We start from the raw sequence: 45,324 nt of genomic DNA on the forward strand, positions 1-45,324 counted from the left end.
AAGTTGATAACATGCGTTACGCCGGATACGTCCAGACCGCGCGCTGCAACGTCAGTCGCAACGAGCACGTCGATGCTGCCGTCGCGGAACTTGCGCATTACGGCGTCGCGCTGGTTCTGCGACAGGTCGCCGTGAAGACCGTCGGCGGAATAGCCGCGCTTCTGCAGAGCTTCGGACAGCTCGTCAACCCGGCGCTTCGTGCGTCCGAATACGATTGCCAGCTCAGGCGATTCCATGTCGATCAGGCGGCTGAGCGCTTCAAATTTCTGGCGCTCCGGTACTTCGATGTACGCCTGGTCGATCAGTGGTGCGCTAACCTGCTTCGGAATAACGGAGACATGCTCCGGATTCTTCAGGAACTGTTGGGCGAGACGCTGGATGTTCGGCGGCATCGTTGCCGAGAACAGCATCGTCTGGCGCTCTTCCGGCACAAGCTTCAGGATGGACTGGATGTCCTCCATGAAGCCCATATCCAGCATTTCGTCCGCTTCGTCAAGCACAACGGTCTGCACATCGTCAAGACGGATCGTTTTGCGGTTAATGTGGTCAAGAAGACGTCCCGGTGTACCGATGATGATCTGCGGTTTCTTCTTCAGTCCGCGAATCTGGCGGCCGATATCCTGCCCGCCGTAGATCGGCAGGGAACGGATACCTTTGAAGCGGCTCAGCTTGCCGATTTCTTCCGCTACCTGGATAGCCAGCTCGCGGGTTGGGGTCATGATGAGAGCCACAATCTTCTCTTCCTCACGGGCGATTTTGGAGATAAGCGGGATGCCAAAAGCTGCCGTCTTGCCTGTACCGGTCTGAGCTTGTCCAATCAGGTCGCTTCCGGTGAGAGCGATCGGGATAGACTGGGACTGAATCGGTGTTGCCTCCTCAAATCCAAGCTCTGTAATAGCTTGCAACACCTTCGGTTCCAAGTCGAATTCTGCGAATGTTTTCAAATTATCCATGCTCCTTCTATATAGTGGACATTCCACATACTTGTCTGTATTCTTAAGTAGCGGCAATCGTTTATAGACTGTCCAATCTTGTCGGAAACTCTGCATAGTTTCGCGTTAAGGGGCGGCTCACCGCCCAATCGTCGTGTGCTCCAATAAGTCCGAATCCGCTCGCGGCTTATATATCGAAACAATGCAAAATGTTCATTGTAACGCTCTACTCAAGAATATCCTATACATTATATCACAACAATAAAGAGGAAAGCCAGTGTGTTCCTTTCAATGATTTTTGCATGTTTTACATTTCTGTTTACAACTACTTTTGGAAGGTGATTTCTGCTTGCCACGATACCTCTTAAGCCTTCTTGCCGTTGTATTCGGCTCCGCATTGATTGCGGCCGGCTTCAATCTGTTTCTCATACCGGTTCGCTTGCTAAGCGGCGGTGTATCCGGTCTGGCCATGCTCGTCAGCTACTTTACGCCCCTAAGCGTCAGCCTGCTCTATCTCCTTCTCAATATTCCGCTGCTTCTTGCGGGCTGGTTCCAGCTCGGACGGCGGTTCATCATCCTGAGCATAGCTTCCGTCGCCGCGGCTACCTGGCTGATTGAACTGATTCCCGTCAAGCCTCTGGTTTCAGACACCTTACTCGCCGCCGTCTTCGGCGGCGTTCTTGTCGGCATCGGAAGCGGCATTTCATTTCGGGCCGGCGGTTCGTCGGGTGGCTTCGATATTCTGGGCTCGATCATCAGCCGGCGCCGGGACTTCCCGATCGGAAGCGTGCTCGTGTCGCTTAATGCGCTTGTCATCCTGGCGGCAGGCTATCTGGAGAACAACTGGAATATCGCGCTTGCTTCCATGCTGTCCATGTATGTAACCGGACGTGTGGTCGATTTCATCCACATCAGCCACATCAAGGTGACGGTCTTTATCGTGACGAACCGTACCGATGAAATGCTCCATGAGCTGCTCGCCCTTCAGCGAGGCGTCACGAAGATCCGGACCGAAGGCGCATACTCTCATACAGAGAAGGATATGCTTATGACCGTAACGACCCGCTACGAGCTGGTCGAGCTGAAGCGGATTGTCAAGAACAGCGATCCTCAAGCCTTTGTCAATATTGTTGAAACCGTCGGCGTGATGGGTTCTTTCCGAAAAGGATAACGGTTAATGGATGCACTTGATTAAAAATTGTGATATATTGAAAATGTTCAGACGCAATACAATAATCATGAAGATTCTGCTTTGCCCTCTATTCCAGGCACTTGTCGTTTTTTTGGGTGAAACCTGAATGCAAGTTCAGCAACATTCGAAAAAGGAAAGGGTGATTACTGTGGAAATGGAAACGGTAAAACTGTCAGCAATCGTCATGAAGTGGTATCCGGATATGATGCCGTTTCTCAAGCAGGACGAACTCGATTCCATGATCGTTCTGCGGGATGGGCTGAGCATACTGGACTCTGCTGATGCGATGGACATCATTCAGTACAGCATTTGCGAGCATCAGGATTCTGCGTATCTTCATTAAGTACAGCAGTACGTAGCTTTAGGTTGCCGCTTGACCGGCCGATAGACCGGTTAGGCGGCTTTTACTTTGTCAGGGACCTTCCTGCTTCCGCAATTTTGAAAAATAACGTTTATATCCGCTGCCCCCGGTTTAAAAAAACAAAGTACCGTAAAATCGGGATAGTCATACAGGAGCCTTGCAGAATCGAAACCATGTTCAACCATTTTGATTACAAAGTTGTTCTTTAAAAAGGAAACTGTTCTTATATAATTTAAGCAACGTACATAAAAGGAGAGAGAACAAATGAATATCACATGGGCTATATTGATGGTGGCCCTGGGAGGTGTCGGCGTGCAGCAACCGGCTCATAACACGGATGTTGCAGCCGTACTAAAGTCCGCCACCAATACAGCCGTTGCCGTCAGCCAAACCACAACTCCGGGGACTGCGGCCTCCAGCGCGAACTCTGGGAACACCGCCGGAAGCGCCACTGCTGCTCCATCCGCTTCGGCTTCGCCTGCGGCATCACCGGATGCCGGAACCGCTGCTCCGCTGCCCGATCCGCAGCCGGATGCACCCAAGGTCAAGGGGATATACGTAACGGCCTACAGCGCGGGCGGATCACGGATGGATACACTGATGGACCTGATCGACAAGACAGAGCTGAACGCCATGGTCATCGATATCAAGGATGACGCCGGCTATATCACGTACAAGACGGATAATGCCGAATTGCAGAAGCTCGGCAAGCCGCAGCCTTTTATCGGAGATATCAACAAACTGATGGAACGGCTCAAGAAACATGATGTATACCCGATCGCCCGGATTGTGGTGTTTAAAGATACCGTTCTGGCGAAGAAGAATCCCGAATTGTCGTTCGTCAAGAGCGACGGCTCCGTCTGGAGCAACAGCAAAGGTGACAGCTTCGTCAACCCATATAATGAAGCGGTATGGAAATACAATGTCGATATCGCGAAGGAAGCCGTCAAGCTGGGCTTCAAGGAAATCCAGTTCGACTATGTCCGGTTCCCGGAAGGCTTCGAGAAGCGGGCCGACTCGTTGAAATATACGAAGGTCCCGGGCAAGAGCAGGGTGGATATCGTAGGCGACTTCGTCAAATACGCCAAGCAGGAGCTAAATCCACTCGGTGTGAGAGTCTCGGTGGACATCTTCGGCTACGCCGCTTCGGTACCGGCTGCGGAAGGCATCGGCCAGGACTTTGTGAAGATCTCCAAGAATGTCGATGTCATCAGTCCAATGATCTATCCAAGCCATTACTCGACGGGCTGGTTCAACGTGAAGGATCCGGATAAGAATCCATACGCGACGATTAAAGGCTCCATGGTGGATACCCACAAGAAGCTGGACCCGCTCGGCAGCTATAAACCGACGATCCGGCCGTGGATTCAGGACTTTACCGCAAGCTGGCTTGGCAGCGGCCATTACATCAAATACGGCAAGCAGCAGGTTGAGGATCAGATCCGCGCCCTGAAGGAAGAGAATGTTGACGAATTCCTGCTCTGGAATGCAAATAACCGGTATTCAGCTGGTGTCGATTACGAAAAATAAAGATTACCGCTCTTTATCCAAGCTTATCCTTTCATTAATAGGATTTGACCCGGAACCCGGCGACGCAGCCGGGTTCTTTATTGGGTAATCCGTCAATCTCACAGATAACGAGGCATAATTTATGAAATCCACATCTTCTTTGTCGCAAAAAACGACCCAGTTTCTGCATATTTTCTTCCCGATATTCGTCACCCAGATTGCGCTCTCAGCCATCACCTTCTTCGATACGAATATGTCGGGGCGCTTCGGTACCGCCGACCTGGCAGGCGTTGCCATCGGCACAAGCCTTTGGATTCCTGTTCAGACAGGTCTGAACGGAATTCTGATCGGTCTGACGCCGATCGTCTCCCAGCTGCTCGGCAAAAAACGCGAAAGCGACGTGGCTCCGCAAGTCATGCAGGGCATCTGGCTGTCGCTTGCCGTATCGGCGCTTGTGCTGGCTGGAGGAGCGCTTGTACTCAGACCCATTCTGGACTTTATGAATCTGGAGCCTGATGTGCGCAGAATCGCTTTCCGCTTTCTGATATCCATCTCATTCGGAGTCATTCCGCTGTTCGCTTATACGGTTCTGCGCAGCTTCATCGACGCTACCGGCCAGACCCGGGTGTCCATGTTCATTACGCTTATTGCCCTGCCGGTCAATGTTGGCCTGAACGCCCTGCTGATCTTTGGCTATTGGGGCTTCCCCAAGCTTGGCGGGGTCGGAGCCGGCGTCGCGTCTGCAATCACCTATTGGGTAATCTTCGCCGTTGCACTGCTGTTCGTGTACCGGTCTGAGCCTTTCAAGGGCTTAAAGGCGCTGCGGCGTTTCTACGCTCCATCGCTCTCGGCGTTCAAGGACCAGCTGAAAATCGGCGTGCCTATCGGCTTCTCCATCTTCTTCGAGACAGCCGTCTTCTCAGCGGTTACTCTGCTCATGAGCCGGTTCGATACTGTAACGATCGCTGCCCATCAGGCCGCAATCAACTTCGCCTCCACTCTGTATATGATCCCGCTCAGTATTTGCATGAGCTTGACGATACTGGTCGGCTACGAAGCGGGCTCCGGGCGGTTGAAGGACGCCCGCCAATACAGTGTACTCGGAATTGGCACCGCCGCCGCTATGTCCCTCGTGACGGCGCTCGTGCTGCTGTTCGCCGGACGGCATGTGGCCGGTTTGTATTCCACCGACCCCAAAGTGATCTCGCTGATCAAGCAATTTCTGATCTATGCGATCTTCTTCCAGATTTCGGACGCCATCGCCACACCGACTCAGGGTGTTCTGCGCGGTTATAAAGATGTGAATCCCGCATTCATTATTTGCTTCATTGCCTACTGGATTCTCGGGCTTCCCATCGGCTATGTGCTGGCCGAGCATACATCCATGGGCGCCTTCGGCTACTGGATCGGCCTGATCGCAGGACTCGCCATCGGCGCCGCACTGCTGCTGGGACGTCTGGTGACCGTTCAGCGGCACTTCGCATCGGAGCATGTCCTTGGATCAACAGCCGTGCAGAAATAGACCTCTTCAATTCAGATTACATGAGGAAATGAGCTCCGAACTTGATACGCGCAAAAAAAGGACCTGTCCGACACCCAAGGTGATGGACAGGTCCTTCCTGTTCAGATCCGAAGAAATGGTTATTGAGAAAGACGGGAGGCCAGGTTGTACAGCTCTACATTGAAATCTTTCTTCGTATTCACGACTTGATCGATATCTGTAAGCACAAGCTCGCCCTTGATCATGCCGCAGGCTTTGCCCGATTCGCCTTCGATCATCTTGCGGACGGCGAAATCAGCAAGACGGCTCGCCAGGTTTCGGTCAGCTGGAGTCGGGCTACCGCCGCGCTGGATATGACCCAGCACCGTAACACGGGCGTCGATGGAAGCATGGCGTTCCTTGAGCGCTTGTGCGATATCTTCCCCTTTGCCTACGCCTTCGGCCACAATAACGATACTGTGGCGCTTGCCTTTGGCAAAGTTCTCTTTCATCCGGTCGGCGACTTCATCCAAATCGTATGGCATTTCCGGCACCAGAATTGTCTCGGCTCCCGAAGCCAGTCCTGCGTGAAGAGCGATGTCGCCGCAATGGCGTCCCATAACCTCAACAACGGAAGAGCGTTCATGAGAGGACATGGTGTCGCGTAGCTTGTTAATAGCGTCTACCACAATGCTAACAGCTGTGTCGAAACCGATCGTGTAGTCGGTGAACGAGATATCATTGTCGATCGTGCCCGGCAGACCCATGGTCTTGATGCCAAGCTTGCTCAGCTTGTTGGCACCGTTGTATGAGCCGTCGCCGCCGATAACAACAAGACCGTCGATTCCGTACTCACGCAAGATATCGGCGCCCTTCTGCTGGCCCTCAGGCTTCAGGAATTCCAGACATCGTGCGGACTGCAGAATGGTGCCCCCGCGCTGAATGATGTCGCCTACACTGCGGATATCCATCGGGAAGATATCACGGTTCAGAAGTCCCTGATATCCCCGCTGAATGCCGTACACTTCAACCCCGAAGAAAAGGGCGCTGCGCACAACGGCGCGAACGGCGGCGTTCATGCCCTGCGAGTCTCCGCCGCTGGTCAATACTGCGATTTTCTTTACTTCTGCCATACGAATGGTTTCCTCCTTAAAATGCTAATACAAATGCTTGCGTATCCAGCGGCTGTTCGCGAAGAAGAAGAGCCGGGTCAGCGGGCTTCTCTTCATCAGCTTCTTGGATACAGTGCGAACCTCCCGTTGTTCGCTTACTTTCGGATCGGATAAATACAATGCCAGCAGCCCTTCAATGACCATACGGTGCAGGGGCGTGTCAGGTATGTTCAGGACATCTTTCCGTGCCCACTCCACTATGGAAGCAATCCGATTCAGCATCGTTTCCGTACTGTCATAGTAGTTGCAAAAATTCAGATCGCCGCCGGCGCGGTCTTCATCCTGGTCGATCAAATAATCCAGCATAATATGCAGGCAGCATAAATGCGGAAAATAACCAGCCCTGATCAAGGAAGCGTCCGCCTTCTCCAGCCTGGAATCGCAGGAGGCCAGAAACAGCATGAAAACACCCAGCGTCGATCCCGTCGCCGCCGCAAATTCATTCCAATATAAATGCGGCGCCCGGCTTCGCTTCTCCTCCCACCATTTCTGAAGTGCGGCTTCCCTTAAATCCGGACGAATATGCTTATATACCTGCAGATCAGTATACAGTTCGGCCAAATCGTAAATCTCCTGGGCCGCAGAGGCATATCCGGGAAGCTTCCCAATCATATCCTGGCAGGTGCGAACCAGACGATGCAGGTAACCGCCGTCATCTTGCTCGGCGCGAAGTGCGTAGTAATTAACGGGCTCGGCGCCGGGCGTAACGGCGTCCAGCATCGACCGGTGCAGCAGCCGGAAATCCTCCGGGTCCATGGATGTGCTTCGGTCGCACAGGTTATCCAGGTAATCGCTGATCGTCTGGTAAGCCACAATCAGCGGGATGAGGATATGCCTCATGGGCAGATTGCCCGCAGCATACACGCCTCCACCCTGACAATGAAACTTCTTCGTCTCTATGCTTGCGAGCGCTTGTCTTCGAAGCTCGGGATCGGGAATCCCTTCCGCATCTTTACGCCATAGATTCAGGCAGCTTTCCACCTCAGGCAGGACATATCTGTAGACTCTGCTCATTAACCCAATCGGGCCGCGCGGGCTTGAGGGACGGCCTTGCTCAAATTCACTCAATGACGGTGCCTCCACATTGTTGTCTCCTTATCCAAATCATAATCATTATAATATGAGTCAAACGTTAGTACAAACAACAAAATCACTTTCAGAGCGCCCTGCAAAATCTAAGAGAATAGAAAGCGCATCCCTAATCCAAAGTACTTTATGTTATACTAACCGTATTTCATTCCGGGGAGTGTATTTTTACATGAATTTTACTTCAGGTTTACACACTGAGCGGATTTCGGGAAGGTGTTTCTGATGCAGCAGCAAGATGGAGGCTTCGCCGACCAGAACTGGCTGCGATTCTTCATGTTCGCCATTTACGGGACTTGCGTGCTCGCGCTGTCCTATTTCCCGCTCTTTTACAGCCACCTCGGCTTCAGCAGCGCCCAGGTCGGAGTACTCTACTCCATCGGTCCGCTGATCTCCATGCTGTCCAATCTCTTCTGGAGCATGTTAAGCGACCGGCTGGGAACCGTTCGCAAAATCATGTTCATTCTGCTGGCGGGCCAACTTGTTACCGCGCTGCTCCTCTCTCAGGCAACAGAATTTTCAACCGTTATGGTTATCCTATCCTGCTTTTATTTCTTCTATTACCCGGTCTATCCGCTTGCAGACACAATGGCCATCCAGACTGCGGAACGGCGGGGACGCAATTTCATTACCATTCGTCTGTTCGGCTCCCTTGGATACGCCTTCTTCGCGCTGTCGATGGGCTATTTGCTGCGTTCTCTCGGTATATCCTGGAGCATAACGCTGTGCACGATCATTATAGCCGTATCCCTGGGCATTGCTCTTCTGCTGCGAGATGCCGGTCGGAAACGCTCCCGAAAGACAGCTGATGAAGCTGACCGTACACCGGATGCTGCGAAGGGGCTGCGGGCTATTTTGCTAAGAAGAGAAGTTATCTGGTTCTTCGCATGCGTCTTTGTACTTGCGCTCAGCTACCGGATGAACGACGCCTTTCTGACGGTTAGCATGAAACACCTGGGAGCTGGGGAAGAACTGATCGGCTGGGCGCTGCTCGCCTCCGCCCTGTCCGAAATACCGGTGCTGTTTCTGCTTGGCAAGTACGGCGACAAATTCAAGGAAGTCCCTCTGCTCGTTGTGGCGTGCCTGATGTTCGGACTCAGATTTCTGTTGATGTCGTCCGCCCAGCAGCCTGTACTCGTTATTTTGATCCAGCTTATGCACAGCGTTACTTTCGGCATCTTCTATGTCACCTCCGTCCGCTACATTACACGCCTGATCCCGGATCATCTGCGTGCAACCGGGATGGCGGTCTATACCGTCATGTGGTCCAGCTTGTCCGGACTCTTAAGCGGAGCGTTCGGCGGGCTGATTTATCAGCATTGGGGAATGACCGTGTTCTACCGGACAGCCGCCCTGCTGGCGGTGGTCGCCGCCGCAGGATTTATGGCCCGGCGCTGGCTGGCAGGTTCATCAATCTTGACGGCCCGGGAACCAGTGCCCTTTGCCAAGCCGCTCCCTGATAGCCCCGAAGGAGGAGAAACTTCTCACCTGGGGAAAGTTACGCTATAATAGTATTAAGCATCAGGTATTAGTACCTGGTTACAATATCGGAAGGAGCATCCGGTCATGACCTTTGAAGAGTTCAAACAACTGGCCGTCTCGCGGCGCAGCATCCGTGATTTCAGCGACGACGATATTCGGCTGGAAGATGTCCGGGATATTATCGATTGCGCCCGCTACGCGCCCAGCGATACCAATTCACAGACCTGGGAGTTCATTGCGGTTCTGAACCGCGACAAGATTAAAGCCATTGAAGCCTTTACCTGGGAGCGGCTTCATGAAATCGCGGCCTCTTCGGAAGAACGCGGCCTTGCCCGGGAAGCGAAGCTGATGGTCAAGTCCTTCGGCCCCTATGCCACGGCGTTCGGCAGCGCACCGGCCCTGATCATCTGCCTGGCTACCCCTTATACATCCAAATTCCGCGAACGGATCTTCGATCCACTGGAATTCGGAAGTCCGGAAATTTGGGCAGAGGAAGGCATCAAGAGCAGCAGCCTTGCGATCCAGAATCTGATGCTCGCCGCCCATGCCAAGGGATTGGCTACTTGTCCAATGACAGGTCCCGTGCTTTTGGCCGAGTCCAACCTGCGGCACTATCTCAGCATACCGGAGGATCGGCAGATCAATATGGCCGTAGCGCTCGGGCATCCTGCCGTTCATCCCAAATCCGTTGCCCGCAAAGAAATCGACGACATCCTGACTGTGATTCAATAGACAGGCGGTCTATGGGAGCAAGACGTTTAAAGGCCCGGTTCTCTTCAATGAAGAGAACCGGGCCTTTAAACGGTTCAATAAATAGAAGACACAGTTCCTGAGGAACTGTGTCTTGAGCGTACGTTGCGAGATAACGCCTTGTTCAGAAGCCTATTCAATCAAGTATATTCAGAGCGAAGGTATTACCCCTTCGGCTTTGGCTTACAGTTTGATTACGTTAGCTGCCTGCGGTCCGCGATTGCCTTCCGTGATTTCGAACTCAACGGATTGGCCTTCTTCCAAAGTCTTGAAGCCGTCTCCCTGGATTGCGGAAAAATGTACGAATACGTCTTCGCCGCCTTCTACTTGGATGAAGCCGTAGCCTTTTTCTGCGTTAAACCATTTAACTGTACCTTTCAAGTGAACAACCTCCTAAAAATGCCGCCATATATGGCGAATATCTACATTATACTTCAAGCTAACAGGTAAAGCAATCCATCGGCGGTATACGCGGTGAATTTATTTGCTTTTCCCTTCTCGGGTGCGTTATCATTTACCCAAAACCAAATATCGCCAGGGTGGGACTACTATGATCAAAAAACACGAAATCTACAAAACGGACAAATGGAATATGATGACGGTGGAAGTCCAGGGACGTTATATCATCCTCCGGGAAATTTCGGACCAATGGGGCGAAGAAACGCATACCTTCATGAGCCGGCCGGCGATGATGCAATGGGTGCACAATAGGTTCAACAAAGAATCCTATAAAGATAATGAAGAAGAATACATTCGCATTATAGCGGCATTCAAGCAGGTGTAGGAATGAACAACGAAAGTCTTGTCATTTATATCGTCGCCGTTCTCTGTCTAGGAGCCGTGCTCATTTTGACCAAAGACCGTCTTGATCCCAAATGGAGACGGGTTTTGGCACTTATATCTGTCATCCTGATTGCGCTGGCTTTCGTCTTTGTCATCGTCGCCTTTCTGGCGGGTTGATCCCGCAAGCGGCCGGGCAATGGCAAGGATCTCTTATACCGATTCATAACCAGCGGACTGCAAGGGGATACTAGGAGGACCTATAGAAACAGGAGGCCGCCAGCATGCCCTTCGCCGCCAAATCTTGCGCCATTCTGCTTGCGATCTCGCTGCTGCCGGGAAGTATCTCCCCTGCCGCCGCCAGACCGCAGTCATCGCAGAACTCATCCCACCATTTAAGGAGGATTCCCATGGAACAATTATTGAAGAGAAGTGAAGTGCCCGCAGAGAACCGCTGGAAGCTGGAAGATATGTTCGCGAACCAGCAGGAATGGGACCGGACCTATGATGAAACCAAGAAGCTGATCGAGGAAGCCTCCAAATTCCAGGGCAAGCTGACAGATGCCGCCGCCCTGAAGGAATGCTTCGAACTGGACGACGATTTGTCTCTCAAGACCGAACGCCTCTATGTATATGCGCATATGCGTCAGGACGAGGATACTGCCGATCCCGTCTATCAGGCACTGTCCCAGAAAGCGAAGAAACTCAGCGTCGATGCGGGCGAAGCTCTCTCCTATGTAACGCCGGAAATTTTGGCGCTGCCGAACGAGAAGCTTGATGAGTTCATTGCGGACCAGGCTCTATCGGATTACATCTTCACCCTGACCGAAATGAAGCGGCAGAAGGCACATATCCTGTCCAAAGCCGAAGAAGCGCTGCTCGCGCAAGTCGGCACGCTGTCTCAGGCGCCGCAGAATATTTTTGGCATGCTGAACAACGCCGATCTCAAGTTCCCCAAAATTAAGGACGAGAACGGCAAGGAAGTGGAGCTGACCCATGGCAGCTACATCAAATTCCTGGAGAGTCCGGACCGCGAAGTACGCCGCAGCGCATTCAAAGCGGTATACGACACTTATGCCAAGCAGAAGAACACCATCGCCGCGACGCTCAGCGCGAACGTCAACAAGAACGTCTTCTACTCGCGGGTGCGCAAGTACCCGTCCGTTCTGGAAATGTCCCTGTTCGGCGACAATATCTCCAAAGAGGTGTACACGAACCTCATCGACACGATTCATGAGAGCCTGCCGCTGATGCACCGCTACATGAAGCTGCGCCAGAAGCTCCTCGGCGTCGACGAGCTGCATATGTACGATCTGTTCGCTCCGCTGGTGGATGAATACAAGCTGGACATTTCTTTTGAAGAAGCCAAGAAAATCACGAAGGAAGGCCTGAAGCCGCTTGGCGAGGACTATCTCAAGACGCTCCAGGAAGGCTATGACAACGGCTGGATCGATGTCTATGAGAACGAGAATAAGCGAACCGGCGCGTACAGCTGGGGAGCCTACGGCACGCACCCGTACGTGCTGCTCAACCATAACGACAACCTGAACAGCATGTTCACGCTGGCGCATGAAATGGGTCACGCGCTTCATTCCTACTATTCGGACACTACGCTGAAATACCGCGATGCGCAGTATACGATCTTCCTGGCAGAGGTGGCCTCGACTACGAACGAAGCGCTGCTGATGCACTATCTGCTGGAGAAATCGACCGACAAGAAGGAGAAAATGTACCTGCTCACCTACTATGCCGATCAATTCCGCACAACGGTGTTCCGTCAGACGATGTTCGCCGAGTTCGAGAAAATCGTGCATGAACGCGCCGAGAAGGGCGAATCGCTTACACCGCAGGATCTGTCGGACATCTATTACAAGCTGAACGAGAAATACTACGGCAAGGACATGGTCGTGGATAAAGATATCGAAATGGAATGGGCCCGCATCCCTCATTTCTACAACAGCTTCTATGTCTACAAATATGCGACAGGCTTCTCGGCGGCCACCAGCTTCTCCAAGCAAATCCTGGAGGAAGGCAAGCCGGCGGTTGACCGCTACCTGGGCTTCCTGAAGAGCGGCGGCAGCGACTATTCGATCAATATTCTGAAAAAAGCGGGTGTCGACATGTCGTCACCGGAGCCGATCCGCGAAGCGATGAGCGTCTTCGAGAATGTGATCGAGCAGATGGAAGAACTGACCAAGTAATACTGACATCCGGCCGGGTTCGCCCGGACCGGCCGTCATGGCCGCGTCCCTTACCCCAATTTGGGGTAAGGGTTTTAAGAATGGGCTTTTTCCGTGATTACATCTGCGTGAATACAGCCCTGAAGGAGGCAGTTTATGAGAAATCAATGGTCCATTATATTAGGTCTGCTCTTTGCCCTGCTGGTCGCCCTCTTCGCCGTGATCAATGTCGATCCCGTGCAGGTCAATTTCGGGTTCAGCCTGATCTCGATCCCGCTGATTCTGGTTATCCTCGGCTGCGCGCTGATCGGTGCCATTATCGCCGGTTTCTATGGAATCTTCCGGGGGTACAAGCAGCAGCGAAGAATTAAGGCTCTCACTGCCGAGTTGACGGAAGCTCAGGGAAGACTCGCCGTATTGGAGACGGCACAACCCGTCCCGTCCGAGATGCCGTCCGCCGACGGATTCGCTACGGACCCCAAGACCACTTACAATTGAAGCAGATATGATTACATCCCAGAATCAGATTGGAGGCTGTTTGTGTGCCTGTGCTAACCATTCAACCCAATGAAACCTATATACTTTCGATTCTCAAGAAGCTGCTGGAAACGCCAAGCCCGACCGGCTACACCCACACCATCCTGAAGCTCCTGGCTGAAGAAGCGGCTGCGCTTGGTGTCGCCCTGTCCTGGAATGAAAAAGGCGGCCTGATCCTCAGTGTGGGCGGGCTCGACCCGTCCCGGACCATCGGACTGAGCGCCCATGTCGATACGCTGGGAGCAATGGTTCGTTCAATTCGCACGGACGGCACGCTCCGCCTGACCTCGGTTGGCGGATTCACGATGTACAGCATCGAGAATGAGTACTGTCAGATTCACACCCGAAGCGGGCTGACCTACACGGGAACCATCCTTTCCACTCGTCCTTCCGCTCATGCATACCCTGCCGAAGCCCGGGACATCAAGCGTGCGGAAGAGAACATGATGGTCCGCATCGACGAAATCGTTAACAGCAAGGACGATGTGCTGAAGCTCGGCATCGGGCACGGCGATTTCGTATCGTTCGAGGCGCGGCCGGTGTTTACACCGAGCGGGTTCATCAAATCACGCCATCTCGACGACAAGGCCAGCGTAGCAGCCCTGTTCGGTCTGCTGGAGAGCATCAAGCGTGAAGGCTGGAAACCGCTGCATAATCTGAAGCTGCTCATCTCGAATTACGAGGAAGTCGGGCACGGCGCTTCCTGGATACCCGGCGAGATCAGCGAGCTGATCGCTGTCGATATGGGTGTTCTGGGCGATGACCTGAACTGCAAGGAAACAGATGTCTCGATCTGCGCCAAGGATTCCTCGGGGCCGTACGATTACATCATGACCGGCAAGCTCATCGACCTGGCTCACGGTCTCGGCATCGCCCATGCGGTAGACATTTATCCGCATTATGGATCGGACGCTTCCGCCGCCCTCCGTGGCGGAGCGAATATCCGGGCCGCACTGATCGGCCCGGGGGTCCACGCGTCCCACTCCATGGAGCGTACACATAAGCAGGCCGTGCTTAATACGGCCAAGCTGCTCGCCGCCTACGTGGGAGCGAACTAAGACATGCCATACAGCCCGGCCTGCCGAAAGCGGCCGGGTTCTCTTTTTCGGATGCAAAATATTAGGAAAATGCTTCGGTTAGGGGGGTACAATTGGACACACAGTATTATTTAAATCGTGCCGTAGAGTTGTTTAAAGAGGAAATGGGCAGTAATTTGGTTGGTGTTTATCTACACGGTTCTCTGGCAATGGGATGCTTCAACCCCAATCAAAGTGATATCGACCTATTGATTGTTGCTCAGGAGAAGCTATCAACTGAAAATTGTAAGCGTATTGCAAAAAAACTTCTAGCACTCCACGAAAGCTTGCCCAATGAACGTGGAATTGAGTTAAGCATTATTCTGGAATCCTACTTAAAAGACTTTCTTTACCCGACACCATTTGAGTTTCACTACTCTGACTACCATCGAGAGAAATATCAAACCGATGAGAATTACATCTGCGGAGGATTTGAAGACCCGGACTTAGCAGCTCATATTGTTGTTGCCTATCATCGAGGGATTGAGTTATACGGCAAAGCAATTCGAGAGGTTTTTTATCCAATTGATCAGCAGTATTATGTTAAGTCAATCTTTTCAGATATAGAGAGTGCGTCAACAGATATCATCGAATCGCCTGTGTATTTCACACTGAATCTTTGCCGAGTGCTGTACTTTCTTAAAGAAGGGGTTGTGTCTTCTAAAAAAGAAGGTGGAGAGTGGGGGATATGTGTATTGCCCTCAGAGTATCGTCAAGATATCCAACGCTGTCTTAATGAATACTGTGGAACCGCAGATAATTCCGAATTTGATATTGAAAAGTTAAAAGTCTTTGCCAGCTACATGATAAGTGAAATTAAACAATCCATCGAATAAAAATCAAACGGCACTTCAGATATAAAATTCTGAAATGCCGTTTTTCATAAATCTCTCTAATCCCACCGATCACCGGGAAAAATCTGCTCCAAATGATGCTTCAGATGGTCCACATAGTCCCCGATCAGCCATTCAAGACTAACCTCGGTCCCGTCAGGAAGACGGCATAGCTGCGGCAGCACCGATTCGGGCAGGCCGGACACCACGCGCAGAACCGATTGATTGAGGCTGACCCACAACGCCAGAACCTCTTCGGCAGACGCTTCGTTATACCGCCCGGCTTCCACCCAAACATTCTGGTTGTATGGAGCAATAATCAGCGGCCCGGACTGGCCCTGAATCGATACGAAGCGATTGAGATTGTTCATGGCAGAATCGCACAGATGCCCCAATACTTGAAGACGCGACCATTTGCCCTCGGCGCGGGGCTTCTTCACTTCCTCATCGCCAAACTGCCGAAATCTTCGCGGGACTTCATGCAGCAGATTTTTCAGATCGGATTCCGCTTGCAATGTCATAACATTGGCTCATTCCCTTCTCTTCCCGTAACTTCAACTCTAAGTATTCCGGTTATATACAAAGGGCATCCGGCTCTTGGCGAGCCGAATGCCTTTCGATAACCGCAGCCGAAACCCGGCTGGGGATTTCCCTTATCCTTATTTCACGTAACTCGTGGCCGCTTTGCAGAAGCGCTCCAGCGCCTCTGTCAGAATGGATCTCGGGCAGGCAACATTGATCCGGAGATAGCCTTCTCCCTCGCTGCCATATACCGAGCCTTCATTAAATGCGACCCCTGCCTCACGGTACATCAGTCTCTTCAAGCCTGCACCATCGAGACCGAGATTCCGGCAGTCCACCCACAGCAAATAAGTAGCTTCAGGCTTCATCGGTTTGACCTGGGGCAGATTCTGGGCCAGATAATTGACCGCATATTCGATATTGGCGTTCAGATAAGCAATCAGCTCATCCAGCCACTCTCCGCCCTTGCGGTAGGCGGCTTCAACGGCGTCCTGAGCGAAATAGCTGGCCATATGAAGGCTCAGTGTCTTGATCCGTGCTTCAAATTTCCGTTTGATCTCAGGACTGGACGCCACGATGAACGAGGAATGAATACCGGGCAGATTGAACGTCTTCGTAGGCGCCAGCGCCATCAGCGTGATATCCGAGATTTCCTTGGACAGGGAGGCGAATGGAATATGCTTGTGGCCGGGGAGCGCCAGATCGCAGTGAATCTCGTCGGAGACGACAGTTACGCCGTACTGCAGGCAGAGCTCGCCCAGACGAAGCAGCTCCTCGCGCTCCCATACCCGGCCACCCGGATTGTGGGGGCTGCACAGCAGCAGCAGCTTGGCGCCGTTCTTCATCAGACCTTCCAGCTGCTCGTAGTCCATCTCGTAACGACCGTTCCGGATGACAAGCGGATTGTCGGCAACCTTGCGGCCGTTCAGTTTGATCACATCATAGAACGGGTAGTAGACCGGAGACTGAAGAATCACCTCGGCCCCCGGCTCGCTGAATAGATCGACCGCAAGGCTCAGCGTTGTGACAATACCCGGAGACTGCGCGATCCACTGCGACGGGATATCCCAGCCATGCCGGGTTCCGAACCAGCCTTGAATCGACTCTATGTACGATTCGCTGCTGATGCTGTAGCCGTAAATGCCATGTTCAGCACGGTGGACAAGCGCTTCCTTGACCGCAGGCGGGCTTTCAAAATCCATATCCGCTACCCACAGCGGCAAAATATCCTTGCTTCCGAACAACTTCTCGGCTTGATCCCATTTGTAGGAATGCGTGTTGGTCCGGTCCAGGACACGGTCAAAATCATACGTCAAAGCAGCCACCTCATTTTTTGATTTTTTTGTCTTCAAAAAAGTGCGGAAGCAATGGCTCTACTCCCACTTCCGGTCAAGATTGTCGGCGTAGAAGGCGATTGCCTTCGCATATTCCGCAATTCCCGGATCAGCGGAGGTGCCGGCGAGCAAATGAAGAAGAATACTCGCCGCCCGCTCATGCTTCCCGAGATTATACAGCGTCATGGCGTAAAAAACGCGAAGCTCGCGGTGCTCGGGATATTCAGCCATAGCCTGCTCAAACAGGCTTCTGGCCTTGTCGTATTCGCCAAGCGTCCGGTATGTACTGCCCAGCCCCAACAGGGCGCCGGGCCGAAGATGTTCGGCCAATCCTGCGGACAGGCCACGTTCATAGTAAGGCACTGCCTGGCGCTCCAGCCCCAGGACATCATGACACCAGGCGATCTGGTACAGCAGCTCTGCGTACAGGTAATCCTCTTCCGTAACCCGATTCCAAGCGGGCTGGCCGCTAATGGGATTACCTTCCACAGGCGTTATGCCGTAGGGTGTACGGCAGGCTTCGTATTCCTCCAGCAGCAATATCAGCTTCGCTCTTGCCTCATCCGCGCGCCCCGCTTCACGCAGCCGAACCGCTTCCTCCAGCTTCAAGCGCATGGCCGATCCCCCTTCTGGCAGAATCTGTCAGGATTTGCTCGCGGCAATTCGTTCCGCCAGCTCATTCAGGTAGGTCCAGCGGTCCATCAGCCGCTCCAGCTCCGCCTCGGCAGCCTGCTGCTCCTGCATAAGCTCCTGAAGCTTGGCGGAATCTGCAAAAGCGGCCTCCATCTGCGCCGCGATGGAAACAAGCCGCGCCTCCGCCTTCTCGACGAGACTGTCGATCTCATCGTACTCCCGCTGCTCATTGAACGAGAATTTCAGCTTCTCCTTCGCAGGCGCGGCAGGAGCCTTTCGCTCATCGACCGCCGCCATCCCTGAAGCCTGGCTTCCTCCGCTCTGCGCGGTCGGAACAGTCTTGCCCGCAGGAGCAGCGCTCCGGGCCGGCACATTGGCGACCACCCATTCCTCATACTCGCTGTAGTCGCCGACATGCACCCGGATGCTACCGTCTTCGAAGGCGATGATCTTGTCCACCGTCCGGTCAAGGAAGAACCGGTCATGCGATACGGTCAGCACGACACCGGGAAATTCATCCAGGTAGTCTTCCAGAATGGCCAGCGTGCCAATATCAAGGTCATTGGTCGGCTCGTCCAGCAGCAGCACATTGGGCGCCCCCATCAGCACGCGAAGCAGGTAGAGCCGCCGTTTCTCGCCGCCCGACAGGCGGGAGATCGGCGTCCACTGCATGGCGGGCGGGAACAGGAAGCGTTCCAGCATCTGGGCCGCCGTAATCGAGGAACCGTCGGCGGTCTTCACCACCTCCGATTCTTCCTTGATGTACTCGATCACCCGGAGAGAATCATCCATCTCCTGATGCTCCTGCGTGAAATAGCCGAGCTTGACGGTAGGTCCCAGTACGACCTCCCCGCTGTCCGGCTGAAGTTTGCCGGCGATCAGATTCAAGAGCGTCGATTTGCCGCTGCCGTTCGGTCCGACGATGCCGACGCGGTCCCGCGGAACGGCGATGTAGCTTAAGTCCGGGATCAAGATCCGGTTTCCGAGCGACTTGGATAGATGCTCGATCTCCAGAATTTTACGGCCCAATCGGGTCGATGCAGCAGAGATTTCCAGCTGGCCTGAAGGCGTGATGCCCGTCTGCTCTTTCAGATTCTCGAAGCGCTCGATTCTCGCCTTCTGCTTCGTAGAACGCGCCTTTGCGCCCCGCCGAATCCAGGCAAGCTCGCTGCGCAGCAGATTGCGGCGCTTCTGTTCCGACGCCGCCTCCCTCTCCTCGCGCTCGGCCTTGAGCTCCAGGAACCGGGAATAGTTCGCCTCATAGCGGAATATACGACCCTGATCCAGCTCCAGCATGACTCCGGCGACCCGCTCCAGAAAATAGCGGTCATGGGTAACCATCAGCAAGGCGCCGCGCCGCTTCTGCAAATACTGTTCCAGCCAGGCGACAGAAGCCGTATCAATATGGTTCGTGGGCTCGTCGAGAATCAGCAGCTCGGACGGTGTGATCAGCGCCGCGGCAAGCGCGACACGCTTGCGCTGTCCGCCGGAGAGCGCGCTCATCTTCTCGTCAAAGCGCTGAATTCCCAGCTTGGACAGGACGCTCTTCGCTTCGCTCTCGAGGTGCCAGACGCCCGCCGCATCGATCTCCTGGCTGCGGCGCACCAATTCCTGCTCCAGCTTGGCATTGCCTGGATCGGCCTCCAGCAGAGCTGTGGTCTCCATATACCGTCTCATCACCGCAAGCTCCGGATTATCTCCTGCGAATACTTGCTGCAGCACGGTATAGTCGGGATTGAATGGAGGATTCTGCGACAGAAATTGGACCCGGACATCGTTGCCGATGGCGATCTGCCCCGCATCGGCTGTCTCGACTCCGGCAATGATCCGCAGCAGCGTCGATTTGCCTGTCCCGTTGACGCCGATCACTCCGATCTTGTCGCGTTCATCCATCCCGAACGACGCGTCGTCAAACAGCACTTTCTCTCCGTAGCTCTTGGCCAGATGTTCTACGGTCATTATATTCATGATGATTTCTCGCCTTCCGTGCCATAAATTGAGGACTCATGCCCCTGTCCGGCGCCATCCTTGGCCTCTCCGGACGACATGCCCGTACCGCAGCCGGCTCCCCGAAGGAACAGACCGGCTGCGAACTCCGCCCGCTTGACCACATCTTCTTCCGTAAAGGACGGCTCCAGCAGAATATCCATCTTCAGTCTATCCAGAGAGCCGATAAAGGCCTGTGCCATCAACTGAGGTTCGGCTGTTCCAGCCTGCATCAGCACCTCCATCACAACTTCCATATAATCTTTGATGAAGGAAGCCATATACGCTATCAGCTCCGGGCTGCTGCCCGAAGTCCGGAAGAAGAGCTTCGTATGGCGCTTTCGTTCATAATAATACATCAGATGATGGCCCGCAATCAGTGACAGACAGCCAGACAGATCCCGCAGCCCGTCCAGCCGGTCCCGCAGCCCGTTCAGAAATTCATCGCAGTCCCTGCGGGTCACGGCCATGAACAGTTCTTCCTTGCTCGAAAAATACAGATAAACCGTGCCCTTGGCGATTCCCGCAAGCTCGGCCACCTGTGAAATCTTCGCTTCATGGAACCCCTCGGCTCCAAACACTTCATATGCCGCATCCAGAATCGCCGCATGCTTATGCTCGGATATCTTTCTCAGAGCGGTTCACCCCCTCGCCTGCACAAACATTCAAACAATAAAAGAAAAAGCCCCCTGCTCAGCTCAGGCCGCCGATCAGCAGAGCGGCGGCACCGCCCGCAAGGGAGCTTAGCGCGTTCACGGCGTCGTTGCTCATCCAGCGCCAGCCTCTCGCATGAACCGTCGGCTTCCCGCAATGCACGGAGTTCTCCACCTCGCGGCCGCATACTGTGCAGCGATTCATCTTCTGGACCGTCGCGCCGAGCAGCGAATCGGCGAAAGCGCCGACCAGTCCGCCCACAAGTCCGGCAGCAGACCAAACGACCAAACCCCCGGTTTCCATTCCGGACCAGGTTCCCAGAACCCAGGAGGCAGCGCCGATCATAAGCCCGCCTGCTGCGGCCGCCAGTGTACCCGGCAGCGACACACCCCCGGAGGCCCCGGTCGGCAGCACCCGGCCGGTCAGAACCGACCGGGGCGGCTTCGCGCTCAGGGTGCCGCACTCCGTTGCCCACGTATCCGCCGTTACGGTCGCCATAACGCCGATGAAGAGCCACTGCCAGACCGGCTGCGGCGAGATCGCGTACAGCAGCACAAACAGCATGCCTAGACCGCCATTCGCGAATACCTGGCCGGCATCACGCCGGCCGGTCTTCGCGTAATCCCGTTCCAGCTCCTCCTTGCGGTCCGCCTTAAGCCTCGACAGCAGACTGGAGGATATGAAGAACAGCAGCAGAATGCCGAACCAGAAGGCGCTGCCTGCTCCGAAATAAACCGTGCCCATCAGGACGGCGGCCACCATTCCGGACAAGCTCAGCGAGCCTTTCATGTAAGCCGCTCCGGCTACCAGCAGGGCGCCGAGCAAGCCGATGATCCACAGCATGTCGTCAACTCGCTTTCAGATCGTAGAAGACCACAATCATCCGATCAGGCAGGTGCCCATCAGCCGATCGCCCCAATACAGCTCAAAAGAGTCGCCCGCAACCGTAGGCCCCACGCCGGCTGGCGTTCCGGTGAAGATAACATCGCCTTTGCCCAGCCCATAGCGGGTTCCGACGAAATCCACGATAGTCTGCAGCGGGAAAATCATGTTCTTGATGTTCCCGCGCTGCACTTCCTCGCCGTTCTTGATCACGGTGAAATCGGTCGCTTCCAAATCTTCCACCGGGGGGAAATCAATAAACGGAGTCAGAGGCGCCGCGTTTCGGAAGCCCTTGGCCGGAGTCCAGGGAAGCCCCTTCTTCTGCAGGTCGTTGTGGATATCCCGCAGCGTAAAGTCCAGACCCAGTGCCATGGCGTCCACCAGCTCAGCTACGGTCATGCCAGGCTTGTAGTCGCGAGCGATCCGAATGACCAGCTCGCCTTCGTAATGGACTTGTCCGGAAGTCTTGGGCAGCTGAATGGTTTCTTTGTCGAGAGGTACGGCCGCATGGGAAGGCTTCATGAAAATAAGCGGCTCGGTCGGCACTTTGTTGCCAAGCTCCTCCGCATGAAGCTTATAATTTCTTCCTACACAGTACAGGTTGTTTACAGCAGCACACATGAACATTCAGCTCTCTTTCCGTCGGTTATTGGTTATGCTTCAAGCTTCCAAGAACGTCTCGCCCCATATGTCCGGACGGTTCGTACATATCATTATATCAGAATGCATGTCCGCCAGGCGACGCATCTCTTTTGCCTTATTCACCGTCCAGGCCATAATCCCGATACCGCGTCCTGACAGGAACCGGGCGAGTCCTGGCGTCAGACGGGAGAAGCTGATGGATAAAAAGGAGCAGCCAAGCGCCCGTACACGCCCGGCGGGATCGCCCCAACGGGAATCGAAGATGAGTCCTCTCCGTACGGACGGGTCCGCTTCTCCGATCCGGTCAAGCGTGCCGGGATCGAACGAAGTCAGCACCGCCTCTTCCTTCATGCCGCAGGCAGACAGCATTTCCGAAACCTTGCGCTCGATGCCGGGATACAGATTCCCCGAATTTTTCAGCTCAATGTTGAGCTTCAGCCTGCCCCGGCACAACTCCAGCACTTCTTCAAGTGCCGGGATACGTTCTTCGCGGAAGTCCCGGCTCTTCCATGACCCGGCGTCCAGCCGCCGGATATGGCTGTAGATCATATCCTTCACCTTACCGTGTCCGTTCGTGGTGCGGTCCAGCGTATAGTCGTGGATGACGACGGGAACCCCGTCCTTGGTCAGTTGGACGTCGATCTCCATCCAGGTCACAAAGGGCAGCTCCATTGCCTTGTGGATGGCTGCCAGCGTGTTCTCCGGCGCTCTGCCGGAGAATCCCCGATGGGCAACACATAAATTATGGTTCATCTCGAAGCCCTCCTGATTGGATGGTGGCAGGCCCAAACTATCTTCCGGCATCCGTTACCATGCCGTTCTTATTGATATTTACCCTTCCCGCGGACAGAGATTCCATGCGTTTCAGCAGCGCCTGACCGCTCGTCTCGTTCATCGGGACAGGCCGTCCAAGCTCGGCATCCACAGGGATCAGCTTCATGGAGCATTGGCCTTTGGCGGTGCATTTCGCCTGAAACACGGCGCTTTCCCAGGTTGTCTTCACTGAAGAGCGTGAAAAAATGAAGTTGCCCGTGCTGTAGGCAATCCATTTGCCCTTATAAGGCTCGATGCCCTGAAGCACATGCGGATGCCCGCCGATGACCAGATCGGCCCCCGCATCGATGAAGCTGTGGCCCATCGACTGCTGCTGCTCACTGTAATTGTTCACCCGCTCCTGGCCCCAGTGAACGACTACGGCGACAATATCCGCCTTCTTCTTGGCGGCGGCAATCGCCTGAACTGCCGCATCCAGCGAGTAAGCCGACGCGACGCCCGGCTTGCTCTTGCCTGCCGCCCAGCTTGCTTCCGGCATTACCCTTGTGAAACCGAGCAGGGCAATCGTGACGCCGTTGCGCTTGAAATACTGGGCTGAATAAGCTTCTGAGGCGTTCTTCCCGGCGCCGACATAAGGAATGCCGGCCTTGCTCAGATTGTCCAAGGTATCCAGAAGTCCCTGCTCGCCCTTGTCGAGCGTGTGATTGTTCGCCAGATTGACAGCGTCAATGCCCGCCGCCTTCAGGGGAGCCAGCGCCTGGGGCGAGGACTGGTACACATAGGTTTTGTTCGCCGCTGTGCCCCGCGTCGTCACCGGCGTCTCCAGATTGACGACCGATAGATCGTCATGCTTGAAGAGACCGTTCAGCGCGCCGTACGGATAGCCGTAGCCCTGCTTGCCCAGCAGTTCGCCGACCTTGCCGGCGAACATGACATCGCCGGCGAAGCTGATCGTGACGGCGCCCTTCTCGCCGGCCGGCAGCCCGGCGATCTCTCCGCTTCCGCCGGAGCCTTCGGCCGGCGGTGCGGCGTCAGCCGAAGCGGGGGCTTCGCCCGCATCGGCTGACGGCTGAGGCGAGTCCGCAGGTGACGGACTCGCTTCAGCCGCGGATTCGTCCGCCGCCTGAACGGCGGACGCAGGCGTTGCAGCGGATGGCGAAGCCTCCGCTGAGGGGGCGGCCGCAGGCGAAGCGGCGGCCGGGGATGGTTTCGCCGTCGCCTTCGGAGACGGCGACGGCGCGGCGGCGATGGCGGACGCCGCCGGGGACGGCTGCGGCGGCGGGCTGACAGCCGCCGCTGGCGTCTCTTGCGCGCCGGATTCAGGCGGCGCGCCGTCGACCCGCGCATGCCCGCTGTAGAAATAATAGATCAGCAGAATCGTAATCAGCACCATAAGGCTGATATTGATCCAGGACCATACCCGGCTGCGGCGCTGCTTGCGTGTTGTTTTGCTTCTTTTTTTGCTGGATCTGGGGGAATACATATTAACTAGAGCTCCTTTTCCTGCTAAACTCGTTTCATTATATCACAATCTATGAAGTAGAATCCCCCGCCGGGCATAGCAAAAGCCGGCCCGTTCAGCCGGGCCGGCTCATGATTAAGACGCAAAGGATGATACACTCTATTGATAGTTTGATAGATTTACAAGACAAAATTCAACCTTACATACAGCAAATGTCCAGACCCGCTTCACAGATTTTCAGCCGCAGCTTTCGCCGTCAGCTTGGCGAATTTGATGCAGTCCGGCATGCCAATACCGTCATAGCCGGCTCCGAACACATGCACACCCGGCAGCAGGGAAGCCAGATCCTGTCGCAGACCGGCAATATTAGCCGGATGCCCGACCGGATACTGCGGCATCGACTTTGGCAGCCGCGTGATTTCCGTGAACAGCGGCTTCGCCGTAATGCCCATCACCTCGCGCAAATCCTTGCGGACAAGCTCCTCAAGCGCTTCATCCGGGAGCATCGCGTTCTGCTCGTCCCCCGACCGGCCGACATAGCAGCGGAGCAGCACATTGCCCTCGGGGCTTGTGTGCAGCCACTTGGCCGACGTCCAGGTGCAGGCCGTGATGTTCCGGTTCTCCTTGCGGGGAACAAGAAAGCCCGAGCCGTCGAAGTTGCCGTCCATCTCTTTGCCGGAGAACGCCATAACCACATTGGCTACCGACACATAGTTGACGGCCTCGAGCGCCGCCACATTGATATGCGGGCGAAGCAGCTCGGCCGCTGCGAAGTTCGGCACCGTTATGTAGATTTCGTCAGCGGGAAGAAGCTCTCCGCCTTCCAGTTCCACCTCATAACGCGAGCGGTCTTCACTGCCCGGAGCATAGACGGCGGTCTCGGCCACCCGGTCATGAATCGCCAAGACGGGTGCCTGCGTCCGTAAATCCACATCATGCAGCTCGTGGATCAAGGCGTGGACCAGGCTCTGCAAGCCCTGACGGAACGTCAGAAATGCGCTTTTCTTAGTGCCGGTATGTGTCTCCTGCGGTTTTCTTCCCGTTCTCATGCCGCGGATCAGGCTGCCGTACTGCCGCTCGATCTCACCGAACTGCGGGAACGTGGACTGCAGGCTGATTTTGCGCATGTCTCCGGCATAAATACCTGCCAGCAGAGGCTCCGTCATGTTCTCCAGCACTTCCGTGCCAAGCCGCCGCTCAATGAGGTCGCCCAGCGATTCATCTTCCTCCGACCTGCGGGCCGGAAGCACGTAATCCATCAGGGCCCGCATTTTGCCGGAGAAGGAGACCAGCCCGCTGGACATGAAAGGCCGGATCTCCGTCGGAATGCCGAGGACAAGCCCGGCCGGCATCGGGTGCAGCTTGCCCCGCTGCAGGATATAGGTCTTCTTCGCGTTCGGATTCGTCGTGACCAGATCATGGTCGAGCTCCACCTCTTTGGCTAGGTCGGTCATTTCCGACTTCCGGGCCAGGTAGGAATCCGGCCCTTTCTCGATGACGAAGCCCTCTTTATGCAGCGTCTCGATCTTGCCCCCGAGCGTCCGCTCCTTCTCAAGCACCGTGATAACCGGCTGCACGCCGGCTTCCTTGTAGAACTTGCGGACATAGAAGGCGGCGCTAAGTCCGCTGAGCCCGCCTCCGATAATGACAACCTTGCGGCTCTTCCCCCCGCTCATGAACGGTCCGCCTTCCATTGCTCCGCCTTGCTTCTGACAACATCGCTCAGCACTTCCATGTAGCCCGGATCACTGTTCAGCGATTCGATGCGCATAAGCCGCATGTCCAGCTCGGCCGCAATGTCCTGCGCTTCGATATCAAGGTCATACAGCACTTCCAGATGGTCGGATACGAACCCGATGGGCGCGGAGAGCACGTATTTGACCTGCTCTTTGCTCAGCTCGCGGAGCGTGTCGAGAATGTCCGGACCGAGCCAGGGTTCAGCCGTTCTGCCCGCACTCTGCCAGGTGAACTGCCAGTTCTTCACGCCCGTCTTGTCCGCAATCGCCTGCGACGTCTCCAGCAGCTGATCACGGTACGGATCGCCCATGGCAAGAATCCGCTCCGGAAGACTATGCGCACTGAACAGCACGCGGACCTCATCACGTCTTGCTCCCGCTTCCTCGAACTCGTCCAGGCGCCGGGAAAGACGGCTTGCAAGCACCTCGATCAGCTTCGGATGGAGATGATAGCTTTCGATAAAATCCATTTCGACTCCAAGGCTTTCCGCTTTCTCCTTGGCGCGCTTGATGTAGCCGCCGACGCTCATGACGGAATAATGCGGCGCCAGCACAATGCCTACCGCCCGCTTAATGCCCTGGTCCGCCATGGCTTGAACGCCGTCTTCGATGAACGGATGGGCATGCTTAAGCCCCTGGAAGCAGACATACTCCGCTTCAGGGTCCCTGTTGTCCTTATTCAGCGCTTCCTGGAGCGCCTCCACCTGGCGGTCTGTGTTCTCCCGAAGCGGAAACACGCCGCCCACAATGGCTTCGTACCGGTCTTTCAATTCTTTAAGCTGTTCAGGCGAGGGCGGGTTGCCCCGCCGGATATGCGTATAGTAGGCTTCGACACCGTCCAGACTTTCAGGAGTGCCGTAAGACATCACGAGAACGCCGATTTGGGTAGTCACCTTGAATCACCTCATGCGATTTAGTATAACAGCAGTTTTGTTCAGCAGTCATTCTTGTCCACAACAGTTATACGTGGGAACGGCCGGCCAGCGCAGTCCGCGAATACTCATGGATATAATCCGTCAGCTCCCGGAGAACGTTCAGGGAAGCCTCGGGAAACAACCCGTGTCCCAGATTGAAAATATAGCCCGGTTCAGAAATCCCCTCGTCGATCAGCGCCTTCGCACGCTCCTTGATCAAGTCCATCGGCGCGGTAAGAACATACGGGTCCAGATTGCCCTGCACGGCGAATCCGCCGCCCGTTCTGCGGCGTCCTTCCGTCAGGGATACCCGCCAATCGAGTCCGATCACATCGGCCTGAAGATTCCGCAGCGCAGGCAGAAGCTCGCCGGAGCTGACGCCGGGGAAATAAATTTTCGGTACATCCAAATGGCTCAATTCGGCAAAAATACGGATGATCGTCGGCAGCACATAGGTTTCGAAATCCTGCGGCGCAAGCGCTCCGACCCAGCTGTCGAACAACTGGAAGGCTTTGCCTCCATTGGCGATGTGAGCCTTCAGGTAGGCGATCACCATATCGCCGAGCTTGTCCATCAGCATATGCCATACCCCAGGCTGTGTATACATCAACTCTTTGGTGCGGAAATAGCTCTTGGACGGCCGTCCTTCGATCAGATAGCTGGCGATGGTAAAAGGAGCGCCGGCGAACGTGATCAGCGGCACGTCCAACTCCCGGTCGAGAATCCGGATCGTCTCCAGAATATGGCCGAGATCGCCCTCGACATCGATGGGCTTCAGCCGTTCCACGTCCGCTGCGCTGCGGATCGGCTGCTCGATGACCGGACCGGTATTTTTGACAATATCGAACTTCACGCCCAGGGACGCGACCGGATTCATTATGTCCGAGTACAGTATCGCGGCATCGACTCCCAGCTTGCGCACCGGCATCAGGGTTACCGTTGCTGCAAGCTCGGGCTGACGGCATATTTCAAGAAGCGAGTATTTCTCTTTGATCTTGCGGTATTCCGGATCGTAGCGGCCCGCCTGCCGCATATACCATACGGGGACATGCTCCGTCTCCTGCTTCTTGCAGGCGCGGATAAAAGTATCGTTATAGGTCATGATCGAATCTCCATATGATTTAGTAAAAATTTTCTCAAAATATATTATGCCCTTTTTCAAAGGCTGTAACAATAGTCACACCTGACAAGCCATGACAAAACCATGACATTAACCGGGGGCTTTCTCAGGTTCCATGTCAAACTATGGTATACTATGGGAATGTTGCCTTCGTGAACTCTTTGAATTTTGAAAGGAAGTGAAACAAGCACATTGAACAAACGCAAATCATGGGAAACCTGGCAGATCAATCTCTATGTGCTTTGGTTCGGACAATTTCTGGTCAACGCCGGCATGACGATGATTACCCCGTTCCTGTCCTTATATCTGGCGCAGGATTTGGGTGTGACGGGAAATGCGGTCGGCGTCTGGGCGGGGATTATTTTTTCGGCCAATTTTATGACATCCTTCCTGTTCCAGCCGCTCTGGGGCTCCCTATCGGATAAATACGGCCGCAAGATCATGCTGCTCCGCTCCGGCTTCGGCATGGCTATCGTCATCATGCTCATGGGCTTCGCCCAGACGCCATGGCAGCTCCTGCTGCTCCGGCTTCTCAACGGCACGATTTCGGGCTTCAACCCCGCCTCCATCTCGCTGATCTCCGGAACGACGCCGAAGCACCGCATGGGCTTCGCCATGGGACTGATGCAGTCGGGCTCCGTAGCCGGAACGATACTCGGACCGCTGATCGGCGGAGCGCTGGCGGACTGGATCGGCTTCCGTCCGATTTTTTATGTCATTGGCGCGCTGCTCTTCCTGGCTTCCCTGCTTGCGCTCTTTCTCGTGAAGGAGAATTTCAACCGCGAGGAGGCTGCGCACAAGCCGCAGGTATCCACCATGGAGGGGCTCAAGGATCTCGTGAAGGTGCCCCAGCTTCCGGCCCTGTTCACCGTGACCTTCCTGATCCAATTTGCCATGATCAGCCCGATGGCCCTGCTTCCGCTCTATGTGGAGAAGCTGCACGGGACGGCCGTCAACATCGCATTCTGGGCCGGGGTCGTCAGCGCGGTGACGGGGATTTCGAATATGATCGCCTCGCCGGTGCTCGGCAAGCTCAGCGACAGGATCGGCGCTCACCGGATACTGACTTACGCCTTGATCGGAACTTCACTGTTCCTGATTCCCCAGGCTTTTGTCGGAAGCGTCTGGCAGCTGATACTTGTGCGCTTCCTGATGGGGGTGTTCATGGGCGGACTGCTCCCGAGCGTCAATGCGCTGATCCGTTCTTATACGCCGGACGGCAAGGAAAGCCGGGCCTTCGGGTTCAACAGCAGCACGCTGGCGCTCGGCAACATGACCGGCTCCCTGATCGGCGGGTTTCTGGCCGGATACATCGGGATCGAGGGACTGTTCATCGTATCCGGCGCAATGCTGCTGATCAACACCGTCTGGGTCCGGTTCAAATTGTATGACGCCACCCCGCTACGGCTGTTTCGCTAAAGAGAGGGACCAACAGGAACAAGCCCCGTTCGTCTACACGGGGCTTTGGGATAACTCTTGTAAATTCGGACTGACGCCTAACAGGCTGTTTGATTGATGCACAGGTATGCTGTGTCCCGTTACGCTGCTTCAAGGTACATCGTGTCCCGGCGTGGCAGCCTTTACGGGCAAAGTACTCATTCAATAAATCGAGCCGGATCAGAGTGCTGGCCCATGCGTACTCATCGAGCTATCCAGCTTGAATAGACTACAGTCCCTTGCGCGTGCTTATTGCTGCCGTTATTTCACGATAGCGAGTACAAGTCCGTCATAGGCGGGCAGCATCGTGCTGGTCAGGCGGCTGTCGCGGGCGATAGTGTCATTAAAGCGTCTCATCGCCTGCACAGCCGGCCCGTTCTTATCGGAATTCAGCGTACGTCCCCGCAAAAACACATTATCACCCGCGATCACCGCCCCCGGGCGGGCCAGTCTGATCGCATACTCCAGGTAATTCGGATAATTCTCCTTGTCGGCATCGATGAAGAAGAAATCGAAGGTCCGCCCTTCCCGCTCCAGTCCGGCCAGACTCTCCAAGGCAGGTCCGACACGGTATTCCACCATATTCCCGAAGCCGGCTAGCTTAAGATGCCGGTTCGCCATCTCCGCATATTCCGTCTTCAGCTCAAGCGTAGTCAGCGTTCCGGCTGAAGTCAGCCCCCGGGCCAGATAAATTCCGCTGTATCCGCCGAGCGCCCCGATTTCAAGCACGGCCTCCGCGCGTGAGAGCGAAACCAGCATGCTTAAGAGCCGGCCGTAGCCCGGCGCCACAGACACCTCCGGCATTCCGTTCTCCCGAATCGCTTCCTTGACCTTAAGGAGCAGCTCGTCCTCTTCATACAACTGCTCGCTATATTGCTCCTGTCTTTGATATTCATCCTGATTCAGCATGCTTGCTTCTTCTCCTTTTATTGCGGTTTGTTTGTATGAAAGGCTAAATCCTCTGTCTTCTCGCTCATTTGCTGTGGTCAAGCGCCCTGCATGGCACTTCTGTTCAGTACATGGCTCCTTCCTCAAGCAAAAGGCGTTGTGATGTCCCTTTCCTTCGCCTATACTAAGAGAGCCGGAAATCGCCGGCCGATGATTACTTATAGATTTTAAAGGCATAAACCGCCTATTTACAAGCAATGGAGTTGAGATTCTTTTGAGCAAACTGCAGTTGATCGCCACCGCCCCGATGGGTCTGGAGGCTGTTGTCGCCCGCGAACTGAACGAGCTCGGCTACGAGACGGTCACCGAGAACGGCCGAGTCCTCTTCAGCGGAGACTATATTGATATTTGCCGCTGCAATCTGTGGCTGCGCACCTCGGACCGGGTGCTGGTCAAGATGGGCCAGTTCCCGGCGACTACCTTCGACGAGCTGTTCGAGGGCGTCAAGGCACTGCCTTGGGAGGAATGGATTCCGGAGCATGGCGAGTTCCCCGTGGAGGGACGCTCGCATAAATCCAAGCTCACCAGCGTTCCCGCAGCTCAAGGCATCGTGAAGAAAGCGATTGTCGATAAGCTGAAGATGACGTACCACACCGACTGGTTCCCGGAGAACGGGCCCCGCTATGTCATTGAAATGACTCTGCTGAACGACATCGCATTGATCACGCTGGACACGACGGGACCGGCGCTTCACAAGCGGGGCTACCGCAAGCTCATTACCGAGGCTCCGCTTAAGGAAACGATGGCAGCCGCCATGCTGAAGCTAAGCCGCTGGAACGGCAGCCGCCCTCTCTACGACCCCTGCTGCGGCTCGGGAACCTTCCTGATCGAGGCCGCCATGATGGCCTGGAATATCGCACCGGGTCTGCGGCGGTCGTTCCCGTCCGAGCACTGGCCCGTCATCCCGGCCGAAGCGTGGGCGCAGGCACGGGAGGAAGCCTTCGACGCCGTTAAGGACGACCTTCCGCTGCAGCTTGCGGGCAGCGATATTGACCCGAAGGCGATCGAGATCGCCCGGGCCGCCGCGAAGAGCGCGGGTCTGTCCGGCGAGATCGCCTTCTCCGTCCTGCCGGCCGCCAAGGCGAAGCCGGAGGGCGAATACGGCTGTCTCATCACGAATCCGCCGTACGGCGAGCGGCTTGGCGACAAGGAGGAGGTCGAGAAGCTGATCCGGCAGCTCGGCCTGATGTTGGCCCAGCTTCCGACCTGGTCCTTCTTCGCGCTGAGTCCCGCGAAGCAGTTCGAGCATTACTTCGGCCGAAAAGCGGACAAGCGGCGGAAGCTATATAACGGCCGGATCGAATGCCAGTTATATCAGTATCTCGGCCCGCTGCCTCCTCGTCCGCCGCGAGAGTCGGAGCAGCAATAGGATCAATAATGCGAAATGCCCCCGGACCGGGGGCTTTTTTCTTAATCAAGAAACTTTTCTGATCGGTAACCACAGCTTAAAACCAGCCAGCTCACCATTACCGCTAAACCACTCATTTGTGAAAATATGCTCTTCATAATAAGGTCTGTCTGCCAGATCGAATTCATAGCCGCCCATTTCCTTCAAGCATTGAGACATGACTCCATAAGATCGCTGCATGGATGATCCTATATCAATTGTTCCATCTGCCTGGAATTCATTCAAAACAACATCACCTATCAGAAACAATCCTTTTGGAGCATCACAAATAGCAGCCTCTAAGAATGATTCCTGGCATCCCTCATCTTCCAGCAGAAACATCTGTGCCAAATATTCATGTGTACCCTCTTCTTCGTTAGGTTGATGCGGTTGTCCCTTGGGATGATGTCCTTTTGGTGCACATCCTATAAATCTTCGTGCTTGATAATCATTCACATTCCGGACAACCCAGTCACGGAGTTGATTCCATGCCGCTTCTTCGGGAGCACGGCAATTCACATAGAAAGAAACTACACGCTCCAGATGATGTTCCTCAATCCGTATCAATGGTTTTTTTCCAACATTATACTGGCCCCCGCTAATTGTTATTTCAATAGAGATGGGTTCATATCTGTTATATATGCCTTGAATCCGGGCTTTTGTAGGATTTACTCCGTGAAAAGCCTGGAATGCCCTTGTAAAGGCTTCGGGTGATTCATAGCCATATTTTGAAGCAAGATCGATGATCTTGATATCGCTGTTTAATAATTCACAAGCAGCAAGCGACAGCCTTCTGCGTCTTATGTATTCTGCAATCGGGACATCGGCGATAAAAGTGAACATTCTTTGGAGGTGAGACTGTGAACAACAAGCGATACGCGCCACTTCAGTCAAATCTATCTTTTCATAAATATGTGATTCAATATATCTCAGAGCATCATTCATTTTTTTCAACAATTCCATATTCCTTCACCTCGGAAAAAGTATAGCATATACTTTCTCGGAGAACCTTGCAGTATAAGTATACTGCTGCAAGGTTATTAGGAGCCACTCACTTTCCTCATCCACCAATAGACATGCCTGCAGCCATGTATCAGTATCTCGGCGCGCTGCTATAACAATAATCTCCCACAAAGCAACAGGCAGACCGCATTCAGCGCGGTCTGCCTGGTTTATGTTCACGGGAGTTGGGCATGTCCCTGTTTATCATGAACGATGAGCCGGTTCTGGATCACTGTCCTAGAACAGCAGGTCATCCGGATGGGTACCGGTGCGAATTCCTTTGTCCATGGAATCAAGGATCTCAAGCTCTTCGGGAAGAAGCTCAAAATCAAAAATCTCGCTGTTCTCTTTGATCCGGGAAGGAGTCACGGATTTGGGAATCGTGATGATGTCCGACTGAAGCTGCCAGCGGAGAATAACCTGGGCCGGTGATTTGCCGTATTTGGCCGCGATCGGCTGAAGCTCGGTAAGCTCTTCCAGATTCCCCCGCATCAGCGGAGACCAGGCCTCGATCTGAATGTTGTTCAGCAGGCAGAAATCATGCAGCGGGCGCTGTCTGAGCCGGGGATGCAGTTCAACCTGATTGACGGCGGGAACGGTTCCGCTTACCTGCATAAGCGCCTCGAGGTGATGAATCTGAAAGTTGCTGACGCCGATCGCCCGCACACTGCCTTCCTCTAGCAGGCGTTCCAAGGCACGCCAGGTATCCTTGTATTTCGTCACTCCCGGCCAGTGGATCAGGTACAGATCGACCATCTCCAGACCCAGCAATTCCCGGCTTCGTTCAAAAGCGGCCAATGCCTTATCGTACCCCTGATCATCGTTCCAGACTTTCGTCGTGATGAACAGCTCGTTACGGCGGATGCCCGAGCCCCGGATTGCCCGTCCGACCTGGGCTTCATTTCCGTATAGAGATGCCGTATCAATACTGCGATATCCTATTTCCAACGAGGCTTCTACCGCGCGCTCTACTTCATCGCCCGATGCCTTATAGGTTCCAAGTCCAAAGCGCGGCATTGCCACGCCATTATTCAACAGGATTGTATCTGTTAAACCTTTCATGTAGGTTCCTCCTTCTATGTACAAGATGCGCGCCCGGGCGCTTCATCAGCACCGACATTATACCATGTTCCCCCGCTTACCCGAAATTCGAGTCAAGGGCAAACCATTTCCCGCTATGAATCCCTCCAAGCCCGGCGGCCCCGCCAGCATATGCAAGCAAAACGGCCGTCACCGCGGCTCAATACCGCAGGCAACGGCCGGATTCGGACCAGTCAGCAACCTGGACTTGCTTGCCAATCTTACTGCTTCACAGCGGGCTGCTTGATGAACGGCTCCACTTTCTTCAGAACTTCATCCTCAGTCGGCGCGCTGATATAACGCCCGTTGATGTAGATGAACGCACGCTTGCCGCAGGGACCGCAATAAGACTTGCAGCCGATTTGGATCTCGGCGTCCGGAGCCATTTTGCGGAGCTTGGACAGAACGCTCTTCACGCTCATATAATTGCATTTGTCGCAGATGCGGATATCGTTAGCCATTGCATTTCCTTTCTATGACGATCGGACGATTTCGGCCGGGGTAAGCTCCCGGATTAGTGATCGCCGTGGTTGCCCTGCGAAGGATTCGTAATGACGAAGCCTTCCTGCGGGAAATACAGATAGTCGATCTTGACTCCGTCCAACAGGGGCTGATTCTTCTCCAAAATGACGTCGATTTCCTTGTCCGTCGGGATCACTTCGTCGTTCTCCTTGGGCGTGTCCAAATCAAGGCCATAATGGGCATGATCGCCATGGGCGTGCGTAATCAGCACACGAAGCTTCAAATCCTTGTTATCCTCAAGATCCATCTGTTTCTTTATCACTTTAGCCGCGTTGCGGGTAATTTTAACTTTCATGATCCGTCCATCTCCTGACCACTGTATTGAAATACTCAGTACTCTATTTTAAAGGAACTCAGCTTGAAAATGCAACACCAAAAAATGATCAGTGCCTTAGCGAAGGATATTTCCGGTCCATTCTGGAGACGAACCAGGCCATCAGCAGCATCGATACCCCGATGTCGTCAATCGGCATGAAGGGCATAACGTCCGGCAGCACCCAGTACAGGGCGACAGGGACTACGAACAATAGCTTGTCCGACAGCGATACCCGTGGAGATGCTACATAACGCCAGGTGCCGCGCAGCACATTGGACCAGCCCTTGAGCGACAGCAATTTCTTCAGTTTCAATTGGGTTCTCCTTCCGCATCCTTCCTCCGGTTACCGGCAGGCCAGGATTCAGCCGTATTTGTTGAAGAAGGGGGAACTCCCGCTCCCCCTCTCACAATACGCAGCATTCGCCAAAATGTTTCAAATTCCATTTATTCGGACCTGTGTCAATCGGATTTGCATCAGTCGGTTTGATCAACTCAACCGGACAGCAGCGATGCCAGTATTTGTCCCGTCTCGGCCGCCATATCCTCGAACTCCTCCGGCGGCAGCGGATTTCTGCCAAATCCCAGCTCCACCGTGAAGCCGGGCTTGCGGAATTCCTGGATGAACCAATCCTTGAAGCCGGCATCGCTTCCCTCCAGGAACACCGCTCGGTAGCCGCTGGCCGCCGCCATCGCTTCCGCCAAGGAGCGGCTCTCCGGCGGCTCAAATCCCCGGTAATTCCAGTAGATTTCCTGCCCCTGGCTGTGCAGGGACACCGCCGCCTCAAAGGGCGTCCGGCGGCACAGCTCCGCCAGAGCCGCCGCTTCCGGCTCGCTGAGCGGAGCGGGACCGCCGTAGTCTCTTGGAGACGGCCCCTTTCTTCCCCGACGGGCCTGCTCCTCCTCCCAGAACGCAGGGAACTGATCTCCGAGGTCGACCCCGCGGATATTGCCCTTCCAGTGGCGGAAGCTGCGGCGGCCGCCATTCCATTCCTCCAGCTCCATGCGGAGAGGATGCCAGGGACCGGCACCCTCCTGCACGAGCTCGACCCCATCCGGATTGGCCATGGGAACGGCCCACACCGTCCATTCGTCATACCATTGCCGCACATTATGGCCATGCCAGCTCCGACCTTCGGCATAGGCTGCCGCATACTGCTCCAGAAAAGACAGCAGGCATGGGGAGGTTAGCCACTCATTGGCATGCAGAGCTGCATTAACATGCAGATGGCGGGGGCCGGTTCCCAGACGCAGCATATTGAGCGGTCTTCCAAGCACGCTGCAGCCAATCCGCTCTTTATGAATGAAGGGGTATTTGGCCGTCAGCTGGTCGATGTCCTCCTCAAGCTCCCGCGGTCCGTACTCCCCCCTGAGCTCCACAATCCTTGGCCGTCTTCCCGCCGGGATGACAAGCGTGCGGCCGGGAACACAGAATCCGTCCGCCGGAAGGCCGGGATTCAGCACCTGAAGCGCCTCCGGCTCGACGCCGAACCATTCCGCCACCTCCCGGACACGTATTCCTTCTCCGGGAGTATAACGCCGCCGCTGGACGGAAGGAAGGAACAGCACCTGGCCCGGCATCAGATACGGCCGGTCGGCCGCCCAGGGATTGCCCTGGATCACATGACCCGGCGTTATCCCGAAAGCGGCGGCGATTCGGGCCACCGTATCCCCCTTGCGCACCACATATTCAAGCATTTCACTCATCCTCTCCGTTATGCAGGAGTTGTTCCTCTAATTGTATGCGGATGCTCTTGTCCCCCATGACGGCAGAAGAACGGCCGGGCAATCGCCGCCCGGCCGTTCCTGAATGAGTATAGAATAAGTTCGTTCACACATCGCTCGGCTCGAGCGACGAGACCTGCCAGACGACCGGAGTCCGTCTGATCTGCTCTCCGAGCCAGTCCATTGCGATTCTCTGAAAGATGCCGGCATCGCCGCTGCAGAAGAACTGATGCACCGGTGTTGCATCGCCGCTGGCCAACTTTCCTTTGTCGTACAGAATGGTGCTGATTTCCCGGGCCGTTTCGTCGGCTGAGCTGATCAGCTTGACGCCGGAGCCCATCGCCCTGCCGATCGGATCGACGAGAAACGGATAATGCGTGCAGCCGAGAATCAGTGTATCGATCGGCTCATGCTTGATGCCGTTGAGCGATTCGCGCACGGGGATATCGCATTTCTCCGAGCGGAACATCCCTTGCTCGACCAGTGGGACAAGCGCCGGACATGCCTGGCTGACCACCTCGATATAAGGCGACAGCTGCTTGAGCGCGTTGGTATACGCGCCGCTATTTATCGTACCGACGGTGCCGATGACGCCGACACGGCCGGTCTTGGTTGCGCTGATCGCGGCCCGGGCGCCGGGGTGAATCACGCCGATGACCGGAATGTCCACTTTGGCGGTTATATCGTCAAGTGCGGCCGCTGTCGCGGTATTGCAGGCGATCACAATCATTTTGGGATCAAACTGCAGCAGATAGTCTACAATCTGCTCCGTGAACATTTTAACTTCCCCGGAAGAGCGGGGACCGTACGGGGCTCGCGCGGTGTCTCCGTAGTAAATGATTTTTTCGCGGGGGAGCTGTCTCATGACTTCCTTGACAACCGTAAGTCCCCCCACGCCTGAATCCAGTATGGCAATTGCTTGCTGCACGGGCACACCGCTTCCTTCATCTTGTTTTGAAATAGCTTATGTAAGGCGGAAGCAAAGCGTACCGGGCTTCCTGTCCCAATTGCAGATCATACTCCTTTTGCTCTTGGAGTTCAAGAGCGAAGCGGAAAGAAGCACAAATGCCCTAGGATAACCGGCTTGCGGCATTTCTGCCGGCTGGCTGGCTACCCTGGGGCATGAAGAACGGGTCGGACGGTCAGGCTTTGTCGCTTCCGTCATCGGCTTCGGAAGAATCGCCGTCCGTCTTCGGGGCGATCTCCAGAGTGGCAGCTGCTTCCACGGCGGCATCAACGTTGGAGCTGACTGTTACCTTCTCTTCATCTCCGGCTTCCACAGTTTTGCCCCAGTCGGAAATCTCATGTACGATCGTCAGCGCGGATTCCTTGACGATTCCCGCCCATTCCGTTCCTTTATCCGTCACCTGGGTTATCAGTTCCTGTGCTTTATCCTTTGCCTCCACTGCGCCGTCCGAAATATCCTTGCGAAGCTCCTTGCCGGATTTGGGCGCGAAGAGCAGTGCGGTCACCGAGCCGATTACGCTTCCTGCAGCGATACCCCACAGCAGGCTTTTCGTGTTCTTATTCATCGTTCATCTCTCCTTTGCGGGCGAATGCCTAGTTCCTGATTTATCATAAGCATCGGCAGTCCGTCCTGTGACTGTAAAGGCAAGAAATTTTTCGCGGCAGCGCTATTCTCCGGATTGGCCTTTGGACTTAATTGTATAATTGCAGCATTGGCTTCCTTCAGCCATACACTCGGTTCGCGTTACCTTCGCCTCCAGCAGTTCCTCGAACAAATGCTGCTCGCACTGGCAGGCTTTGCCGTATTGGGACGCCACCTGGCGAATTGGGCAATTGTATTCCCGCATCGAATAGGAGCCGTCATCCCATTTCTCCCACTCGGCCATGTAGCCGCCCGAATTCTGGATCGCGGTCAGCTCCGCAACCCGTTCTTCGAGGCTGCGCCGCTCCATCATGGGACTGTACTGGGCCAACAGCCGCCGGCGCCGGCCTTCAAACAGAACATTGACCGCCTCCGTCCCGCTGCTGTGATCCAGTTCCCGAAGCAGCTCAAGCGCCAGATTGTGGTAATTTTTCGGAAAATGATCGTCCGCTCTTTCTGTCAGTGAATACATGTGCATCGGGCGGCCCATCGGCTGACGAACGACTTTGTTGCGTGCAAGGCCTTCGCTTTCCAGCTGCAGCACATGACGTCTGACCCCCATCTCGGTAATGCCAAGCTCTTCAGCCAGGGCGCCGATCGTCAATGGCCCTTTCATCTTCAGAAGCGTCATGATCGTCCGCCTTGTCGTGCCGCTCTCCTGCCCCCTCTTCATGGGCTCCCTCCTCTCCCTGTCTGATTGCATGTCACTCTCATTCGGATTCTGTTATCGCGCCGGTTGAACGACCCCCAGCTCCCGGTTCAGATAGGCTCTTGTCTCCTTGGCAAAAGCGTTCAGCAGCTCCGGAAGCAGCGGAGTCAAGGGATGCAGCGTCCCCCGATTCCAATTGCAGTAGTCCTGAACCAGCGGTCTTCTTAGTGACACAAGTTCGATCAGACGCCCGTACAGCTCTTTGTCTGTAAAGACCGACTCTTCATGGATAATGGTGACGATATCCTCATAGCTGCCGGCATCGCGCATGATGAATCCGTCGATCAGACAGCTTCCGGTGTCGGTAACGACCTCAATGGCAAGATGCAGACAGCGCTCCTGCACGAGCCCCCATACGATTCCACCGTCCCAGGAAGCGGCCGCCTGCCGCAGCCCCTCCGAGATATCGGGAATCACCTGGAGAATGCGCTCAATTTGATCCCGGTTGACGTAGTACATGCCAAGAGTTCCCCTTTCGTATCGGCCGGTATCCCCCTGCTCCGAGCATCGGCTGCACTCTCGCCCGCGATGCAGGCAGCTGCGAAGACCGGGACAGGCGAATGTCTATCAAGTATCCAGATCGCTCATTGACGTTATTCTTGCCTTTAGGCCCGGAACGGCTCTCTCATTTCAGCAGGACTTGCCTGCTCATGAATGGCTATAGGTGTGAACGCGTACTAGAACTCGTAGTCTACCGCATACGAGACTTCTTTGACTTCATTGATATGAGCAATGACTACTTTATGGGCCGGATGCACCTGGTAAGCGTTCAAATCGTCCAGATTGGCTACCGTTGCAGTAAGGGCGATATCGAAGGAGCGCTCACTCCGAAGAATATCGGCACCGATTTCCAGCGAAACGAGCTGCGGAATTTTGCCGTCCATATTGCGCAGCACAGCCACAGTCTTCTCAACGCTTGCCTGCGAGCCGTCCTTCAGCTTAAAGAACACGATATGTTTAATCATTTGGCATAACCCTTCCTAGTTTCTATAATGGGTACGAACATTCTTATTAAAAAATATATCATAACCCTCCGTTTTCCGAAAGGAATGTGCGGTCCGCCGCAGGGTTACCCATTGCCTTGAAAAGGACAAATATTGTAATATCAGAAGAAACGGCTTGCGCCTCCTGAACACGGGGGCACCCGTTGCTCGCAGAAATCGGAGGATGTTATGCCTACAAATCAGTCAGAGCCCTACATGATACAGGCCTGGTCGCTTGTCAATCGCAAATACCTCGGCAAAGGTGTACGGATCAAGAGATTTCGCCGTCCCCAGAAAAGCCAGATCCGCAACCGCGTGCTTCTCGCCGTCCTGATGGCCCGCGATATCAAGTTATCCCAGCTTGCGGAGGAACTGTCCGTCTCCTCGCGGAGCGTCAGCGCCTGGGTGTACGAAAGCCGTATTCCCTCGAAGACCAATATCGACAAGGTATGCCGGTATCTCGGCTACCCTCAGCATGTTCTGTTTAACGAAGCTCTGCTCCGGCAGAGCCCGATCCTGTGCCAGCCTGAACCTTCCCGCTATATGAAGCGGACCGCTGTGCACCCCCGCAGAAGCGACATACTGACCGGACTGTGCATGGTGCATGATATTTCCGTGACGGATGCCAGCCGCTGGATCGGCGTTCATCCCGGTACCTTCCGCAAATGGCTTCATCACAGCGTTCTGCCGGCTCCCGCTCTTCAGGAGAAGGCGGAGAATTTCTTCCGGATTCCGAGAAGCATTCTGTTCGCGGACTGCAGCTCAACCAGATAGGATTCGGGCAACTTCGCTCTTCCCTGTATCCGGGAAGAGCTTTTTTGCTGAGGAAATGCTGGTATATGACATGGGACTGCCCAACCTGTCCCTCCTTTTCTCCATCAACCCTGATGTATTCTACTGTGATTTCGGCGTTTGACTTACCTTGCCCGCTTGCCATGATGCGCGTTATCACATCACGACGGCACTCATGGCTGAGCTCACCTGACGCTGACAGGCTATGTTTTTCTCGCCAAAATAAACCGGAGGATGTATGCGTGAACGCCGTCAGGGCCGCTCGTCAGCACTTCGCGAAGCTCTCCGGTTTCAAGCACCTCCGTGCCATGGAAATGATCCCGGAGATCCCGCTCGGTGAAGAAGTGAGCATATTTGCCTTGCTTATATTCATAAGTTCCTGGTTCCATTTCCGTTCCCTGCCCGTTCTGAGCGTCGTTGTCCGAGAAGCAGGTGAAGAACAGCAGCCCTCCGGGCCGGAGCTGCTCAAGCGCGGACGAGACCAGAATTCGCCGGTCTTGTTCAAGGAACAGATGCAGGACATCGTAGCCGTACACCGCATCAAATACTCGGCCCGGACGCCTGTCCAGCACCGATCCGGGCTCGATGCTGCTGTCAGGGTCCCACTGCTTCGCAAGCTTGACGGCCGCTTCGCTAAGCTCCGTACCCTCGACCTCAAATTCCCGGGAGAATACTCTCGTATTGCGGCCGTAACCGGCCCCGGGTACCCATATCCGCCTGACTCCATGCTCCCGGAACAACCCGAGGGCGATATTCGCCGTCGGACTCGGTTCCGTTCCCCAAATCATGCCTTCCTTCGCAAACCGGTCATTCCAATATGAAGACATCAGACCGCCCCTTTGTATGCCCAAAATAGCGGAAGCGCCATTTCCGGATTCCATTCTTAACTTTACTTTCTCTGTAAGTCCTTGTAATTCCTCCTGCATCAGCCCGCCGGATTATCTCTGGAACCTGTGCATTATTGCAAACAACAGCCAGGGCTTCCAGTTATGCCGGAATCCCTGGCTGTTTGATTAACACCCTTAATGAGCAAAGTCCTTTAACAGCGTCTCTTCTAGTAATTGCCGGTTACCGCTCCCCATTGCCTCAGCACCCGGTCCAGTTCCTCGCCTTGAATCGGCTTGGAGATGAAATCCTGCATGCCGGCATTCAGGCACATCTCACGGTCGTCCTTACGCGCAAACGCCGTAACTGCAATAATCGCCGGATGGCGGCTCTGGCTCTGCCGAATACGGGACGTCGCTTCCAGACCGTCAATCACAGGCATCTGAATATCCATGAAGATCAGATCGTATCCCTTCATTTCGGCGGCTTCTACAGCCTGCAGCCCATTCTCGGCGAAGTCCGCCTCGTACCCCCGCTTCAAAAGGTATGTCCCGAGCAGGTGGCGGTTGACCGGATGATCCTCCACGACGAGGATCGAAATGGCAGCGCTGCTCCCGGCGGAAGACAGCCGGTCATCCATACCGGCATCCCTAGCATCCGGAGCGGAGCCTTGATCACTTCCCGCCAAATCTTCGGGGAGTGCAGCCTCAGTCGTGAAGTAGAAGGTAGATCCTTCCCCTTCGATACTGTCCACGCCGATCGAGCCGCCCAGCAGCTCCGCAAGCTTCTTGCTGATGGCCAGACCCAGCCCCGTCCCCCCGTACTTGCGGTTAATGGAGGGATGCAGCTGGGTGAAGGACTGGAACAGCTGTCCCTGTTTATCCTCCGGGATTCCGATTCCCGTGTCCTGAACCGAGAAATGAAGGATCATTCTGTTGAAACTGCGGACAGAACCCAGCTTTACGCGAATCCCGATCCGACCGTAATCCGTGAACTTGACTGCATTGCCCACGAGATTGACCAGAATCTGGCGCAGCTTCGCCCCGTCCGTAACCAGGATCTCCGGCAGGACGGGATCGATATCAAATTCAAGCTGAAGAGACTTGTCCAGCACCTTCGGATAGAATAAATCCTTGACGCTCTGCAGAAGAAACCGCAGGTTCACCTCTCCGAGCTCCAGCGTCATCTTGCCTGCTTCGATCTTGCTGAAATCAAGCACCTCGTTAAGCAGATGCAGCAGCGCCTCGCCGCTCTGGCTGATGATGTCGGCATAGCTTCGCTGCTCATCGTCAAGCTCCGTGTCCTTTAACAGATCCGACATGCCGATAATTCCGTTCATTGGCGTGCGCAGCTCGTGGCTTATCATTGCCAGGAATTCAGACTTGGCCCGGTCGGCTCGCTCCGCCGACTCCTTGGCGCGCCGGATTTCCTTCTCCTCCGTAATATCCTTAAAGACGACGACCGCGCCTTTCTTTACGCCGCTGTCATACAGAGGCGTCATATGGTACTTGACCAGAATGCTGGAGCCGTCCCTTCTCCAGAGAATACCTTCGTGTTCTTCGTACATCTCGTTCTGCAACAGTTCGGCTACCAGGCTTCGCTGGTCTCCTTCGCAAGTGTCTCCGACCAGTCTCTTCAGTTGGATGGACTCCTCCAGACGATACCCTGACCATTCCCCTTCCTCATAACCAAGCATCCTGGAGGCAGACGGATTGATGAAGATGGTGTTCCCTTCCAGATCGACGCCGAAAATGCCCTCTGATACCGAATTGAGAATCAGCGCATGCTCATAACTGAGCTTCTCGATCTGCCGCAAATGGTTCTTATGCTCCGTGATATCATTCGTTATGCCGAATACTCCGGCTACATTCCCTTGGACAAGAATCGGGACGAACATGACGCTGACCTCCACCCTATGTCCGTCCCGATGGACCATCCGGCTGTCAAAGGTTTGGGCAATCCCTCCAACAGCCCGGCGGAACCGTTCGTTCACATGATCCAATTCCTCCGGGTCCATTACTTCCGCGAAATGGGACATCAGCAGACCGGAGCTGGTGTAACCGGTCATATATTCAAGACTGGCATTGACGGACAGCGTTCTTCCCTGGAGATCCATCGCGCTGATGGCGGACGGATTGAATTCGAAGAGCGATTTATACCGGTTCTGACTCTCCTCCAGCTTCATTTCATACTGTTTGCGTTCCCTGGCATCCCGGGATACGGAGACTGTCTCCCATTCTCCTCTGTCCTCGGAATAGACGCTGTGAACCGTCGTTTCGATCCACATATAGGTGCCGTCTTTACGCCGGAACCGGCACTGTGCAGCCTTATCCCCCTTGCCGGCTCTGCTGTCTTCGAGTACGGCCCGAATATGGTCGATGTCGTCGGGATGAACATAGTCCAGCCCCCCTGTCCCAACCATTTCATCGGGCGTGTAGCCGAACATGTTGTGGCAGATGGAGGATGCATACAGATAGGTGGCCCTCTCGTCAAATGCATTGCGGGAGATGAAATCCAGTGAATTCTCGGAAATCAGCCGATAATTCCGTTCGCTGATCCGCAGCAGCTCCTCCATCCGGTATTTCTCCGTCACATCCTGCATCGTTCCGCTGACTGACAGCACCTTGCCTTCCGGATCGGTTATCCCTTCCCAATGACAGTCGATATTCTTAAGCTGGCCTTCCGTTTCGATGCGGATCAGCGCATTGCCGCTGGTGCCCCGCTCCGTTGCGTCACACATGGCCTTCATGAAGCTCTCCCTGTCGGCAGGCACAACGGCCGGCAGGAAGGCTTCCATCTCAACAACCTGACGTGTTGAAGCTGATGTTCCGGCCTGCGAAGGGAAGAAGATGCGCCACAGCTCCTCCGACACCGCCAGCTTCCCGGTGGCGGCATCCCAATCCCAGGAGCCCATGCGGGCCATCTGCTGCGCTTTGGCTAGCATGTCCTCATATTTCTTGCGCTCCGAGATATCCCGGGCGATGGTCATATACTGCATCGGCTCATCGTCTTCGTTCCGGATTACCTTGATGCTGCTCTCGATCCAGATATATCTGCCGTCCTTGTGCCGGATTCTTCCGGTGAATACATCGACAGGAAGTGTGTTGTCGTACAGCCCTTTCAATATGGCGACGTCATCAGGATGATAAAAATGGATGCGGTTCCGTCCTACAAGCTCCTCCGCCGTAAATCCCATCAACTGATCGATGGAAGGCGATACATACAGCAGCCTCCCGTCCGGATCGCTGATGGAGATCAGATCCGGGCTATTCAGAGTGATCAGGCTGTTGAACTGCTCGTTCTCAAGCAGCTTCTTCTCGGCGGTCTTCCGGTCGGTGACATCCGTCATTTCCACAATGAGATATTCCGGCTGTTCCAGCTCGTTCGTTCTTATTACATACAGGTGAAGCTCCGCCCACAGCAAGCTTCCATCCTTCCTCAGAAACTTCTTCTCTTTATATAACTCTTCCCCGGGCTGCTCCAACAGAAAGCCAAGAATGGCAGCCGGGTCCGCTGTGAATCGCTCATCGGGAAAAATATGATCGGCATAGCCCAGCTTCATCAATTCTTCCACGGTATAACCGAACATTTGGCAGAAGGCCGGATTGCAGCGTATCAGCTTCCCTTCCTTCAAGGAAATCATGGCGATTCCACTGGAGGAACGGGAGTAGATTTGTTCAAATAATATTTTGGACATAGGGACCTCCCTCTGCAATCAAACGGCATGAATGAACAGAATCTATAACTATTCTAAGTATATCGGGTTTTGACAGAATAATCTAAACGAACCATGTAAAAAAGTCAAAAATTTAAGTATCATTAGCGCCCTGGAACACGGTTTGCAGCCTTTTGCCGTCCAAGTTCTCCCCATTCCATAAAAAAACGGAGCTGTCCCATAAGTAGATTTTCAAAGTCAGAGACAGTTCTTCTTCATTCTAGAAAACGCAAAAAGTTAGCAAAACA

46 protein-coding genes (1 of these 46 cut by a window edge) are annotated in these 45,324 nt (G+C 54.8%); 15 read left to right on the forward strand and 31 right to left on the reverse strand.

The window, feature by feature from the left end:
* On the reverse strand, positions 1 to 944 hold the 5' portion of the coding sequence (locus KIH86_RS11550; protein ID WP_316503389.1) for a DEAD/DEAH box helicase. Its footprint begins 703 nt before the window's first position; 944 of the gene's 1,647 nt are visible here — the first part of the coding sequence; its start codon is at positions 942 to 944; the stop codon falls past the left edge of the window.
* A 337-nt stretch (positions 945 to 1,281) separates the two neighbouring features.
* On the opposite strand from KIH86_RS11550, the gene KIH86_RS11555 reads away from it, so the two are divergent.
* The 4 genes from KIH86_RS11555 to KIH86_RS11570 all read left to right on the forward strand — a co-directional run bounded on the left by KIH86_RS11555 (position 1,282) and on the right by KIH86_RS11570 (position 5,516).
* Positions 1,282 to 2,103 carry a YitT family protein gene (locus KIH86_RS11555; RefSeq protein WP_223088552.1) on the forward strand — a complete coding sequence of 274 codons (822 nt, stop codon included), beginning with the start codon at positions 1,282 to 1,284 and terminating at the stop codon, positions 2,101 to 2,103.
* Positions 2,104 to 2,278: 175 nt separating this feature from the next.
* Entirely contained in the window at positions 2,279 to 2,467 is a 189-nt protein-coding gene (locus tag KIH86_RS11560; protein ID WP_223088553.1) for a hypothetical protein, read from the forward strand.
* A 282-nt stretch (positions 2,468 to 2,749) separates the two neighbouring features.
* Complete coding sequence (locus KIH86_RS11565) at positions 2,750 to 4,015, forward strand: putative glycoside hydrolase (protein WP_235775373.1); 1,266 nt, start codon at positions 2,750 to 2,752, stop codon at positions 4,013 to 4,015.
* A 121-nt stretch (positions 4,016 to 4,136) separates the two neighbouring features.
* Positions 4,137 to 5,516: an MATE family efflux transporter gene (locus KIH86_RS11570; protein WP_223088554.1), complete on the forward strand. Its 1,380-nt coding sequence runs from the start codon at positions 4,137 to 4,139 to the stop codon at positions 5,514 to 5,516.
* Positions 5,517 to 5,635: 119 nt separating this feature from the next.
* Here KIH86_RS11570 and pfkA read toward each other — a convergent pair whose 3' ends face one another.
* Together pfkA and KIH86_RS11580 are read right to left on the reverse strand one after the other, a co-directional pair.
* A complete protein-coding gene (gene pfkA, locus KIH86_RS11575; protein ID WP_223088555.1) occupies positions 5,636 to 6,607 on the reverse strand; it encodes a 6-phosphofructokinase in 972 nt (323 codons plus the stop codon).
* 24 nt (positions 6,608 to 6,631) lie between these two features.
* On the reverse strand, positions 6,632 to 7,714 hold the full coding sequence (locus KIH86_RS11580; RefSeq protein ID WP_235775374.1) for a tetraprenyl-beta-curcumene synthase family protein: 1,083 nt from the start codon (positions 7,712 to 7,714) through the stop codon (positions 6,632 to 6,634).
* A 243-nt stretch (positions 7,715 to 7,957) separates the two neighbouring features.
* Between KIH86_RS11580 and KIH86_RS11585 the strand changes: the two genes are divergently transcribed.
* Positions 7,958 to 9,241 (forward strand): MFS transporter, encoded by a 1,284-nt coding sequence (locus KIH86_RS11585; protein WP_235775375.1) that lies wholly within the window; start codon positions 7,958 to 7,960, stop codon positions 9,239 to 9,241.
* 57 nt (positions 9,242 to 9,298) lie between these two features.
* Entirely contained in the window at positions 9,299 to 9,946 is a 648-nt protein-coding gene (locus KIH86_RS11590; RefSeq protein WP_223088556.1) for a nitroreductase family protein, read from the forward strand.
* Positions 9,947 to 10,147: 201 nt separating this feature from the next.
* Here the strand turns inward: KIH86_RS11590 and KIH86_RS11595 are convergent, their stop codons facing one another.
* Positions 10,148 to 10,345 carry a cold shock domain-containing protein gene (locus KIH86_RS11595; RefSeq protein WP_038695124.1) on the reverse strand — a complete coding sequence of 66 codons (198 nt, stop codon included), beginning with the start codon at positions 10,343 to 10,345 and terminating at the stop codon, positions 10,148 to 10,150.
* Positions 10,346 to 10,514: 169 nt separating this feature from the next.
* On the opposite strand from KIH86_RS11595, the gene KIH86_RS11600 reads away from it, so the two are divergent.
* Both KIH86_RS11600 and KIH86_RS11605 read left to right on the forward strand, forming a co-directional pair.
* Complete coding sequence (locus KIH86_RS11600; RefSeq protein ID WP_223088557.1) at positions 10,515 to 10,748, forward strand: hypothetical protein; 234 nt, start codon at positions 10,515 to 10,517, stop codon at positions 10,746 to 10,748.
* Between the two features lie 2 nt (positions 10,749 to 10,750).
* A complete protein-coding gene (locus tag KIH86_RS11605) occupies positions 10,751 to 10,924 on the forward strand; it encodes a hypothetical protein (protein WP_223088558.1) in 174 nt (57 codons plus the stop codon).
* 70 nt (positions 10,925 to 10,994) lie between these two features.
* On the opposite strand, the gene KIH86_RS11610 is transcribed toward KIH86_RS11605, so the two are convergent.
* Positions 10,995 to 11,156: a hypothetical protein gene (locus KIH86_RS11610; RefSeq protein ID WP_223110483.1), complete on the reverse strand. Its 162-nt coding sequence runs from the start codon at positions 11,154 to 11,156 to the stop codon at positions 10,995 to 10,997.
* Between KIH86_RS11610 and pepF the strand changes: the two genes are divergently transcribed.
* The 4 genes from pepF to KIH86_RS11630 all read left to right on the forward strand — a co-directional run bounded on the left by pepF (position 11,155) and on the right by KIH86_RS11630 (position 15,373).
* Positions 11,155 to 12,945 (forward strand): oligoendopeptidase F, encoded by a 1,791-nt coding sequence (gene pepF / locus KIH86_RS11615; protein WP_223088559.1) that lies wholly within the window; start codon positions 11,155 to 11,157, stop codon positions 12,943 to 12,945. The two genes, KIH86_RS11610 and pepF, sit on opposite strands and share 2 nt — an antisense overlap.
* A 135-nt stretch (positions 12,946 to 13,080) precedes the next feature.
* Positions 13,081 to 13,422, forward strand: coding sequence for a LapA family protein (locus KIH86_RS11620; RefSeq protein WP_223088560.1), 342 nt, complete (start codon positions 13,081 to 13,083; stop codon positions 13,420 to 13,422).
* A gap of 50 nt (positions 13,423 to 13,472) precedes the next feature.
* Entirely contained in the window at positions 13,473 to 14,519 is a 1,047-nt protein-coding gene (locus KIH86_RS11625; RefSeq protein ID WP_223088597.1) for a M42 family metallopeptidase, read from the forward strand.
* 92 nt (positions 14,520 to 14,611) lie between these two features.
* On the forward strand, positions 14,612 to 15,373 hold the full coding sequence (locus tag KIH86_RS11630; protein WP_235775376.1) for an aminoglycoside adenylyltransferase domain-containing protein: 762 nt from the start codon (positions 14,612 to 14,614) through the stop codon (positions 15,371 to 15,373).
* A gap of 56 nt (positions 15,374 to 15,429) precedes the next feature.
* Here KIH86_RS11630 and KIH86_RS11635 read toward each other — a convergent pair whose 3' ends face one another.
* From KIH86_RS11635 to hemE, 12 genes are all read right to left on the reverse strand, one after another.
* Complete coding sequence (locus KIH86_RS11635) at positions 15,430 to 15,891, reverse strand: DinB family protein (protein WP_223088561.1); 462 nt, start codon at positions 15,889 to 15,891, stop codon at positions 15,430 to 15,432.
* Between the two features lie 138 nt (positions 15,892 to 16,029).
* On the reverse strand, positions 16,030 to 17,208 hold the full coding sequence (locus tag KIH86_RS11640) for a MalY/PatB family protein (RefSeq protein WP_223088562.1): 1,179 nt from the start codon (positions 17,206 to 17,208) through the stop codon (positions 16,030 to 16,032).
* 57 nt (positions 17,209 to 17,265) lie between these two features.
* Positions 17,266 to 17,841 (reverse strand): tetratricopeptide repeat protein, encoded by a 576-nt coding sequence (locus KIH86_RS11645; protein ID WP_223088563.1) that lies wholly within the window; start codon positions 17,839 to 17,841, stop codon positions 17,266 to 17,268.
* Positions 17,842 to 17,868: 27 nt separating this feature from the next.
* Positions 17,869 to 19,827, reverse strand: coding sequence for an ABC-F family ATP-binding cassette domain-containing protein (locus KIH86_RS11650; RefSeq protein ID WP_223088564.1), 1,959 nt, complete (start codon positions 19,825 to 19,827; stop codon positions 17,869 to 17,871).
* On the reverse strand, positions 19,824 to 20,480 hold the full coding sequence (locus KIH86_RS11655) for a TetR/AcrR family transcriptional regulator (protein ID WP_223088599.1): 657 nt from the start codon (positions 20,478 to 20,480) through the stop codon (positions 19,824 to 19,826). Before KIH86_RS11655 ends, KIH86_RS11650 begins: the two co-directional genes overlap by 4 nt.
* Positions 20,481 to 20,538: 58 nt before the next feature.
* Complete coding sequence (locus KIH86_RS11660; RefSeq protein ID WP_223088565.1) at positions 20,539 to 21,342, reverse strand: DUF92 domain-containing protein; 804 nt, start codon at positions 21,340 to 21,342, stop codon at positions 20,539 to 20,541.
* A 36-nt stretch (positions 21,343 to 21,378) separates the two neighbouring features.
* Positions 21,379 to 22,002 (reverse strand): fumarylacetoacetate hydrolase family protein, encoded by a 624-nt coding sequence (locus KIH86_RS11665; protein ID WP_223088566.1) that lies wholly within the window; start codon positions 22,000 to 22,002, stop codon positions 21,379 to 21,381.
* 39 nt (positions 22,003 to 22,041) lie between these two features.
* Positions 22,042 to 22,776 carry a glycerophosphodiester phosphodiesterase gene (locus KIH86_RS11670; protein WP_223088567.1) on the reverse strand — a complete coding sequence of 245 codons (735 nt, stop codon included), beginning with the start codon at positions 22,774 to 22,776 and terminating at the stop codon, positions 22,042 to 22,044.
* Positions 22,777 to 22,813: 37 nt separating this feature from the next.
* Entirely contained in the window at positions 22,814 to 24,280 is a 1,467-nt protein-coding gene (locus KIH86_RS11675; protein ID WP_223088568.1) for a CapA family protein, read from the reverse strand.
* 206 nt (positions 24,281 to 24,486) lie between these two features.
* Complete coding sequence (hemG, locus tag KIH86_RS11680; RefSeq protein WP_223088569.1) at positions 24,487 to 25,935, reverse strand: protoporphyrinogen oxidase; 1,449 nt, start codon at positions 25,933 to 25,935, stop codon at positions 24,487 to 24,489.
* Positions 25,932 to 26,888, reverse strand: coding sequence for a ferrochelatase (gene hemH, locus KIH86_RS11685; protein WP_223088570.1), 957 nt, complete (start codon positions 26,886 to 26,888; stop codon positions 25,932 to 25,934). The genes hemG and hemH overlap by 4 nt, the downstream gene beginning before the upstream one ends.
* A 67-nt stretch (positions 26,889 to 26,955) precedes the next feature.
* On the reverse strand, positions 26,956 to 28,011 hold the full coding sequence (hemE, locus tag KIH86_RS11690) for a uroporphyrinogen decarboxylase (protein WP_223088571.1): 1,056 nt from the start codon (positions 28,009 to 28,011) through the stop codon (positions 26,956 to 26,958).
* 210 nt (positions 28,012 to 28,221) lie between these two features.
* Here hemE and KIH86_RS11695 point away from each other — a divergent pair, with 210 nt between their 5' ends.
* Positions 28,222 to 29,448, forward strand: coding sequence for an MFS transporter (locus tag KIH86_RS11695; protein WP_235775378.1), 1,227 nt, complete (start codon positions 28,222 to 28,224; stop codon positions 29,446 to 29,448).
* A gap of 279 nt (positions 29,449 to 29,727) precedes the next feature.
* Here KIH86_RS11695 and KIH86_RS11700 read toward each other — a convergent pair whose 3' ends face one another.
* Positions 29,728 to 30,375 carry an O-methyltransferase gene (locus KIH86_RS11700; RefSeq protein ID WP_223088572.1) on the reverse strand — a complete coding sequence of 216 codons (648 nt, stop codon included), beginning with the start codon at positions 30,373 to 30,375 and terminating at the stop codon, positions 29,728 to 29,730.
* 253 nt (positions 30,376 to 30,628) lie between these two features.
* Here KIH86_RS11700 and KIH86_RS11705 point away from each other — a divergent pair, with 253 nt between their 5' ends.
* Positions 30,629 to 31,783 carry a THUMP domain-containing class I SAM-dependent RNA methyltransferase gene (locus KIH86_RS11705; RefSeq protein WP_223088573.1) on the forward strand — a complete coding sequence of 385 codons (1,155 nt, stop codon included), beginning with the start codon at positions 30,629 to 30,631 and terminating at the stop codon, positions 31,781 to 31,783.
* A 45-nt stretch (positions 31,784 to 31,828) separates the two neighbouring features.
* Here KIH86_RS11705 and KIH86_RS11710 read toward each other — a convergent pair whose 3' ends face one another.
* The 11 genes from KIH86_RS11710 to KIH86_RS11760 all read right to left on the reverse strand — a co-directional run bounded on the left by KIH86_RS11710 (position 31,829) and on the right by KIH86_RS11760 (position 39,726).
* The gene (locus tag KIH86_RS11710; RefSeq protein ID WP_223088574.1) at positions 31,829 to 32,764 is read right to left on the reverse strand and encodes a helix-turn-helix transcriptional regulator; all 936 of its coding nucleotides are present in this window, start codon (positions 32,762 to 32,764) and stop codon (positions 31,829 to 31,831) included.
* A 276-nt stretch (positions 32,765 to 33,040) separates the two neighbouring features.
* The gene (locus KIH86_RS11715; RefSeq protein ID WP_223088575.1) at positions 33,041 to 33,865 is read right to left on the reverse strand and encodes an aldo/keto reductase; all 825 of its coding nucleotides are present in this window, start codon (positions 33,863 to 33,865) and stop codon (positions 33,041 to 33,043) included.
* Between the two features lie 239 nt (positions 33,866 to 34,104).
* The gene (locus KIH86_RS11720; RefSeq protein WP_223088576.1) at positions 34,105 to 34,344 is read right to left on the reverse strand and encodes a DUF1450 domain-containing protein; all 240 of its coding nucleotides are present in this window, start codon (positions 34,342 to 34,344) and stop codon (positions 34,105 to 34,107) included.
* A 53-nt stretch (positions 34,345 to 34,397) separates the two neighbouring features.
* Positions 34,398 to 34,700, reverse strand: coding sequence for a HesB/IscA family protein (locus KIH86_RS11725; protein WP_223088577.1), 303 nt, complete (start codon positions 34,698 to 34,700; stop codon positions 34,398 to 34,400).
* Between the two features lie 88 nt (positions 34,701 to 34,788).
* Entirely contained in the window at positions 34,789 to 35,034 is a 246-nt protein-coding gene (locus tag KIH86_RS11730) for a hypothetical protein (protein WP_223088578.1), read from the reverse strand.
* A gap of 179 nt (positions 35,035 to 35,213) precedes the next feature.
* Positions 35,214 to 36,416, reverse strand: a complete 1,203-nt coding sequence (locus KIH86_RS11735; RefSeq protein WP_223088579.1) for a M14 family zinc carboxypeptidase — start codon at positions 36,414 to 36,416, stop codon at positions 35,214 to 35,216.
* A gap of 133 nt (positions 36,417 to 36,549) precedes the next feature.
* Positions 36,550 to 37,371 carry a glutamate racemase gene (racE, locus tag KIH86_RS11740; protein WP_316503394.1) on the reverse strand — a complete coding sequence of 274 codons (822 nt, stop codon included), beginning with the start codon at positions 37,369 to 37,371 and terminating at the stop codon, positions 36,550 to 36,552.
* 214 nt (positions 37,372 to 37,585) lie between these two features.
* The gene (locus tag KIH86_RS11745) at positions 37,586 to 37,975 is read right to left on the reverse strand and encodes a YtxH domain-containing protein (RefSeq protein WP_223088581.1); all 390 of its coding nucleotides are present in this window, start codon (positions 37,973 to 37,975) and stop codon (positions 37,586 to 37,588) included.
* Between the two features lie 102 nt (positions 37,976 to 38,077).
* A complete protein-coding gene (locus tag KIH86_RS11750) occupies positions 38,078 to 38,725 on the reverse strand; it encodes a helix-turn-helix transcriptional regulator (protein ID WP_223088582.1) in 648 nt (215 codons plus the stop codon).
* Between the two features lie 51 nt (positions 38,726 to 38,776).
* The gene (locus KIH86_RS11755; RefSeq protein WP_223088583.1) at positions 38,777 to 39,220 is read right to left on the reverse strand and encodes a DUF86 domain-containing protein; all 444 of its coding nucleotides are present in this window, start codon (positions 39,218 to 39,220) and stop codon (positions 38,777 to 38,779) included.
* 218 nt (positions 39,221 to 39,438) lie between these two features.
* Positions 39,439 to 39,726, reverse strand: coding sequence for a Dabb family protein (locus KIH86_RS11760; protein ID WP_223088584.1), 288 nt, complete (start codon positions 39,724 to 39,726; stop codon positions 39,439 to 39,441).
* 207 nt (positions 39,727 to 39,933) lie between these two features.
* On the opposite strand from KIH86_RS11760, the gene KIH86_RS11765 reads away from it, so the two are divergent.
* The gene (locus tag KIH86_RS11765; RefSeq protein WP_223088585.1) at positions 39,934 to 40,518 is read left to right on the forward strand and encodes a helix-turn-helix domain-containing protein; all 585 of its coding nucleotides are present in this window, start codon (positions 39,934 to 39,936) and stop codon (positions 40,516 to 40,518) included.
* 221 nt (positions 40,519 to 40,739) lie between these two features.
* Here the strand turns inward: KIH86_RS11765 and KIH86_RS11770 are convergent, their stop codons facing one another.
* Together KIH86_RS11770 and KIH86_RS11775 are read right to left on the reverse strand one after the other, a co-directional pair.
* The gene (locus KIH86_RS11770) at positions 40,740 to 41,363 is read right to left on the reverse strand and encodes a class I SAM-dependent methyltransferase (RefSeq protein ID WP_223088586.1); all 624 of its coding nucleotides are present in this window, start codon (positions 41,361 to 41,363) and stop codon (positions 40,740 to 40,742) included.
* Between the two features lie 227 nt (positions 41,364 to 41,590).
* Positions 41,591 to 45,058, reverse strand: coding sequence for a PAS domain-containing hybrid sensor histidine kinase/response regulator (locus KIH86_RS11775; protein WP_223088587.1), 3,468 nt, complete (start codon positions 45,056 to 45,058; stop codon positions 41,591 to 41,593).
* Positions 45,059 to 45,324: the final 266 nt, after the last annotated feature.

Source organism: Paenibacillus sinensis (assembly GCF_019904155.1).
Classification (GTDB): Bacteria; Bacillota; Bacilli; order Paenibacillales; family Paenibacillaceae; genus Paenibacillus_AQ; species Paenibacillus_AQ sinensis.

Excerpts from the sequence above, each read along its gene's own strand:
- KIH86_RS11560 (WP_223088553.1), top strand. The coding sequence starts at position 2,279 with ATGGAAACGGTAAAACTGTCAGCAATCGTCATGAAGTGGTATCCGGAT.
- KIH86_RS11565 (WP_235775373.1), top strand. The coding sequence starts at position 2,750 with ATGAATATCACATGGGCTATATTGATGGTGGCCCTGGGAGGTGTCGGC.
- KIH86_RS11570 (WP_223088554.1), top strand. The coding sequence starts at position 4,137 with ATGAAATCCACATCTTCTTTGTCGCAAAAAACGACCCAGTTTCTGCAT.
- pfkA (WP_223088555.1), bottom strand. The coding sequence starts at position 6,607 with ATGGCAGAAGTAAAGAAAATCGCAGTATTGACCAGCGGCGGAGACTCG.
- KIH86_RS11585 (WP_235775375.1), top strand. The coding sequence starts at position 7,958 with ATGCAGCAGCAAGATGGAGGCTTCGCCGACCAGAACTGGCTGCGATTC.
- KIH86_RS11590 (WP_223088556.1), top strand. The coding sequence starts at position 9,299 with ATGACCTTTGAAGAGTTCAAACAACTGGCCGTCTCGCGGCGCAGCATC.
- KIH86_RS11600 (WP_223088557.1), top strand. The coding sequence starts at position 10,515 with ATGATCAAAAAACACGAAATCTACAAAACGGACAAATGGAATATGATG.
- KIH86_RS11605 (WP_223088558.1), top strand. The coding sequence starts at position 10,751 with ATGAACAACGAAAGTCTTGTCATTTATATCGTCGCCGTTCTCTGTCTA.
- pepF (WP_223088559.1), top strand. The coding sequence starts at position 11,155 with ATGGAACAATTATTGAAGAGAAGTGAAGTGCCCGCAGAGAACCGCTGG.
- KIH86_RS11610 (WP_223110483.1), bottom strand. The coding sequence starts at position 11,156 with ATGGGAATCCTCCTTAAATGGTGGGATGAGTTCTGCGATGACTGCGGT.
- KIH86_RS11620 (WP_223088560.1), top strand. The coding sequence starts at position 13,081 with ATGAGAAATCAATGGTCCATTATATTAGGTCTGCTCTTTGCCCTGCTG.
- KIH86_RS11635 (WP_223088561.1), bottom strand. The coding sequence starts at position 15,891 with ATGACATTGCAAGCGGAATCCGATCTGAAAAATCTGCTGCATGAAGTC.
- KIH86_RS11645 (WP_223088563.1), bottom strand. The coding sequence starts at position 17,841 with ATGCGCTTGAAGCTGGAGGAAGCGGTTCGGCTGCGTGAAGCGGGGCGC.
- KIH86_RS11650 (WP_223088564.1), bottom strand. The coding sequence starts at position 19,827 with ATGAATATAATGACCGTAGAACATCTGGCCAAGAGCTACGGAGAGAAA.
- KIH86_RS11660 (WP_223088565.1), bottom strand. The coding sequence starts at position 21,342 with ATGCTGTGGATCATCGGCTTGCTCGGCGCCCTGCTGGTAGCCGGAGCG.
- KIH86_RS11665 (WP_223088566.1), bottom strand. The coding sequence starts at position 22,002 with ATGTGTGCTGCTGTAAACAACCTGTACTGTGTAGGAAGAAATTATAAG.
- KIH86_RS11670 (WP_223088567.1), bottom strand. The coding sequence starts at position 22,776 with ATGAACCATAATTTATGTGTTGCCCATCGGGGATTCTCCGGCAGAGCG.
- KIH86_RS11675 (WP_223088568.1), bottom strand. The coding sequence starts at position 24,280 with ATGTATTCCCCCAGATCCAGCAAAAAAAGAAGCAAAACAACACGCAAG.
- hemG (WP_223088569.1), bottom strand. The coding sequence starts at position 25,935 with ATGAGCGGGGGGAAGAGCCGCAAGGTTGTCATTATCGGAGGCGGGCTC.
- hemE (WP_223088571.1), bottom strand. The coding sequence starts at position 28,011 with ATGACCTATAACGATACTTTTATCCGCGCCTGCAAGAAGCAGGAGACG.
- KIH86_RS11700 (WP_223088572.1), bottom strand. The coding sequence starts at position 30,375 with ATGCTGAATCAGGATGAATATCAAAGACAGGAGCAATATAGCGAGCAG.
- KIH86_RS11710 (WP_223088574.1), bottom strand. The coding sequence starts at position 32,764 with ATGGAATTGTTGAAAAAAATGAATGATGCTCTGAGATATATTGAATCA.
- KIH86_RS11715 (WP_223088575.1), bottom strand. The coding sequence starts at position 33,865 with ATGAAAGGTTTAACAGATACAATCCTGTTGAATAATGGCGTGGCAATG.
- KIH86_RS11720 (WP_223088576.1), bottom strand. The coding sequence starts at position 34,344 with ATGGCTAACGATATCCGCATCTGCGACAAATGCAATTATATGAGCGTG.
- KIH86_RS11725 (WP_223088577.1), bottom strand. The coding sequence starts at position 34,700 with ATGAAAGTTAAAATTACCCGCAACGCGGCTAAAGTGATAAAGAAACAG.
- KIH86_RS11735 (WP_223088579.1), bottom strand. The coding sequence starts at position 36,416 with ATGCTTGAATATGTGGTGCGCAAGGGGGATACGGTGGCCCGAATCGCC.
- KIH86_RS11745 (WP_223088581.1), bottom strand. The coding sequence starts at position 37,975 with ATGAATAAGAACACGAAAAGCCTGCTGTGGGGTATCGCTGCAGGAAGC.
- KIH86_RS11750 (WP_223088582.1), bottom strand. The coding sequence starts at position 38,725 with ATGAAGAGGGGGCAGGAGAGCGGCACGACAAGGCGGACGATCATGACG.
- KIH86_RS11755 (WP_223088583.1), bottom strand. The coding sequence starts at position 39,220 with ATGTACTACGTCAACCGGGATCAAATTGAGCGCATTCTCCAGGTGATT.
- KIH86_RS11760 (WP_223088584.1), bottom strand. The coding sequence starts at position 39,726 with ATGATTAAACATATCGTGTTCTTTAAGCTGAAGGACGGCTCGCAGGCA.
- KIH86_RS11765 (WP_223088585.1), top strand. The coding sequence starts at position 39,934 with ATGCCTACAAATCAGTCAGAGCCCTACATGATACAGGCCTGGTCGCTT.
- KIH86_RS11770 (WP_223088586.1), bottom strand. The coding sequence starts at position 41,363 with ATGTCTTCATATTGGAATGACCGGTTTGCGAAGGAAGGCATGATTTGG.
- KIH86_RS11775 (WP_223088587.1), bottom strand. The coding sequence starts at position 45,058 with ATGTCCAAAATATTATTTGAACAAATCTACTCCCGTTCCTCCAGTGGA.